Annotated in this window: 53 protein-coding genes (1 of these 53 cut by a window edge); 25 read left to right on the top strand and 28 right to left on the bottom strand. The window is 72.0% G+C overall.

Annotation, left to right across the window (positions count from 1 at the left end):
• On the top strand, positions 1–278 hold the 3' portion of the coding sequence (locus tag ACSBPG_RS06220) for a hypothetical protein (protein WP_435536261.1). The gene continues 826 nt to the left of window position 1, outside the view; only the last 278 of its 1,104 coding nucleotides appear in the window; the start codon falls outside the window, past its left edge; its stop codon occupies positions 276–278.
• Here the strand turns inward: ACSBPG_RS06220 and ACSBPG_RS06215 are convergent.
• Positions 271–942: a LuxR C-terminal-related transcriptional regulator gene (locus tag ACSBPG_RS06215; protein ID WP_435536260.1), complete on the bottom strand. Its 672-nt coding sequence runs from the start codon at positions 940–942 to the stop codon at positions 271–273. The genes ACSBPG_RS06220 and ACSBPG_RS06215 overlap by 8 nt on opposite strands.
• A gap of 420 nt (positions 943–1,362) precedes the next feature.
• Here ACSBPG_RS06215 and ACSBPG_RS06210 point away from each other — a divergent pair, with 420 nt between their 5' ends.
• The gene (locus ACSBPG_RS06210; RefSeq protein ID WP_435536259.1) at positions 1,363–1,647 is read left to right on the top strand and encodes a hypothetical protein; all 285 of its coding nucleotides are present in this window, start codon (positions 1,363–1,365) and stop codon (positions 1,645–1,647) included.
• Between the two features lie 15 nt (positions 1,648–1,662).
• Here the strand turns inward: ACSBPG_RS06210 and ACSBPG_RS06205 are convergent, their stop codons facing one another.
• From ACSBPG_RS06205 to ACSBPG_RS06175, 7 genes are all read right to left on the bottom strand, one after another.
• The gene (locus tag ACSBPG_RS06205) at positions 1,663–3,228 is read right to left on the bottom strand and encodes a sensor histidine kinase (RefSeq protein WP_435536258.1); all 1,566 of its coding nucleotides are present in this window, start codon (positions 3,226–3,228) and stop codon (positions 1,663–1,665) included.
• Positions 3,229–3,525: 297 nt separating this feature from the next.
• Complete coding sequence (gene rpoH / locus ACSBPG_RS06200; RefSeq protein WP_435536257.1) at positions 3,526–4,413, bottom strand: RNA polymerase sigma factor RpoH; 888 nt, start codon at positions 4,411–4,413, stop codon at positions 3,526–3,528.
• Between the two features lie 710 nt (positions 4,414–5,123).
• Positions 5,124–5,537: a MucR family transcriptional regulator gene (locus tag ACSBPG_RS06195; RefSeq protein ID WP_435536256.1), complete on the bottom strand. Its 414-nt coding sequence runs from the start codon at positions 5,535–5,537 to the stop codon at positions 5,124–5,126.
• Positions 5,538–5,565: 28 nt separating this feature from the next.
• The gene (locus tag ACSBPG_RS06190; protein ID WP_435536255.1) at positions 5,566–5,841 is read right to left on the bottom strand and encodes an HU family DNA-binding protein; all 276 of its coding nucleotides are present in this window, start codon (positions 5,839–5,841) and stop codon (positions 5,566–5,568) included.
• A 325-nt stretch (positions 5,842–6,166) separates the two neighbouring features.
• A complete protein-coding gene (locus ACSBPG_RS06185; RefSeq protein ID WP_435536254.1) occupies positions 6,167–6,358 on the bottom strand; it encodes a hypothetical protein in 192 nt (63 codons plus the stop codon).
• Positions 6,359–6,418: 60 nt separating this feature from the next.
• Entirely contained in the window at positions 6,419–6,880 is a 462-nt protein-coding gene (locus ACSBPG_RS06180; RefSeq protein WP_435536253.1) for a hypothetical protein, read from the bottom strand.
• Between the two features lie 4 nt (positions 6,881–6,884).
• Positions 6,885–8,840, bottom strand: a complete 1,956-nt coding sequence (locus ACSBPG_RS06175) for an acetoacetate--CoA ligase (RefSeq protein ID WP_435536252.1) — start codon at positions 8,838–8,840, stop codon at positions 6,885–6,887.
• A gap of 189 nt (positions 8,841–9,029) precedes the next feature.
• Here ACSBPG_RS06175 and ACSBPG_RS06170 point away from each other — a divergent pair, with 189 nt between their 5' ends.
• The 4 genes from ACSBPG_RS06170 (at position 9,030) to ACSBPG_RS06155 (ending at position 13,940) form a co-directional block, all read left to right on the top strand.
• A complete protein-coding gene (locus tag ACSBPG_RS06170; RefSeq protein ID WP_435536251.1) occupies positions 9,030–10,142 on the top strand; it encodes a polysaccharide pyruvyl transferase family protein in 1,113 nt (370 codons plus the stop codon).
• Between the two features lie 37 nt (positions 10,143–10,179).
• Entirely contained in the window at positions 10,180–11,616 is a 1,437-nt protein-coding gene (locus ACSBPG_RS06165) for an FAD-dependent oxidoreductase (protein WP_435536250.1), read from the top strand.
• Positions 11,617–11,753: 137 nt separating this feature from the next.
• Entirely contained in the window at positions 11,754–12,584 is an 831-nt protein-coding gene (locus ACSBPG_RS06160; RefSeq protein ID WP_435536249.1) for a hypothetical protein, read from the top strand.
• A 186-nt stretch (positions 12,585–12,770) separates the two neighbouring features.
• Positions 12,771–13,940, top strand: a complete 1,170-nt coding sequence (locus ACSBPG_RS06155; RefSeq protein WP_435536248.1) for a glutathionylspermidine synthase family protein — start codon at positions 12,771–12,773, stop codon at positions 13,938–13,940.
• 43 nt (positions 13,941–13,983) lie between these two features.
• On the opposite strand, the gene ACSBPG_RS06150 is transcribed toward ACSBPG_RS06155, so the two are convergent.
• The 7 genes from ACSBPG_RS06150 to ACSBPG_RS06120 all read right to left on the bottom strand — a co-directional run bounded on the left by ACSBPG_RS06150 (position 13,984) and on the right by ACSBPG_RS06120 (position 22,279).
• On the bottom strand, positions 13,984–15,660 hold the full coding sequence (locus tag ACSBPG_RS06150; protein ID WP_435536247.1) for a methyl-accepting chemotaxis protein: 1,677 nt from the start codon (positions 15,658–15,660) through the stop codon (positions 13,984–13,986).
• A 124-nt stretch (positions 15,661–15,784) separates the two neighbouring features.
• Positions 15,785–16,270: a HyaD/HybD family hydrogenase maturation endopeptidase gene (locus ACSBPG_RS06145; protein ID WP_435536246.1), complete on the bottom strand. Its 486-nt coding sequence runs from the start codon at positions 16,268–16,270 to the stop codon at positions 15,785–15,787.
• A 135-nt stretch (positions 16,271–16,405) separates the two neighbouring features.
• Complete coding sequence (locus ACSBPG_RS06140; protein ID WP_435536245.1) at positions 16,406–16,864, bottom strand: hypothetical protein; 459 nt, start codon at positions 16,862–16,864, stop codon at positions 16,406–16,408.
• A 281-nt stretch (positions 16,865–17,145) separates the two neighbouring features.
• Positions 17,146–18,852 carry a nickel-dependent hydrogenase large subunit gene (locus tag ACSBPG_RS06135; RefSeq protein WP_435536244.1) on the bottom strand — a complete coding sequence of 569 codons (1,707 nt, stop codon included), beginning with the start codon at positions 18,850–18,852 and terminating at the stop codon, positions 17,146–17,148.
• Between the two features lie 17 nt (positions 18,853–18,869).
• Positions 18,870–20,066, bottom strand: a complete 1,197-nt coding sequence (gene hybB / locus ACSBPG_RS06130) for a Ni/Fe-hydrogenase cytochrome b subunit (protein WP_435536243.1) — start codon at positions 20,064–20,066, stop codon at positions 18,870–18,872.
• A gap of 10 nt (positions 20,067–20,076) precedes the next feature.
• Positions 20,077–21,102 (bottom strand): hydrogenase 2 operon protein HybA, encoded by a 1,026-nt coding sequence (gene hybA, locus ACSBPG_RS06125; protein ID WP_435536242.1) that lies wholly within the window; start codon positions 21,100–21,102, stop codon positions 20,077–20,079.
• 10 nt (positions 21,103–21,112) lie between these two features.
• Positions 21,113–22,279, bottom strand: coding sequence for a hydrogenase small subunit (locus ACSBPG_RS06120; protein ID WP_435536241.1), 1,167 nt, complete (start codon positions 22,277–22,279; stop codon positions 21,113–21,115).
• 432 nt (positions 22,280–22,711) lie between these two features.
• Here ACSBPG_RS06120 and ACSBPG_RS06115 point away from each other — a divergent pair, with 432 nt between their 5' ends.
• Positions 22,712–23,029, top strand: coding sequence for a hypothetical protein (locus ACSBPG_RS06115; RefSeq protein WP_435536240.1), 318 nt, complete (start codon positions 22,712–22,714; stop codon positions 23,027–23,029).
• Positions 23,030–23,039: 10 nt separating this feature from the next.
• Here ACSBPG_RS06115 and ACSBPG_RS06110 read toward each other — a convergent pair whose 3' ends face one another.
• On the bottom strand, positions 23,040–24,437 hold the full coding sequence (locus ACSBPG_RS06110; protein ID WP_435536239.1) for a PLP-dependent aminotransferase family protein: 1,398 nt from the start codon (positions 24,435–24,437) through the stop codon (positions 23,040–23,042).
• A 247-nt stretch (positions 24,438–24,684) separates the two neighbouring features.
• On the opposite strand from ACSBPG_RS06110, the gene ACSBPG_RS06105 reads away from it, so the two are divergent.
• Genes ACSBPG_RS06105 through ACSBPG_RS06085 form a run of 5 tightly spaced genes read left to right on the top strand, consistent with a single transcriptional unit; the run spans position 24,685 to position 27,081 of the window.
• Positions 24,685–24,930 carry a DUF1127 domain-containing protein gene (locus ACSBPG_RS06105; protein ID WP_435536238.1) on the top strand — a complete coding sequence of 82 codons (246 nt, stop codon included), beginning with the start codon at positions 24,685–24,687 and terminating at the stop codon, positions 24,928–24,930.
• Positions 24,931–24,934: 4 nt separating this feature from the next.
• Positions 24,935–25,342, top strand: a complete 408-nt coding sequence (locus ACSBPG_RS06100; protein WP_435536237.1) for a GNAT family N-acetyltransferase — start codon at positions 24,935–24,937, stop codon at positions 25,340–25,342.
• 8 nt (positions 25,343–25,350) lie between these two features.
• A complete protein-coding gene (locus ACSBPG_RS06095) occupies positions 25,351–26,145 on the top strand; it encodes a PhzF family phenazine biosynthesis protein (protein ID WP_435536236.1) in 795 nt (264 codons plus the stop codon).
• Complete coding sequence (locus tag ACSBPG_RS06090; RefSeq protein WP_435536235.1) at positions 26,138–26,623, top strand: GNAT family N-acetyltransferase; 486 nt, start codon at positions 26,138–26,140, stop codon at positions 26,621–26,623. Before ACSBPG_RS06095 ends, ACSBPG_RS06090 begins: the two co-directional genes overlap by 8 nt.
• Positions 26,620–27,081, top strand: a complete 462-nt coding sequence (locus ACSBPG_RS06085) for a MaoC family dehydratase (RefSeq protein WP_435536234.1) — start codon at positions 26,620–26,622, stop codon at positions 27,079–27,081. The genes ACSBPG_RS06090 and ACSBPG_RS06085 overlap by 4 nt, the downstream gene beginning before the upstream one ends.
• Positions 27,082–27,096: 15 nt before the next feature.
• Here the strand turns inward: ACSBPG_RS06085 and ACSBPG_RS06080 are convergent, their stop codons facing one another.
• Positions 27,097–27,372, bottom strand: coding sequence for a hypothetical protein (locus tag ACSBPG_RS06080; protein ID WP_435536233.1), 276 nt, complete (start codon positions 27,370–27,372; stop codon positions 27,097–27,099).
• A gap of 335 nt (positions 27,373–27,707) precedes the next feature.
• Between ACSBPG_RS06080 and ACSBPG_RS06075 the strand changes: the two genes are divergently transcribed.
• Positions 27,708–29,462 (top strand): tetratricopeptide repeat protein, encoded by a 1,755-nt coding sequence (locus ACSBPG_RS06075; RefSeq protein WP_435536232.1) that lies wholly within the window; start codon positions 27,708–27,710, stop codon positions 29,460–29,462.
• A gap of 13 nt (positions 29,463–29,475) precedes the next feature.
• Here the strand turns inward: ACSBPG_RS06075 and ACSBPG_RS06070 are convergent, their stop codons facing one another.
• Together ACSBPG_RS06070 and ACSBPG_RS06065 are read right to left on the bottom strand one after the other, a co-directional pair.
• Positions 29,476–30,159, bottom strand: a complete 684-nt coding sequence (locus tag ACSBPG_RS06070; protein WP_435536231.1) for a carbonic anhydrase — start codon at positions 30,157–30,159, stop codon at positions 29,476–29,478.
• Positions 30,160–30,281: 122 nt separating this feature from the next.
• Positions 30,282–30,854, bottom strand: a complete 573-nt coding sequence (locus ACSBPG_RS06065) for a UbiX family flavin prenyltransferase (RefSeq protein WP_435536230.1) — start codon at positions 30,852–30,854, stop codon at positions 30,282–30,284.
• A 137-nt stretch (positions 30,855–30,991) separates the two neighbouring features.
• Here ACSBPG_RS06065 and ACSBPG_RS06060 point away from each other — a divergent pair, with 137 nt between their 5' ends.
• Complete coding sequence (locus ACSBPG_RS06060) at positions 30,992–31,159, top strand: YdcH family protein (protein ID WP_435536229.1); 168 nt, start codon at positions 30,992–30,994, stop codon at positions 31,157–31,159.
• Positions 31,160–31,279: 120 nt separating this feature from the next.
• Here the strand turns inward: ACSBPG_RS06060 and ACSBPG_RS06055 are convergent, their stop codons facing one another.
• The gene (locus tag ACSBPG_RS06055) at positions 31,280–31,894 is read right to left on the bottom strand and encodes a DUF1013 domain-containing protein (RefSeq protein ID WP_435536228.1); all 615 of its coding nucleotides are present in this window, start codon (positions 31,892–31,894) and stop codon (positions 31,280–31,282) included.
• Between the two features lie 250 nt (positions 31,895–32,144).
• Here ACSBPG_RS06055 and ACSBPG_RS06050 point away from each other — a divergent pair, with 250 nt between their 5' ends.
• From ACSBPG_RS06050 to ACSBPG_RS06035, 4 genes are all read left to right on the top strand, one after another.
• Entirely contained in the window at positions 32,145–33,137 is a 993-nt protein-coding gene (locus ACSBPG_RS06050; protein WP_435536227.1) for a Bug family tripartite tricarboxylate transporter substrate binding protein, read from the top strand.
• Positions 33,138–33,147: 10 nt separating this feature from the next.
• Positions 33,148–33,627, top strand: coding sequence for a tripartite tricarboxylate transporter TctB family protein (locus tag ACSBPG_RS06045; protein ID WP_435536226.1), 480 nt, complete (start codon positions 33,148–33,150; stop codon positions 33,625–33,627).
• A 22-nt stretch (positions 33,628–33,649) separates the two neighbouring features.
• Positions 33,650–35,134: a tripartite tricarboxylate transporter permease gene (locus ACSBPG_RS06040; RefSeq protein WP_435536225.1), complete on the top strand. Its 1,485-nt coding sequence runs from the start codon at positions 33,650–33,652 to the stop codon at positions 35,132–35,134.
• Positions 35,135–35,306: 172 nt separating this feature from the next.
• Positions 35,307–36,623, top strand: a complete 1,317-nt coding sequence (locus tag ACSBPG_RS06035) for a S41 family peptidase (protein ID WP_435536224.1) — start codon at positions 35,307–35,309, stop codon at positions 36,621–36,623.
• Between the two features lie 58 nt (positions 36,624–36,681).
• On the opposite strand, the gene ACSBPG_RS06030 is transcribed toward ACSBPG_RS06035, so the two are convergent.
• On the bottom strand, positions 36,682–37,689 hold the full coding sequence (locus tag ACSBPG_RS06030) for an NAD(P)H-quinone oxidoreductase (RefSeq protein ID WP_435536223.1): 1,008 nt from the start codon (positions 37,687–37,689) through the stop codon (positions 36,682–36,684).
• Positions 37,690–37,776: 87 nt separating this feature from the next.
• Between ACSBPG_RS06030 and ACSBPG_RS06025 the strand changes: the two genes are divergently transcribed.
• The gene (locus ACSBPG_RS06025) at positions 37,777–37,959 is read left to right on the top strand and encodes a DUF1192 domain-containing protein (RefSeq protein WP_435536222.1); all 183 of its coding nucleotides are present in this window, start codon (positions 37,777–37,779) and stop codon (positions 37,957–37,959) included.
• Positions 37,960–38,053: 94 nt separating this feature from the next.
• Positions 38,054–38,476 (top strand): glycine zipper 2TM domain-containing protein, encoded by a 423-nt coding sequence (locus tag ACSBPG_RS06020; protein WP_435536221.1) that lies wholly within the window; start codon positions 38,054–38,056, stop codon positions 38,474–38,476.
• Positions 38,477–38,567: 91 nt separating this feature from the next.
• On the opposite strand, the gene ACSBPG_RS06015 is transcribed toward ACSBPG_RS06020, so the two are convergent.
• Positions 38,568–39,371, bottom strand: coding sequence for a DUF2189 domain-containing protein (locus tag ACSBPG_RS06015; RefSeq protein ID WP_435536220.1), 804 nt, complete (start codon positions 39,369–39,371; stop codon positions 38,568–38,570).
• Between the two features lie 159 nt (positions 39,372–39,530).
• Positions 39,531–39,713 (bottom strand): DUF4169 family protein, encoded by a 183-nt coding sequence (locus ACSBPG_RS06010; protein ID WP_435536219.1) that lies wholly within the window; start codon positions 39,711–39,713, stop codon positions 39,531–39,533.
• A 228-nt stretch (positions 39,714–39,941) separates the two neighbouring features.
• Between ACSBPG_RS06010 and ACSBPG_RS06005 the strand changes: the two genes are divergently transcribed.
• Positions 39,942–43,274, top strand: coding sequence for an AsmA family protein (locus ACSBPG_RS06005; protein WP_435536218.1), 3,333 nt, complete (start codon positions 39,942–39,944; stop codon positions 43,272–43,274).
• 46 nt (positions 43,275–43,320) lie between these two features.
• Positions 43,321–44,103 (top strand): 3-hydroxybutyrate dehydrogenase, encoded by a 783-nt coding sequence (locus ACSBPG_RS06000; protein ID WP_435536217.1) that lies wholly within the window; start codon positions 43,321–43,323, stop codon positions 44,101–44,103.
• Between the two features lie 111 nt (positions 44,104–44,214).
• On the opposite strand, the gene ACSBPG_RS05995 is transcribed toward ACSBPG_RS06000, so the two are convergent.
• Both ACSBPG_RS05995 and ACSBPG_RS05990 read right to left on the bottom strand, forming a co-directional pair.
• Positions 44,215–47,715, bottom strand: coding sequence for an indolepyruvate ferredoxin oxidoreductase family protein (locus ACSBPG_RS05995; protein WP_435536216.1), 3,501 nt, complete (start codon positions 47,713–47,715; stop codon positions 44,215–44,217).
• A 202-nt stretch (positions 47,716–47,917) separates the two neighbouring features.
• Positions 47,918–48,889: a response regulator gene (locus tag ACSBPG_RS05990; protein ID WP_435536215.1), complete on the bottom strand. Its 972-nt coding sequence runs from the start codon at positions 48,887–48,889 to the stop codon at positions 47,918–47,920.
• Between the two features lie 199 nt (positions 48,890–49,088).
• Between ACSBPG_RS05990 and ACSBPG_RS05985 the strand changes: the two genes are divergently transcribed.
• Complete coding sequence (locus tag ACSBPG_RS05985; protein ID WP_435536214.1) at positions 49,089–49,382, top strand: hypothetical protein; 294 nt, start codon at positions 49,089–49,091, stop codon at positions 49,380–49,382.
• 90 nt (positions 49,383–49,472) lie between these two features.
• On the opposite strand, the gene ACSBPG_RS05980 is transcribed toward ACSBPG_RS05985, so the two are convergent.
• The gene (locus tag ACSBPG_RS05980; protein WP_435536213.1) at positions 49,473–49,913 is read right to left on the bottom strand and encodes a CBS domain-containing protein; all 441 of its coding nucleotides are present in this window, start codon (positions 49,911–49,913) and stop codon (positions 49,473–49,475) included.
• Between the two features lie 206 nt (positions 49,914–50,119).
• On the opposite strand from ACSBPG_RS05980, the gene ACSBPG_RS05975 reads away from it, so the two are divergent.
• Positions 50,120–50,755 (top strand): cation transporter, encoded by a 636-nt coding sequence (locus ACSBPG_RS05975; protein ID WP_435536212.1) that lies wholly within the window; start codon positions 50,120–50,122, stop codon positions 50,753–50,755.
• A 265-nt stretch (positions 50,756–51,020) separates the two neighbouring features.
• Entirely contained in the window at positions 51,021–53,219 is a 2,199-nt protein-coding gene (locus ACSBPG_RS05970; RefSeq protein ID WP_435536211.1) for an anthranilate synthase, read from the top strand.
• Positions 53,220–53,225: 6 nt separating this feature from the next.
• Here the strand turns inward: ACSBPG_RS05970 and ACSBPG_RS05965 are convergent, their stop codons facing one another.
• Positions 53,226–54,710, bottom strand: a complete 1,485-nt coding sequence (locus ACSBPG_RS05965) for a TrkH family potassium uptake protein (protein ID WP_435536210.1) — start codon at positions 54,708–54,710, stop codon at positions 53,226–53,228.
• Between the two features lie 8 nt (positions 54,711–54,718).
• Positions 54,719–54,967 carry a DUF2312 domain-containing protein gene (locus tag ACSBPG_RS05960; protein ID WP_435536209.1) on the bottom strand — a complete coding sequence of 83 codons (249 nt, stop codon included), beginning with the start codon at positions 54,965–54,967 and terminating at the stop codon, positions 54,719–54,721.
• Between the last annotated feature and the right edge of the window lie 453 nt (positions 54,968–55,420).

Here is a 55,420-nt window from a genome sequence, read left to right as displayed (position 1 = left end):
ACACCGCGGCGACGGCGCTCGCCTGCGACCTCGTCGTGTCGGTCGACACCGTGGTGGCGCACCTCGCCGGTGCGGTCGGCGCCCCGGTGTGGACGCTGCTGCGTCACGAGGCCGACTGGCGCTGGATGGTCGGGCGCGACGACAGCCCCTGGTATCCCGGGATGCGCCTGTTCCGCCAGCCCAACCCCGGCAACTGGGAGGCGGTCGTCGAGGCGGTGGCGGCGGCGCTGCGGCGGCTCCGTGCGGCGCCGCAGCGGACCGCCCGCCGCGTCAGTTGACGGCAGCCGCCGCCGGCTGTTCGCCGATGTTGTTGTTCATCGCCCAGATGGCGGCCTGCGTGCGGTTTGAGGCGTTGATCTTGCGCAGCAGGCTCTTCAGGTGGACCTTCACCGTCGCCTCGGTGATGTTGAGATGGTTGGCGATCATCTTGTTGGAGTTGCCGTTGAGCAGGCAGCGCAGGATCTGGACCTCGCGCGGCGACAGCCCCTTGCGGCCGACGGCGACGTGCGGCTCCGGCTCGCCGACGTGGCCGCCCACCAGCATGGCGGCGAGATGGGTCGGGAACACCTTCTCGCCGATCATCACCAGCTTCAGCGACTGCATCAGCGATTCCGAGGCGATGTCCTTGGTGAGATAGCCGTCGGCCCCGGCGTTCAGCGCCTCGGAGAGGCGGTGGGTGCTCAGGGCGTCGGCCAGCACGACGATGCGCGTGCGGGGAAGCCGCGCCCGCAGCGCGCGCAGCGTCTCGGACTCGTCGCCGCCGTGGCCCGGGTCGATCACCAGCAGATCGAGCCCGTCCGCCGCCGCGTCCAGGGCCGCCATGGCGTCCCGCGCGCTGCCGGCCTCGCCGACCACCCGATAGGGCGAATTGTCGAACAGCCGCTTCATCCCCTCGCGAAAGAGCCGGTTGGAGTCGATGAGGAAAACGTGTGCGGCGGTCATCGCTGGTCACCTGCTGTCAGTTTGAAGTGCGGTCGTTCGGGGGCATCCGCGCGGTCCGATCCGGTCAGTCCGTTGGCGCCGCTTGCTGCCGTCCCCAAGGAGATAAAGGCGATTTCGAATGCGGACGAGTCCGCTTTTGGTCACGTATCACGCCGGAAAAGGAAGTAGTGCCAAGGCCATCGCACGCAAAATGGGGGGTGAAGGGTGGTGCTCTAGGACCGAGGTGCTATGCCCCGCGATGCTATCCCTTTCTCAAAGCCGCCGCCGATGTCTCCGCCCTCGGGTCAGGAAGGTCTAGGCACAGGTCATAGGCACGGGATTTGGTATCGACTCGATCTCTTACCATTGCCCGCATTGACCGGGGCGCGGCGCCAGGGCTAGCGTTGAACCCGCAAGATGACAGGTGAGGAGATTGGAGCCATGACCGTGGTTGCCTTCGAGACCATGCCCGCATGCGTCAAGAACGTCCTCGACGCGGCGCAAATCGATCTGCTCGACGACGAGGAATGCCTGGACGCCATCTTCGAGGCGTCTTTCGCGGTCGAGCCCGGCCAGCGGGCGGAAGCGATGGAATGGGCCGCCGCCTACCTCGACATGCTGCGGTCGCGGGCCCTGGGTGCCGGCGCCAAGGCGGCGCGGCGGCGTTCGGCGAAGCCGGCGGCGACCGGCTTCCGGTTCCGTCCCTGCGAAACGGCGCCCTGCTGAGGAAAGCGGCCGGCGTCAGCGAGCGCCGGGAAACAGGAGGGTCACGGTGGTGCCCTGCCCCGGGGCGCTGTCGATCGACAAGGAGCCTCCGTGAAGTTCGACGAGGCCCTTGGCCAGGGGGAGGCCGAGACCGGTTCCGACCTGGGTGCGGGTGAACCGGTTCTCCACCTGGCCGAACCGCTGCAGGGCCTTGGTGATGCCGTCGGGCGTCATGCCGACCCCGGTGTCGGCGACGGTGATCACGCTGCCCCCGTCCGGATGGTCGGCGACGGCCAGTCGGACGGATCCGCCGCGCGGCGTGAACTTGCAGGCATTCGACACCAGATTGACGACGATCTGCCGCAGGGCGCGGGCGTCGCCGTGCAGCGGCGCCGTGCCGGGCGGCACCTCGGCCGTCAGGGCGACGCCGGAACTGCGCGCCTGGCCGGCGCACAGCCGCAGGCAGGCGGTGGCCAGGCCCTGTGGGTCGAGCGGCTCGGGATGCAGCGTCATCCGCCCCGCCTCGATCTTGGCGAGGTCGAGCACGTCGTTCAGCACGGACAGCAGATGGGTGCCGGCGGCGTGGATGTCGGCGGCGTACTCGATGTAGCGGTCCTCCGCCCGCGGACCCCAGGCGCGGTCGCGGATCATCTCAGCGAAGCCCAGCACCGTGTTGAGGGGGGTGCGCAGTTCGTGGCTCATCAGGGCCAGGAAGTCGGACTTGGCGTGGCTCGCCGCCTCGGCGGCCCGGCGGGCCTCCTCGGCGGCCTGGACCCGGCGCATCCATAGGAACAGGATCGCCAGAAGCGCCGGCACGACGACCGCGATGGCCGCGCCGGCGATCGCCGCGTTGAGGGCCGTCTCGCGCCATCCCGCCAGAACGGTCGACCACGGAGTGGCGAGGGCGACCACGGCCGGTGCGTTGGGCACCGCGGCGAACGCCACCATGACGGGGATGCCGCCGCTGACCCGGTCGACCACCACGCCGTCGTCCGTGACGGCCGCGGGCGGGAGGAACTCGTCGGCCTCCGCCGGCGGGGCCTCCACGGCCGCCATGGATCGCGACATCCGGAAGACCGGCGTTCCGTCGGCCAGCAACACGCCGATCCGGCTGCCGCGGTCGAGATCGAGCGGAGCGAAGAGTCGGCGCAGGGCGGCCGGCGGCACACCGCCGAGGATCGTGCCGCCCGGCTCCGGCAGAGCGCGACGGAACACCAGCAGCGTTCCGGACCCGGTGCGCGCCAGCCCGGTGATGGTCAGCCCGTCGCCGCCGGCCGGCCGGCGCGGCGACGTCGCCTCCGCCGCCGCCAAGTCCGACGACCCGTTGACGATACGGCCCCGCCCGTCGACGACGGCGACGGCGGCGACGAGCGCCTCCGGCGCCAGGCCGGGGGCGGCGCGGTTCGTCGCGACGCCCCACTCGGCCAGCTCGTGGTCGATGTCCTCGACGGCCGCCGCCAGGAGGTGTGCGAGGAGCCTCGTCGCGTTGAGCGCGTTGCGTTCCGCCTGGGCGCTGGTGCGCTGGTGCTCGCGCCAGAGGGCGCCGCCGACCAGGGTGGCGTAGCTGACGACGATCACCGTCGCCAGGGTCAGCAACACCATCCACGGTCCGGGCGTGCGTCCGGGCGCGCGACGTGAAGGGCGGCTTGGCGGCTGGGGGAGGCCCATGGAAAAGTCGAACGGAAAATCCCGCGCGCGTCGCGGCGGGCCAGATGGCGGACCGATGATGGCGTGCGGCACACCATATTTTCAACGATATTCGTTAAAAGCCTCGGCGCGTGCCATCTTCCGCCCGCCCGGCGGAAGGGGCGGACAAAGAATTGGCCGGCGCCGCCTGAACGGGCGGCTGCCGGCCGGAACGAGGCTATGCGGAAGGGAGGATGGCGTCGGAGCGGGGCGTCACGCGGCGACGTGGGCCGGGCGGCGCAGGGCCTGGGCGGCGCTCAGCACCGCCTTCTGGAGTTTTTCGAAGGCCCGCACCTCGATCTGCCGGACCCGCTCGCGCGACACCGAGAACTGCTGGCTGAGCGCCTCGAGGGTGGACGGGTTGTCCTTCAGGCGGCGCTCGAAGAGGATGCGGCGTTCGCGGTCGTCGAGGCGCTCCAGGGCCTGACCGACCAGCCGGCGGCGCAGCGCCATTTCGTCGGCGTCGGCGATCAGCGTCTCCTGGCTCGGCCGGTCGTCGGCCAGCAGCTCCAGCCAATTGGTCTCGCCGTCGGAGCTCAGCGTGGCGTCCAGCGAGCTGTCGGTGGAGGCGAGACGGCGGTTCATCTCGACCACCTCGTTTTCGGGCACGCCCAGTTCGGTCGCGATGGCGGTCACCGTCGCCGGGGACAGGTCGCCCTGCTCCAACTCCTCCAGGCGGCTCTTCAGGCGGCGCAGGTTGAAGAACAGCTTCTTCTGGGCGGCGGTCGTGCCCATCTTCACCAGCGACCACGAATGCAGGATGTATTCCTGGATCGCCGCACGGATCCACCACGTGGCGTAGGTCGCGAAGCGGAAGCCCCGCTCGGGATCGAACTTCTGCGCCGCCTGCATGAGGCCGACGTTGCCTTCCGCCACCAGGTCGACGAGCGGCAGGCCGTAGCCGGCGAAGCCGCGGGCGATCTTGATGACGAGGCGGAGGTGGCTGCCCACCAGCTTCTCCAGCGCGGCGACGTCGCCGCGGGTGCGCCAGCCGACCGCCAGCCCGTGTTCGACCTCCGGGGCAAGGATCGGATAGCGCTTCGACTCTTCGACGTACCGGGACAGGCTGGCGTTTTCGCCCACCAGAAGTTTCTTGAGCACTCCGATGCCTCCTCTTTCCAACCAGCGGGCCCAGGGAAGCCATCGGCGCACACGGATGGCCCGCCCACGGCGCACGGCCGCTTCGAACATTCGCCGCTCTTTTTGGCGGTTGTTGTATCGGGAATTGGCGAAATTCGCTGAAGCGTTCCCCCTAGACATTCACAATGTGACGGCCTCCCGGAGAGAACGCAACCCTGTAAACTGGCATGTACAGCCGTTTTTTGGCGTATATCCGTGACAAACTGTCGAAGATGAAGATCTCCGGGAGAGGTGACGCATTGTATCCCCTCAACAAAACAGCAGGCCTGACCTTCGGCCGAGCCGCTATCGCCTTTTTTACTTTCGGACGGTGGGAGGATCGGTCGGTCGGCCGTTCGCGCCGGAAGGTTGCGGCCGGAGGCACTCCGACCGGGCGCCGCGGTCTGCCCGGAATGACGCGGCGGTCTGCCCGGTCATATGGGCGGAGAGGCCGGGCCGGCGAAGTGGAAAAAGCGCGCCTGTGCCGATGGGCCGACTAGGCTTTCGGGACTAGGCCGTTCGGGCGGGTCGTGCCCGCCATCGCCCGCCCGCCGCGAACGGACGGCCCAGGCCGCGTTGCGACGAAATGCCGCACGCCGGGCGCCGGGCGGGCATCGGCCGGTCCGGGCCGAAACGAAGACAGGCGCCCCTGCGAGGGGGCGCCTGTCCGGTCGTCGGGATCGTGCGGGAGGTCAGTCCTGCACCACCTTCTTGCGGCCGAGGCCGAGGCGGGTGGCCATTTCCGAACGCGCCTTGGCGTAGTTGGGAGCCACCATCGGATACTCCGGCGGCAGGTTCCACTTGGCGCGGTAATCGTCGGGCGACATGTCGTACACGGTCTTGAGGTGGCGCTTCAGCATCTTCAGCTTCTTGCCGTCCTCGAGACAGACGATGTAGTCCGGGGTGACCGACTTCTTGATCGGCACGGCCGGCGTCTGCTCGTTCTTGGCCGGGGCGCTGCGGTCGTCGCCGAGGCCGCGGAAGGCCGACTGCACGCTGCCGATCAACGAAGGCAGGTCGGCGACCGCCACCGAGTTGTTGCCGACATAGGCGGCGACAACCTTGGCGGTGAGCGCCTGGAGTTCGTTGGGATCGATCGTCGACATGGGAGTTCTCCGCTGGTGCCGGCCTGGATCAGTCGTTCACCACGTCGCGCAGCTGCTTGGCCGGCTTGAACTTGGGCGCCTTGGAAGCGGCGATCTGGACGACCTCGCCGGTGCGCGGGTTGCGGCCTTCGCGAGCGGCGCGTTCGGCCACCTCGAAGATGCCGAAGCCGGCCAGGCGAACCTCCTCGCCGCGCCCGAGGGCCGACGAGATGCCTTCGAAGACCGACTGGACCACCTTCGCGGCCTCGGTCTTCTTGATGCCGGCATTGGTCGCCACCGTCTCGATCAGCTCGGCCTGGTTCATGAAAGCACTCCCTCAAATGCAATTGACGTGCGGATTTAGGCTGTTATTGGCAGAACGATACCAGCGGCACAAGAGCGAAGCGCGGCGCGGCAACTGCCAATTTACTGGCCGGATCGCCTTCTTCGGTCACGTGTGGCGGGAATGCATCAAGGATTGCGGCGTGACGTCGCGGTTTTGGTGTGCCGCGGCGCAAAAGGACCAGTGTCGGCGCGGGTTCGTGGTGCGTTCGTCACACCGTCGGGACGAATCGGTTCGCGAACGAAAACGGCCCCGCTCCCGCCGCGGCGGGAACGGGGCCGATCGGTCGTCCGGCCGGCGGGGCCGGTCAGCGGCCGCCGGGCTTGTCCTTGCCGGCCGCCTTGCCGGCCGCCGTGTCGGCGTCGGCGTCGTCGGGGCTGCGGGCCGTGCCCTTGGCCCAGTCCGCCTTGCGGGACGTGCTGGTCCGATCGCCCGCGTCGACGTCGTCGGGGCTTTCGGCGCCGGCCTGGGCCCATTCCTCCTTCTCGCGATCGCTCATGGCGGTCCTCCGTTCGGTTGTGCCCCGGTCAATGGAGACGCGCAACCGAAGGTTCCCCGTTCAGAAGCCCATGGCCTTCAGCGCGGCGATCGAGCGGCGGGCCCCGGTGTGCAGGACGAAAACGCCGCCCGCCGCCTCCCAGCCGGCCCGGGTCCTCTCGCGGTCGTCCACCAGCACGGCCCCGGGGCTGGCGTAGGTGGGCTTGTCCCGGGTCATGCAGGTGATGACGTGCACGTGCGGTCCCAGCATGTGGGCGACCCAGCGCCGCTTCTGCTCCGGCGCCCACGACCCGAGCGGCAGCCCGGTCAGGATCTTCGGGTCGTGGGGCGCGCAGAACGCCCACAATTCCTGCGCGTCGTGCATGAACTTCAGGGTGCCGAAGAAGTCGCGGTGGCGCGACAGCTCCCGCCACATCGCCTTCATCGGCAGCTCTTCCGGGGCCTTGCCCGTCACCTCCCGCACGCCGCGGTCGAAGTCGGCCAGGACGCCGTCGAGGTCGAGGAACAGCTCCCGGCGGGGCATCGCCTCACGCCGAGTTCAGTTCGGCACGGTCGCGGAACTGGTCGAGCGCCTGCGGGTTGGCCAGCGCCTCGGTGTTCTTGATGGCGCGGCCGTGCACCATGTCGCGCACCGCCAGCTCGGTGATCTTGCCCGACCGCGTGCGCGGGATGTCGGTGACCTGGACGATCTTCGCCGGGACGTGGCGCGGCGAGCAGTTCTCCTTGATCCGCTTGCGGATGCGGTCCTGCAGGTCCTGGTCCAGGGCCATGCCCTCGCGCAGCACCACGAACAGCACGACGCGCACGTCGCCGTCCCATTCCTGGCCGATGCACACCGCCTCCATCACCTCCTCGAACTGCTCGACCTGGCGGTAGATCTCCGCCGTGCCGATGCGCACGCCGCCGGGGTTCAGCACGGCGTCGGAGCGGCCGTAGATGACCCAGCCGCCGTGGCGCGTCTGCTCGATGAAGTCGCCGTGGGTCCACACGTTGGGAAAGCGCTCGAAATAGGCGGAACGGTAGCGCGCGCCGTCCGGGTCGTTCCAGAAGCCGACCGGCATGGAGGGGAACGGCCTGGTGCACACCAGCTCGCCCTTCTCGCCGCGCACGGGGTGGCCGTCGTCGGAGAACGCCTCGACCGCCATGCCGAGGCCGCGGGTCTGGATCTCGCCCTTCCACACCGCGGCCGTCGGGTTGCCGAGCACGAAGCACGACACGATGTCGGTGCCGCCCGAGATCGAGGCGAGGTGCAGGTCCCGCTTGATGGCGCGGTAGACGAACTCGAAGTTCTCCGGCATCAGCGGCGAGCCGGTGGAGGTCAGCGCCCGCAGGCTGTCGAGGCGGTGGGTGCGGGCCGGTTCCAGACCGAACTTCTCCAGCGACTGGATGTACTTGGCCGAGGTGCCGAAGAGCGTCATGCCCTCGGCGTCGGCGTAGTCGAACAGGATGTTGCCGTCCGGCGCGAAGGGCGAGCCGTCGTAGAGCAGCAGGGTGGCGCCGCTGGCCGGGGCCGTCATCAGCCAGTTCCACATCATCCAGCCGCAGGTGGTGAAGTAGAACACGCGGTCGCCCGCCTTGATGTCGCAGTGCAGGCGGTGCTCCTTGATGTGCTGGAGCAGCGTGCCGCCGGCACCGTGGACGATGCACTTGGGCTTGCCCGTGGTGCCCGAGGAATAGAGGATGAACAGCGGGTGGTCGAAGGGCAGCCGCTCGAAGGTCGGCGCCGCGGCGGCATGGGCTCCGGTGAAGGCGCCGTAGGCGACGGCGCCGCGGATGCCGGTGAGGTCGGGATTGTCCTCCACGTACGGGACGATCACCGCGTGGGTGACGGTCGGCAGGCTCTCCAGCACCTCGCGGACCTTGCCGCGCACGTCGTGGGCCTTGCCGTTGTACCAGTAGGCGTCGGGGGCGAAGAGCACCTTGGGCTCGATCTGGCCGAAGCGGTCGACCACGCCCTGCACGCCGAAATCGGGGGAACAGGACGACCAGGTGGCGCCCAGGCTCGCGGTGGCGAGCATGGCCGCCAGGGTTTCCGGCAGATTGGGCATGTAGGCGGCGACGCGGTCGCCGACGCCGACGCCGGCCGCCTTCAGCGCCTGCTGCAGGCGTGACACCTCGGCCGCCAGATCGGCCCCGGTCCAGCGGCGCTTCACCTTGTCCTCGCCCCAGAAGACGACGGCGTCACCGGTGGGAGCCCCGGCCAGCACCGTCTCGGCGTAGTTCAGGCGCGCCTCGGGGAACCAGTGCGCACCCGGCATGCGGTCGCCGTCGGCCAGCACCGTCGCGCCGGGCTCGCCGACCACGCCGGCCCAATCCCAGAGGAAGCGCCAGAAGTCCTCCTTCCGAGCCACCGACCAGTCCCACAGCTCTTCGTAGCTCGCCAGCCGCAGGCCGAACCGCGCGTTGGCGGCCTCGCGGAGCGCCACCAGATTCGACGCCGCCACCCGCTCGTCCGACGGTTGCCACAGAGGTGTCTCCACCATGTCCTCCCTTTCTTCCCCGCTGCCGGTCTCGTTGGGTCCGGACCCTTTTTAGACCAAACCGTTGCGTGGGGGAACCAAGGCGCTGCGGCGGCGTGCTGCAGCGCCGCATCCGGTGCGGAACTTTCCTTTTTGGGCCGGGTTTAGCCGGTCGGGGGGCGTGTCGTCCCCGACGGGCGAAGGGGGGTGGGCTTGACGGTCATCGGCATTTCCGGGTCGTACGGCGGCTTGAACCTCGGCGACGAGGCGATTCTCACCTCGGCGGTCGAGCAGTTGCGGGCCACCGTGCCCGACGTCGAGGTCGTCGTCTTCTCGCGCGACGCCGAGCACACCCGGCGCCATCACCCGGTGGACCGGGTGGTCAATCCGCGCGACGCCATGCGCGACGAGATCGCACCGGAGGTGGAGCGTCTCGACCTGCTGCTGCTGGGCGGCGGCGGCATCCTGTACGACGCCGAGGCGCACACCTACCTGCGCGAGGCGGTGATCGCCCAGCAGAAGGGCGTGCCGACCTACACCTTCGCCATCGGCGTCGGGCCGCTCAAGGGGCAGATGGAGCGCAACGCCGTGCGCGACGGCATGAACCGCATGGCCGGCATCACCGTGCGCGAGGCGTCGGCCAAGCGCCTCCTGGAGGAGATCGGCGTCGAGGTGCCGGTGGTGGTGACCGCCGATCCGGCGCTGCTGCTGACGGCGGAACCCTTCACCGACGCCATGCTGGCCGAGGCCGGCGTGCCGCGCGACCGGCCGCTGGTCGGCATGTCGGTGCGCGAGCAGGGCGTCGCCGCTCCCGACCTGTCGGAGGCCGCCTACCACCAGCTTCTCGCCGAGGCGGCCGACTACATCGTCGAACGCTTCGACGCCACGGTGGTGTTCGTGCCGATGGAGCGGGCCGACGTGCGCGAATCGCACCGCGTCATGGGACGTATGGTGCGCGCCGAGCAGGCCAGCCTGCTGCCCTACGCCTACACCCCGCGTCAGATCATGGGACTGATGCAGCATCTCGACCTGGTGGTCGGCATGCGCCTGCACTTCATGATCTTCGCCGCCGTGGCGGGGACGCCGTTCATCTCGCTGCCTTACGCCTCGAAGGTGTCGGACTTCCTCGCCTCGCTCGGCATCCAGCCGCGGCCGCTGTCGACGACGGCCGGCACCTTCCTGGCCGATCTCGATCGGCTGTGGGACCACCGCCGCGAGCAGAAGGCGCTGCTGCGCGAGCGGGTGCCGGCCCTGCAGGAGCGCGCCCGCTGCACCGCGATGCTGGCGAGCCGGGCGATCCGCGGGCGCGACGTCCGCGTCGCCTGACGGTTTACGGGGGCGTGCACAAGGAAGGAGACGCGACGTGCCTGTGCTGACGTGCCCGCCCGACGCCCCGAGCGTGACCCTGCCGCCGCGCCAGGCGGCCCGGGTCTGCCGTTGCGACGTGCTGGTGGTGGGCGGCGGGCCGGCCGGCCTGGGAGCGGCGCTCGGCGCCGCCCAGGCCGGGGCCGATACGGTGCTGGTGGAACGCTACGGATTCCTCGGCGGCAACGCGACGGTGGCGCTGGTGATGCCGTGGATGTCCTTCTACACCCAGAAGGGATCGGTCGCCGACACCATCAACACCAGCCTGATGCCCAACGACCACCCGCCGGGCGAGGCGGTGGTGGGCGGTGCGCTGTCCACCATCCTGGAGCGGCTGTACGCCAACCACGGCGGCATCCCGCCGTCCATCGACACCGGCTTCACCGTGCCCTTCGACCCGGAGATCCTCAAGTTCACCCTGCAGCAGGTGGCCGACGCCGCCGGCGTCAAGGTGCTGCTGCACGCCTTCGCCTCGGGCGTGCTGCGCGACGGCGACCGGCCCACCGGCGTGGTCTTCGAGACCAAGTCCGGGCCGGTGGTGGTCGAGGCCGGCACCATCGTCGACGCCACCGGCGACGGCGACGTCGCCGCCCTGTCCGGCTGCGACTACGCGGTCGGGCGGGAGGAGGACGGGTTGACCCAGCCGATGACCCTGATGTTCCGCCTCGCCCGCTTCCGGCGCCCCGAGTTCTTCGAGTACGTCCGCAGCAATCCCGGGCAGTGGCGCGGCGTGCACGGGCTGTGGAACCTGGTCGCCGAGGCCGCCGCGGCCGGCGACCTCGATCTCCCGCGCGAGGACATCCTGTTCTTCGCCACCACCATGGAAGGGGAGGTGGCGCTGAACTGCACCCGGGTGACCGGGGTGCTCGGCACCAGCGTCTGGGACCTCACCCGGGCGGAGTGGGAGAGCCACTACCAGATGGCGCAGATCGCCGCCTTCATGCGCAAGTACGTGCCGGGCTTCCAGGACTCCTACATCTGCCAGAGCGGCGTCGGCGTCGGCGTGCGGGAGAGCCGGCGCATCGCCGGCGAGTACACCATGACCGTCGACGACGTCCTCGACGCCCGCAAGTTCGAGGACGCCGTGGCCCGCGGCACCTATCCCGTCGACATCCACAACCCCAAGGGCAAGGGCACCGTCCTGCGGCGGGTGAAGCCGGGCGAGTGGTACGAGATCCCCATGCGCTCGCTGATCCCCAAGGGGGTGGAGGGGCTGCTGGTGGCCGGGCGCTGCATCTCCGGAACCCACGAGGCCCACTCGTCCTACCGGGTGACGCCGACCTGCATGGCGACGGGGCAGGCGGCCGGCGTCTGCGGTGCCCTGGCGGCGCGCCTGCGCCGCACCGCCCGGACCGTGCCCGTCCCGCTGATCCAGCGCGAGCTGCTGCGCCAGGGCGCCCTGCTGCGCCCGCCGCGCGAGGAGGCGGCGGAGTAGGCACGGCGCGCCCGGCGTTCCGGGACGGAGGCGCGGTTCGGAACGTGGGGCGCGGCCGCGCTGTTGACCCGGTCGTCGCGACGGACCGGGCGCAGCGGACCGGGCGCGATGGACGGAGCGAGATCGGGGAGGCGCCGTTGCCGACACCAGTCCCATCAGCGCACCGCGGCGGCCCGCGGCTCGGCATCCGCTGGACCATCGGCGACGTCAGCCCGCGCGGCTTCGAGGCGCTGCGCCTGTCGCTGTGGGGGGCATGGACCCTGTTCGGCGAGACCGCCCGCTACGCCGTGGTCGTCAACTCGGTCGGCGTCGCGGCGGCGCGCGCCCGCACCGGCGGGGTGCCGGCGGTGGTCGAGTGGCGCGCCGCGCATGGGCTGCCGGCGGGGCTGGCCGCCCGTCTCGACGAGGGCATGGCGGAAGGGGTGGCGTGGAAATTCGCCCCCTTGCGCCTGTTCCCCGACCTGCCCGAACTGTCGCTCGACAACGACCTCGTCCTGTGGGCCATGCCGGAGCCGTTGCGGCTGTGGCTGGACGAGCCGGACGAGGGACCGTTCCTCCTCGCCGAGGACGTCGCCATGGCGTTCGGGCGGTTCGCCCGGCTGTGCGACGGCGCGCCGCGAAACCTCGGCATCCGCGGCCTGCCGCCCGGGTTCGACCTGGAGGCGGCGCTGCTGACGACCCTGGAGCGGGTGCCGGGCCCGCTGACGTCGGAACTGGACGAGCAGGGCCTCCAGGTGGCGGCGATGCAGCGCGCCGGGCGCTGCCGGGCGGTCGCGCTGGACGACGTCACGGTGTGCTCGCCGTTCTGGCCGCACCGGCCCGAACTCGGGCGCTGCGGCGCCCATTTCGTCGGCCTCAACGCGCGCCACATCCCGTGGTCCTACTACGACCGTCCCGCCACCGAGGTGCGCATCGAGCACTGGGAGGGGCATAAGACCGCGCTCGCCCGCCTCGTCGGAATGGGATAACCCGCCAACCCCCTTGTGTCCGCTGCGCTGTCTGGGAATCATGCGCCCCGCTTCATGCCCCCTCGAGGAGGATCGTCCTTGGGCTCGTCGCCGTTTCCTTTCCCGTGCCACCCCGCGCCGGCCCCGGACCGGCGCGGCTCGCCCGCGATCGACGGCTAGGCCGGTTCCAGGGGGACGAACGGCGTCATGCGCAGATTCTCGGCGACCCCGCGCGCCAACTGGCGGCCGGGGCTGATCCGCTATCCCTTCGGCATGGCCGCGGTCGGCGCCGGTGCGCGCTGGCGCGAGGACGTGCGCTACGAGTTCTCGGCCCAGCAGATCGACCTCATCGAGAGCGTGGCCGACGAGCTGCACGGCATGCTGCGCGAGGCGGTGCGCCGGGTGCTGGTCGAGCGGTGCCTGCCGGCGCTGGGCATCCGCGCCGACGGGGCGCGGCTGGTCGAGGCGGGGTGGGCCGACTACTGGCGTCAGGGCGGCGTCAACGAGCGCGCCGGCGGCCTGGTGGGACGGCTGACCCTGGCCTATGACGGGCGCGATTCGCTGAAGCTTCTGGGCTGCAATTACGACGTGCCCGACGGGCTGTTCGCCGCCGCCATCGTCCAGCGCAACTGGCGCGAGGCCCTGGCGCCCGACGCCGATCAGTTCAACGGCCTCCACGAGGGGCTGGTGGAACGGTGGGAAGAGCTGGCGTCCGGCGCCTTCGGCAGGGAGCGCGTCCACCTCGCCTGCGCCGTCCCCGATCCCGAGCGGGAAGGCGAGACCGCCTATCTCGCGGCCACCGCCGCGGAGGCCGGCATCCCGGCGAAGATCGTCGCGTTGCAGGGCATCGGCTGGGACGGCGTGCGGTTCCGCGATCCCGACGGCGAGGCGATCGCCTGGCTGCACAAGCACCATCCGTGGGAGGATCTGGTGGAGAGCGGCTTCGCCGCCAGCCTGCGGGCCGGCGGCATGGCGATCCTGGAGCCGGCATGGCGCTGGCCGCTCTCCAACCACGCCCTGCCGGCGCTGCTGTGGAGCCTCTACCCCGGCCATCCCAACCTCTGCCGGGCGACGGCGGACGAGGCCGGCCTGCACGACGTCGAGGCGGTGACGGTGCGCTCCTTCTTCGGCCTCGACCATCCGACCGAACGGATCACGGTCCGCGGCGAGCCGGTGGCCGACACCGGCCCGATGGTCGCCAATCCCGGCGGCTGGCTGTGGCTGGAGACGCCGCCGCTCTTCCAGCAGGACGGCGCCTACGCCGTGCTGCACGCCTGGATCGTCGGCGACAAGTGCCTGGGCATGAGCGTGCGCGAGTCCGCCGACCCGCGCGTCGGGCCGGATTCGGCGGTGGTGCCCCACCTCTTCCGGCCGTAAAGGGGGGCGGCCGCGCCCCGCCCCCTCGCGCCGTGCCCCGCGGTCAAGCCCGACGCACCACCGACAGGAAGCTCGACACCTCGCGGCCGAGCTTCTGGGACTCGTCCATCAGCGTGCGCGCCGCGGCGAGCAGTTCGTCGGCGCTGGAGCCGGTTTCGCGCGCCTGGCGGTCGACGCCCTCGATGCTGCCGTTGACCGAGCGGGTGCCGGCCGACGCCTGCTGGACGTTGCGGGCGATCTCGGCGGTCGCGGCACCCTGCTGCTCCACCGCGGCGGCCACCGTCGTCGTGATCTCGCTGATGCGGCGGATGGTGTCGACGATGGTGGTGATGGCGCCGACCGCGCGCTGCGTCTCGCCCTGGATCGAGCCGACCTGGCTCTGGATGTCCTCGGTCGCCTTGGCGGTCTGGTTGGCGAGGTTCTTGACCTCCTGCGCCACCACGGCGAAGCCCTTGCCGGCCTCGCCGGCGCGCGCCGCCTCGATGGTGGCGTTGAGCGCCAGCAGGTTGGTCTGCGAGGCGATGTCGTTGATCAGGTTGACGACCTCGCCGATGCGGTTGGCCGCCTCGGCGAGGCCCTGGACGGTGGCGTTGGTGGTCTGCGCCTCGCCCACCGCGCGGTCGGCCACCTGGGTCGCCTCGCCGACGTGGCGGCTGATCTCGCCGATCGAGGCGGAGAGCTGCTCGGCCGCGGCCGCCACCGTCTCGACGTTCGTCGAGGCCTGCTGCGACGCGGCCGACACCGCGACGACCGCCGACTGGGTCTCCACGGCGCTGCGCGACAGCCGCTCGGCGTTGCCCTGCATGCGCGAGGCGGACGCCGAGACGGACTGGACGACGACGTCGATCTTGCCGGCGAACTCCTGGGTCGCCCGGTCGATCTCGCCGCGGCGGCGGGCCTGCTCGGCCTCGGCGTCGCGCTGGCGGCGCTCCGCCTCCTCCGCCTCGTGGAGCGACTGGCGGAAGCCGGCGACGGCGCGTGCCATCGCGCCGATCTCGTCGCCGCGCCCGGTGTCGTCGACGGACACCGTGAAGTCCTTGCGGGCGAGCGCCGTCATCACCTCGGCCAGCCGGTGCAGCGACCGCATCTGCCCCTTCACGTAGAGATAGGTGAGCGCGCACAGCAGGGCGCCGATGGCCAGCGACACCATGCCGATGCGCCACTCCAGCATCTCGATGAGGGCGTAGAAGGCGCCCGCCTCCATGCCGACGGCGATGGCGCCGACCGCCTTGCCGGAGGCGTCCTTGAGCGGTTCGTAGGACACGAGATAGTCGACGCCGAGCACCGGGTACTCGCCGAGGAAGCCTTCGCCGCGCGTGATCACCCGGGCGAAGATCTCCGCCGGCATCTTGGTGCCGACCGGGCGCGTGCCGTCGGCGTTGACCAGGGTGGTGGCGATGCGGGTGTCGCCGCGGAACATCGTTACCGTGACGCCGAGCGCCTGCTTGATCCGGTCGACGTGCGCGAAGGTGCCTTCCAGGGCCAGGTCGCCCACCGCCAGCTTGCCGTCGACCAGGCGGTAGGGGGCGCCGCCGGGGTTCAGCAGCTCCTTGGCGACGCGCATGTTCATGTCCTGGCGCGCGATCTCGTCGTTCTTCAACGCCACGGTCATGAAATAGATGGCGCTGACGACGATCGCGATGCAGCTGACGATTGTGCCGATAACGTTGAGCGCCACCAGTTTCTGCGTGAAACCCAGCCGGTTGAAGAGGCTTCCCATAGAGGTCTCCCGGTAGGATGGGCGCTGGCGGCAACGAGCGCCGCGCGCATCGGTAACAATGGTTCCGGGATTTTACGAAATGTTGCGCAGCATCGCAATCACATGTTGCGCCGCAATATAAATGTCAAACCGTCGATGCCGGGGACGGCGGTGCGCCGAGCTCCGTCAGCGCCGCCACCACCATGCCGACCAGCTCCGGCACCCTGGCGGCGACGGCGGCGGACAGATCGAGGCGCACCTCCATGCAGGCCGGCACGCAGCCGATCAGGACCAGCGTCTTGGGCGCCTGCCCCTGGAGGCGCAGCGTGGCGAGCAGGTCGGACAGGCCCAGCTGGTGGGGCGACAGCTTGCCCTTGAAGAAGGCGGGCACCTCGTCGCCGGTCAGGCGGACGAGGGTGGCCGGCGGTGCGCCGGTCCTGACGGCGTCGACGACGACCAGGGCGTCGTGGCTGGCGATGATGTCCAGCATGTCCATGCCGCAGGTGCCGCCGTCGACGACGCTGACCTGGCCGGGAACCGTCCAGTCCCTGGCGAACGCTTCGACGACGCGCACGCCGATCCCTTCGTCGGACATGAGGATGTTGCCGAGGCCGAGGACGAGGATGGACATGGGAACGGCTCCGCGGGAGGGCAGGGTAAGGACGCCACGTCCTTACCCCACCGCTCCCGCCGGAGCCGTGAACTGGATCAATCGCGCCGCAAAGACGTCACGTCCGGCGCAATCGTCGGGCGCGGGGGTGCGCCGTTACTGCCCGGTCGTCCGGCCGCCGGTGTTGCCGTTGCGCCAGGTGTTGTTGTTCTGGTCGCCCAGGCTGCCGCTCGAGCCGCCGCTGCCCATGCTGCCGCTGCCCATGCTGCCGCTCGAGCCGGCGCCGGCGCCGGAGTCCATGCCGGAGCCTGCGGCGCCGCCCGACCCGCGGGTGGAGGCGCTGTCGTCGTCGCGGTCGGTCGCGCCGCCCGTCGAGCCGGTGGCCGAACCGGAGTCCATGGTCGAGCCGGAGCCCATCGTCGAGCCGGAACCGCTGCCGCCGCTGCCCGAGCCCGTCGTCGAGCCGCCCGTGGAGTTGCCCATCGTCGATCCGGCGGCGCCCGATCCCGCGGTGCCGCCGCTCCCGGCCGAGCCGGTCTGGGCCATGGCGAGGGAGGCCGTGCCGAGGAGAACGGCCGCGGCGACGACGGAGGCCTTGAAGGTGCCGGTGGTCATTGGATTCGCTCCTGTTTTGTCCGCCGATGATGTCCGCCCGCCACGATGGTCCGCATCAAGGTCCGGCGGAGAGTCGGCATCACGTCAACTTCCAGGACGAAGCAATGGTTCCAGAACGATTTGCTGTTCTCGTAAGATGTATGCCCTCGGAACATGGAATAATTGTGACCATCGATTCATTTCAGCATTTTCACTCTCCACGCTGCCCGCGCCGGGATCGTCGTCGGGGAGCGCCGGGACCCTTGCGGCTCCCGGTGCTCCCCGATGACCGCGTGCAAGGATCAGGCGACCTTCACCTGATAGCTGTTGCGGTTCTCGGTGTCGGTCAGGTGCACGGCGCAGGCCAGGCATGGGTCGAAGGAGTGGACGTTGCGGATCACCTCGAGCGGCTTCTCCGGATCGGCGACGGGGGTGTCGAGCAGGGCGGCCTCGTAGGGACTGGGCTGTTCGTCCTCGTCGCGCGGGCCGGCGTTCCAGGTGGTCGGCACCACGGCCTGGTAGTTCCTGATCTTGCCGTCCTCGATCACCACCCAGTGGGAGAGGATGCCGCGCGGCGCCTCGTGGAAGCCGAAGCCGCGGATCTCGCCCTTGGGGAACACGGGCTTGTTGAAGGTGGCGAAGTCGCCCTTGCCGAGATTCTCCATCAGCAGCGTCCACTGGCGCCCCAGCTCCTCGTGGAGCACGGCGGCGCGCACCGCCCGGGCGGCGTGGCGGCCGATGGCGGAGTGCAGGATGTCCGGCCCCACCCTGGTGCCGAGATGGCCGCCGACCAGCTCCAGCGCGGCGTTGGTCCAGCGCACCGTCGGCTCGTGCCCGGCGGCGTACATGCACAGCACGTTGGCCAGCGGCCCGACCTGGGCGCGCTTGCCGTAGAAGGTGGGCGACTTGATCCACGAGTATTTGCCGTCGTCCTGCCAGTCCGTGTAGTGCGGGACCGTCTCGCCCTCGTAGGGGTGCAGGGCGCCCTTGCCGCCCTGGTACCAGGCGTGCTTCACGCTCTCCTTCACGCCCTTCTCGAAGTAGGGATCGCCGAAGCCCCGGATGGGATGGAAGCCGTTGGCCAGGTCGCCGCCCTCGATGAAGCCGCCGGGCAGTGCCATCCGGGTGCCGGTGGTGTCGAGCGGCATGTCGGGGCAGGTGAGATAGTTGACCACGCCGCGCCCGACCCGGGTCCAGTCGGCGTACATCGCGCCGATGGCGCAGACGTCGGGGATGTAGACCTTGGTGACGAAGTCGCCGACCTCGTCGATCTGCTGCTTGATGTAGTGCAGCTTCTCGAGCGTCAGGGTCGACTGGCTGTCGAAGTTGATGGGGTTGGCGACGCCGCCGACCGCCATGTTCTGGATGTGCGGCGTCTTGGAGCCGAGGATGGCGACCACCTTGTTGATGCGCCGCTGGAAGTCGATGGCCTGGAGGTAGTGGGTGGCGGCCATCAGGTTGACTTCCGGCGACAAGGTCATCGCCGGATGGCCCCAGTAGCCGGAGCCGAAGATGCCGAGCTGGCCGGAGCCGACGAACGCCGCCAGGCGCTTCTGCGCCTCGGCGAAGTCCGACACGCCGTTCATGTGCCAGTCCGACAGGGACTGCGCCAGCTTGGCGGTCGCCGCCGGGTCGGCCTTCAGCGACGAGACGATGTCGACGAAGTCGATGGCCGAGAGGTGGTAGAAGTGCACGATGTGGTCGTGCACGTTGTGGGCGCCCTGGATCAGGTTGCGGATGTACTGGGCGTTGACCGGCACCTCCAACTTGAGGGCGTTCTCCACGGCGCGCACCGAGGCGATGGCGTGCACCGTGGTGCAGACGCCGCAGATGCGCTGGGCGAACACCCAGGCGTCGCGCGGGTCCTTGCCCTGCAGGATGAGCTCGATGCCGCGCCACATCTGGCCGGACGCCCAGGCCTTGGTCACCTTGCCGCCGTCGACTTCGCAGTCCACCCGCAGATGGCCTTCGATGCGGGTGATCGGATCCACGACAATGCGCTGAGCCACGGTTCGGTCCTCCTGTTTCAGCCGTGCTGAGCGTCGACGGCGTGCATGACGGGAAGCGTCTTGACGAACACGAGGTAGAGCACGACCTCGAGCGCGAAGACGCCGACGGTGACGAGAATCTCGGAGAGCGAGGGGAAGTAGCTCCACGGCCCCACCGCCTGGCTGAAGCCGACGAGGTAGACGTTGAGCCGGTAGACGATGCCGCCGGCCAGCAGCATCGACGATGAGACGAACAGGGTGCGCGACCGGGTGCGGTTGCGCGGCGGCACCAGCAGGGCCAGGCCGCCGACGAGCAGCGCCGTCTCCACCCAGAACATCACCACGCCCCGGGCGCCGAGCAGGGCGGCGAACTGCCCGCGCACGGCGAAGTCGACGAGGCGCAGCGCGACGAAGGCGACGCCGACCGCCAGCATCAGCCGGGCCAGCTTCGCCAGCAGCGGGGTCTCCATCGGCCGCCGGAAGCCCAGCGACGACAGCACCGCCTCCCAGACGACGATGGCGAAGCCCATCAGGACCGCGGTCATCAGGAAGAAGACCGGCAGCATCTGCGTCTGCCACAGCGGCGACAGCTTGTGGCCGACGATGACCATCATGGTGCCGAGCGAGGACTGGTGCATGGTCGGCAGCAGCACGCCCAGCGCCACGAACAGGAACAGCACCCGGGAGAGCCGGCGGCGGGCGCCCTCGAGGCCGAAGCGCTCCAGCACCGCCGGCGCGAACTCCACCGCCAGCACGACGCAGTAGGTGGCGACGCACAGGCCCACCTCGAGCATCACCGAGTTGGGCTGCGCGTACCACGGCAGCATCATGTGGTAGAAGTTCCAGTAGCGGCCGAGGTCGATCAGCACCGCCGCGCCGGCCAGCCCGTAGCCGAACAGGCTGGCGAGGATGGCCGGCCGGACCATCGGGTGGTACTCGCCCCGGTTCAGGATGTAGGCCAGCAGCGCCATCACGTAGCCGGCGCAGCCGAAGGCCGAGCCGATGACGACGTCGACCGCCACCCAGATGCCCCAGGGATAGCCGTCGGACAGATTGGTGACGGCGCCCAGGCCATTGGCGTAGCGGTCCGCCAGGATGATGGCGGCGATGCCGACGAAGACCAGCGCCACCAGGAAGGGCAGGGTCAGGATGGGCCCGCCGACCGGCCGGTGGGCGTGGACCGACCCGCCACCACCGGCGGCGCGGGGTGCGGATGCGGAAACGTGTGCGGTCATGTCGCTCCCCTCACTCCTCGTGATGGTCCTTGGCGTGGCGATGGGCGAGGAAGGCGAGCCCGGCGAACACCGCCGCGGGGCCGACCATGCCGGCGTAGAGGGTGTGCTGGATGCCTTCCGACAGGGTGGGATAGCCGTAGTCCGGCACGCCGGCCGGCAGGTTGAAGCGGTCGAAGGGCACCGCCGACACCGCAAGGCACTGGGTGCCGCCCAGCTCCGTCTCGCCGTACACCGCGGGCTGGTAGGCGACGCGGACGGTCGCCTCGTGGCCGTCGCGCGCCCCGCCGACCGTGCCGCGGATGTCGCCGCGCGGGTAATGGGTGCGCCCGCCCGCCGGCAGGGCGGTGCGCCGCTTGGCCTCGGCCAGGAGGTCGGCGGTCGGGCCGAACAGGGTGGCGCCGGTCGGGCACACGTCGGCGCAGGCCGGGAGCAGGTTCTCGGCCAGCCGGTGCTTGCAGAGCTGGCACTTCCTGATCTCGCCGAAGGCCGCGTTGTAGTCGTACTTCGGCACGCCGAACGGGCAGGACAGCACGCAGTAGCGGCAGCCGATGCAGGCGTCGGGATCGTGGCTGACGATGCCCGAGACCGGGTCCTTGGTCATCGCCGACACCGGGCAGACCGACACGCAGGACGGGTCCGTGCAGTGCAGGCACTGCCGCTTGATGAAGGCGTAGCCGTCGGTCGCGCGGTCCTTCTCGGCCATCGTGCCGTCGGTGTAGGCCTTGATGACGTTGAGGGTCTTGGCCGACAGATCGACCGGGGTGTCCCACTGGCCGGCGTCGTTCCACGCCGCCTGCTCCGGGCCGACGTCCGGCGGCATGTGGTTGGCCTGCTTGCAGGCGGTCACGCAGGCCTTGCAGCCGATGCACAGGGTGCTGTCGTAGAGCAGGCCGACCGCCTCGGGCGCGCGCGGCTTGGGCGGGCGCTGCAGGGCGGCGGCCTCCGGCGCGCCGGAGGCGGCGGCGCAGGCGGCCGCCGCGGCGGCGGCTCCGCCCTTCGCCGCCCGGCGCAGGAATGAGCGTCGCGTCACGGACATGGGCCCCTCCTCACGCGCCGGGGGTGGCGGAATCGTCGCGCCGGTCCTGCCGGCCGAGCCGGCTGGCGATCACCGCGCCGGCGCCGATCGCCGCGCCGGTGATGCCGGCCACCGCGGCGACGGCGCCCGGGCTGGCGCCGGTCCCCTTGGCGGCGGCGACGTCGGGGTAGTGGTTGGGCGGGGCCACCGACTTCAGGGTCGCCAGCTCGTGGATCGACTTGGTGAAGCCCACACCCTCTTCGGTGCAGCCGAAGCAGGGGTGGCCGGTGCCCACCGGCCAGGTGCCCTGGCCGACGTCGTTGAAGCCGACCGCCGGACAGTTGGCGTAGGTCTCCGGCCCCTTGCAGCCCAGCTTGAACAGGCAGTAGCCCTGGCGGTGGCCGTAATCGCCGAACTCCATGGCGAAGCGGCCGGCGTCGAAATGGGGGCGGCGTTCGCAGTTCTCGTGGATCAGCCGGCCGTAGGCGAACTTCGGCCGGCCCTTGTCGTCGAGCGCCGGCAGGGTGCCGAAGGCGACGAAGTGCAGGACGGTGGAGAGGAAGTTGTAGGGGTTGGGCGGACAGCCGGGGATGGTGACGATGGGCTTGTCGGTGATGACCTCGCCCAACCCCACCGCGCCGGTCGGGTTGACCCCGGTGGACGGCCAGCCGCCCCACGACGCGCAGGAGCCCATGGTGAGGATGGCGGCGGCCCCGGCGGCGCACTCCTTCACCTGCTCCAGATAGGTCTTGCCGGCGACCTTGCAGTAGACGCCGTTGTCCTTCAGCGGCACGGCGCCGTCGGTGACCATGACGTACTTGCCCCAGTTCTCCCGCATCGCCGCCGTCTTCCAGGTCTCGGCCTGATGGCCGCACCCGGCGTTGAGCGTTTCGCAGTATTCCAGGGAGATCTGGCTGAGGATCAGCGTCTCCAGGCTGGGGTGGCTGGTGCGCAGCAGGGTCTCGACGCAGCCGGTGCAGGCCTGGCCCGACAGCCAGATCACCGCCGGCCGGTTGGCCGAGGCCGCGGCGGCGTTGGCGATCCGCACGCCGAGCGCCGGCGACAGGCCGAGGGCGGCGGCGACGCCGGTGCAGTACTGGAGAAAGTCGCGGCGCTTCAGCCCGCCGAGCGCCCCTTCGTAGCTGTCGAGATCGCCGATGGGCTGCTCGGCATTGAGTTCCACGTGACCGTCGGGCATTGCTCCCCCCTTACCCAGGCGATGGACGCAAAGTGCCCCCTCCGCCGCGGCCGGTGGCCGACGGCGGTCATATCCATATTATTCTTATGGACAAAAAGCCGCACTTCGCGTGCGGTCAATAGCAGCAGCCGGAGCCTTGCCGCGGCATTGATCTGCATCAATCCGCCGCAGGCGGCGGAAACGATGCTTCCGCAGGCCAAACGGCTGCGCGACGGCGGGCCGGGCGGCGCGGATCCTCGTGTCGGCGGGCGTGGACGGGGCAACCCGAACGGGCAGGGCGGAGCCTGCTCCGGCGGGCTGTGACGGCGTGTCGCAGGTGCGGCGTCGTGATCCGCCGCCCCGGCGGATTTTCGGCGCGCAGGGCGTGGAATAGATTCGCCGTCGCGGTGTTTGTCGGCGGTGCAGCATCCACTCCGGTTCCTGGCCACCGCCATGTCCACCGCAACGAACGTCCACGCTCCGCTTACCGGCCGTCTCCTTCGCGTCGCCGTGCCGGCGGCTCTTTCCCTGGTTGTGTCGGCCTGCAATCTCGATGGAAGCGAGGTTGCGACGGGGGATACCGGCTACACCGGGCCGACCATACGCTACGCCGAAGCCGACCATCCCGCCTGGGGCGATCCCCGCTGGAGCATGCAGTACGCCTACAACGGCCGCTGCGACGATCCGCGCTACCGCACCTCCAACGGCGGCCTGGCGGAACCCGGCACCGACGAGGCCGACTGCGGGAAGTTCGGCGACGGCCTGCGGTAGGACGTCCCCGTCAGACGATCGACAGCGCCGCGGCGGCCGGGTCGGCGAGGGCATCCGCCACCGCCGTCAGGCCGCGCGCCGCGTCCTCGCGGTGCCGCGGCATGCACAGGCCGATCCGCACGGCGTGCGGCGCGCCGTTGCGGCCGACCGCGAAGGTGTCGGCGCCGGTCAGCGCGACGCCGCGCCGCCGGGCCTCGGCGAGGAAGTCGTCCTGCCGCCAGGGCTCGGGCAGCAGCAGCCACAGGTGCTGTGCCGCCGGGTGCCCGCACAGCAGGCGCGCCGGCAGCATGGCGCGGGCCATCGCCTGGCGTGCGGTGCTCTCCGCCCGCTGCCGGTCGGCGAAGCGGTCGGCGTGGCCGTCGACGATCCAGCGCGTGGCGACCTCGGCCGCCAGCGGCGGCGCGCAGTACTGCAACGAGCGGACCGCCGACTCCAGGCGGGGCATCAGCGACGGCGGCGCCACCAGATAGCCGACGCGCAGGCCCGACGACACGCTCTTGGACAGACTCGTCATGTAGATCGTGATGTCCGGCGCGATGCTGTGGATCGGCTCGGCGTCGGGCACCAGGAAGCCGAACACGTCGTCCTCGACGATGATCAGCCCGTGGCGCCGGGCCACGGCGACGATCTCCTCGCGGCGCCCCTGCGACATCACCGAGGCCGTCGGATTCTGCAGCGTCGGCACGAGGTAGAGGAACTTGGGCGCCAGCCGCCGGCAGGCGGCGTCGAGCGCGTCCGGCAGCAGGCCGTCGTCGTCGAGCGCGACCGGCTCCAGGTGCAGGCCGTGGGTGGCCGCCAGCGCCTTGGTGCCGTAGTTGGTCAGGCGCTCGGCCAGCACCACGTCGCCGGTCCGGGTGAACGCGGCGAAGACGACGGCCAGCGCGTTCTGCGCGCCGGTGGTGATGAGGATCGATTCCGGGGGGGCCGCCGTCTGGTGCTGGCGCGCCAGCCATTGCGCCGCCGCCGCCCGGTGGGGCGGCAGCCCGGCGTGGGGCACGTAATGGAGGAGTGCGGTCAGCGCGTCGCCCGAGGCGCCCATGGCGGTCAGGGTCGCGGCGAACACCGCGGCGCCGTCCGGCTGGTGCGGCGTGATCGCCGTCATGTCGACGGTCGAAGGCTCGCTGTGCGGATGCCAGGCCAAGGGATCGGGCTTGGCCGGCGGCTTGGGATCGAGCACGAAGGTGCCGCGCCCGACCTCGCCGCCGAGCAGGCCGCGCCGCTCCGCCTCGGCGTAGGCGCGGGTGATCGTGCCGACGGTGACCCCCAGCCGATAGGCGAGGTCGCGGTGGGTGGGCAGGCGTGCGCCCGGAGGGAGGCGGCCCGCCGTCACGTCCTCGGCGAGCGCGTCGGCGATGGCGCGGTAGCGCGGCCCGGGCCGCGCGGCGATGTCGGGTTCCCAGCTTGTCATGGTGACAATATGCACAATCCGGCGGCCGATGCGCAAGTCGCACGATATTGTCCCTATTCCGCTCAACAGGGCCGCTACCCTCCTATGCGGCACGAACATGGCGGAAAGTATGGGTGTTGCTCCCAAGAAACATCCGCTATCGGAAATGTAACGGTGACAATGTAGCGATTGACGGCGGGAATTGTATCGCCATACTCCCGATTGTCTCGATCGCGTTGAGACGGTTGCGCTGACGATGGAGGTTCCCATGCGCACAAACGAAGCGGCCCGCACGACCGGTACGTCCCCGTCGCTCTTTCCGGCCACCGTTCGTGTCCTCGGCGCCGTCGTCACCCGTCCCCTGCTGTGGGCGCTCGACGCGTTCCTGGCGGCCAACGAGCGGTGGCGGCAGCGCCAAGCGCTGCTGCGGCTCGACGACCATCTGCTGAAGGACATCGGCATCACCCGGGCCGATGCCGAGGGCGAGGCCGACAAGTCCTTCTGGCGGGGCTGAGGCGATGACGGACGTCGTCTACGCCGTCGAGCCCGATCTCGCGGCCGACGCCTTCATCGACGTGCTGGAACGCTCCGGGCTGGCGGAACGCCGGCCCGTGGCGGACCGCCCGCGGATCGAGGCGATGCTGCGCGGCGCCGGGCTGATCGTCACCGCGCGGGCCGACGGCGTCCTGGTGGGGGTGGCGCGCTCGGTCACCGACTTCGCCTACTGCTGCTACCTGTCGGACCTGGCGGTCGACCGCGCCTTCCAGGGGCGCGGCATCGGCCGCGAACTGATGCGGCGCACCCGCGCCGCGGTCGGCCCGGGCGTGAGCTGCCTGCTGCTGTCCGCCCCGCGCGCGGTCACCTTCTACGAGGCGGCCGGCCTGCCCCGCCATCCCAACTGCTTCCACTTCACCGAAATGCCGTGAGGGCCTCCATGCGCCTGCCGATCTATCAGGTCGACGCCTTCGCCGACCGGGTGTTCGCCGGCAATCCGGCGGCGGTCGTGCCACTGGAGGGCTGGCTGCCCGACGAGCGCCTCGCCGCCATCGCCGGCGAGAACAACCTGTCGGAGACGGCCTTCTTCGTCCCCGCCGGCGACGCCTACGAGCTGCGCTGGTTCACCCCCGCCGTGGAGGTGGACCTGTGCGGCCACGCCACGCTGGCCAGCGCCTTCGTCATCGACCGGGTGCTGGGGCGGGGCGGCGCCGGGCCGCTGTCCTTCCGCACCCGCAAGGCGGGAACGCTGACGGTCGCCCGCGACGGCGACCGCTACGTGCTGGACTTCCCGAGCCGCCCGCCCGAGCCGGCGGCCGACCCGCACCCGGAGCTGCTGCCGGCGCTCGGCGGGCCGGCGCCGCGGGCGGTGCTGGCGGCGCGCGATTACCTCGTCGTCTACGACGACGCCGACGCCGTGCGGTCGCTGCGCCCCGACCTGGGCCGGCTGGCCGGCGTCGACCGCTTCGCCGTCTGCGTCACCGCGCCCGGCGACGGCGGCGTCGATTTCGTGTCGCGCTTCTTCGCGCCGGGCCGCGGCGTGCCGGAGGACCCGGTGACCGGCTCCGCCCATTGCATGCTCATTCCCTATTGGGCGGGACGGCTCGGCCGGGCGCGGCTGGAGGCGCGCCAGGTGTCGGCGCGCGGCGGCGCGCTCGCTTGCGAACTGGCGGGCGACCGGGTGAAGATCGGCGGCAGCGCCGTTCTCTACCTCGAAGGACACATTCTTGTCTGATCTCGCCATCGCACCGGCGGCCGGCCCCGGCGACCTCGACCACGTCCGGGCGCTGTTCCTGGAGTATGCCGGCTCCCTCGGCTTCTCCCTGTGCTTCCAGGGGTTCGAGGAGGAGCTCGCGGGGCTGCCGGGGAGGTACGCGCCGCCGGGCGGAGCGCTCCTGCTGGCCCGCGCCGGCGAGGCGGTGGCCGGCGGGGTCGGCCTGCGGCCGCTGGGCGACGGCGTGTGCGAGATGAAGCGGCTCTACGTGCGCCCGGACTTCCGCGGCACCGGGGCCGGGCGGCGGCTGGCCGAAGCGGTCGTCGCCGAGGGGCAGCGCCTCGGCTACCGGGCGATGCGGCTGGACACGCTCACCTCGATGGGGGCGGCGAACGCCCTTTACCGGCGCCTCGGCTTCGTGGAGATTGCGCCCTACTACGACAACCCGCTCCCGGGCGCGGTCTACTACGAACGGAAGCTTGGCGAGGAGACGCCATGAACGGGCGCCATTACGAGGATTTCGCGGTCGGTGACGTGATCGACACCGGCGGAGTCACGCTGACCGAATCGCAGATCATGGACTTCGCGCTGCTCTACGATCCGCAGCCGTTCCACATCGACACGATCGCCGCGGCGCAGGGGCCGTTCGGCGGCCTCGTCGCCAGCGGCTTCCAGACCCTGGCGCTGACCTTCCGCCTGTTCCTCGCCACCGGCACCCTGGCCGGCACCAGCCTGGGCGGCGGGGCCGCCGACGAGCTGCGCTGGCTGCGCCCGGTCCGTCCCGGCGACACCCTGCGGGTGCGCGTCGAGGTCGTCGCCATGCGCCCGTCCCGCCGCGGCGACCGCGGCATCGTCCGCTGCGCCTACACCACCTCCAACCAGCACGGCGAGCCGGTGCTGACGGTGAGCATCGACCAGATCGTGGCGCGCCGCGCGCCGGAGACGCTCGCCGTCTGAGCCGGCCGGACCCGCTCAGTGCTCGGCGACGCGGCGCTTTCCCAGCTCGATCGGCGCGACGTAGGCTTCCGCCACCAGCACCGCCTTGCCGACGTAGAAGACGGTGCAGCGCTTGCCGCCGAGGCGGGTCAGGGCCGCCTGCCAGGTGTCGCCCGACGGCGTCAGGATGCGCAGGGACAGACGGTCGATGTCGGGGAACAGCGTGTGCCCCTCAATTTCGGATTGCAGCGACTTGGGGGAGAAGACGCTCTGCGGCAGGGTCAGGGTCGCCGCGTCCACCACCAGGGTCACGTCCTGTTGCCAGGGGCAGCCGTTTCCGCCGCCGCCGCCGCCGCCCGCGGCAAACGACGGAGTCGGCGCGCAGATCGCCACAGCCACAGCGACGGCACCCGCCCGGGCCAGAGCCGGCAGTGCACCAAAGAAACCCTTCCTGCGCAGCATCGAAACCTTGAACATTGAATAAAATTACTTCCCTTTTCGGCCGTCCTGTTGAACAATAGTTGACATTGAGGCGCCGTGCAATGCGGCCGGAACGCCGGCGATGCATGGCGGACTCGCAATCGAGGTGGGCAGCGCGTCCGCGACGGTCCGGGCGGTGCCCGCGAGCCTTGCCGTCCGCGGTGTCCATGGCGACCCTTTCCGAGGCCCTGCTGGCCGCCTACGATCACCACCAGGCCGGACGGGCGGCCGAGGCGGCGACGCTCTGCGCGCGGATTCTCGACGCCGTTCCCGACCAGCCCGACGCCGCCCATCTGCTGGGGGTCCTGTACGCGCAGACCGGGCGGCCGGATCGCGCGGCCGCGGCGATCGCCCGGGCGATCGCCTGCCGGCCCGACGCCGCGAGCTTCCATTCCAACCTGGGGAACGTGCGGCGCAGCCTGGACGACACCGCCGGGGCGGCGGCCGCCTACGGGCGGGCGCTATGCCTCGAGCCGGACCTGGCCGACGCCCACGCCAACCGGGCCGGGGCGCTGCGGGCGCTCGGCCGGCCGGCCGAGGCCGCGGCGGCGGCGCGGCGCGCGTTGGTCCTGGTGCCGGACCATGGCGAGGCGATGATCCACCTCGCCGACGCCCATCTCGCGCTCGGCAGCCCCGCGGCGGCGGAGCCGCCGGCCCGCCGCGCCGCCGCCCTGCGGCCGGCGCTGGGGACGGCGGCCATGGCGCTCGCCAACGTGCTGGCGGCGCGCGGCCGCTGGGCGGAGGCCGAGGCGGCCTACCGCGCCGCGCTGCGCCGCGACCCCGGGCTCGCCGAAGCGCAGGAGAACCTCGGCGCCCTGCTCGCCAAGCTGGGCCGCGGCGCCGAGGCGCTGGCCGCGCTCGACGCGGTGCCGCGGCTGCGCCCCGGCCGGACGCCCTGGTCGACGCGCGGCAACGCGCTGCTGGCCCTGGGCGACCCGCGGCCGGCGGCGGCCTGCTTCGCCCGCGCCCTGGAGGAGCGGCCGGCCGACGCCGGCCTGCATTGGAACCGCGCCTTCGCCTGCCTGCTGGCCGGCGACTACGCCGAGGGCTGGGCCGAGTTCGAGTGGCGGCGCGCCGACGACCGCGCCCAGCCGCCGTGGCGCCGGTTCGCCCAGCCGACCTGGCGCGGCGGCGACGTGGCGGGACGGCGGCTGTTCCTGTACGCCGAGCAGGGTCTCGGCGACACGCTGCAGTTCGTCCGCTACGTGCCGCTGGCGGCGGCGCGCGGCGCGCGCGTGGTGCTGGAGGTGCCGCGGCCGCTGCTCGGCCTGCTCGGCGGCCTGCCGGGCGTGGAGCGGCTGATCGCCCGCGGCGATCCGCTTCCCGACTGCGACCTGGAATGCCCGCTGATGAGCCTGCCGCGGGCCTTCGGCACGACCCTGGAGACGGTGCCCGCCGCGGTCCCCTACCTGCGCGCCGACCCGGAGCGGGCGGCGCGCTGGCGCGAGCGTCTGCGCGGCACCGGACCGGCCGTCGGGCTGGTGTGGGCGGGGAACCCGAGCTTTCCCGGCGACCGCCTGCGCTCGCCGGGGCTGCGGGCGCTGCGGCCGCTGCTGGACGTTCCCGGCGTGCGCGTCTTCGGCCTGCAGGTCGGGGCGGGGAGGGCGGAGCTGGCCGGGACGGCGCTGCCGTCGTCCTTCGTCGATCTCGGCGGCGACCTGCACGACTTCGCCGACACCGCGGCGGTCATGGCCGGCCTCGACCTGGTGATCTCGTCCTGCACCGCGCCGGCCCATCTCGCCGGGGCCCTCGGCGTGCCGCTGTGGGTGGTGCTTCCCTACGCCCCGGACTGGCGCTGGCTGCTCGGCCGCGACGACAGCCCCTGGTACCCGACGGCGCGCCTGTTCCGCCAGGACGCGGTCGGCGACTGGAGCGGCGTCGCCGGCCGGCTCGCCGGTGCCTTGGCGTCGCTGGTGGGCTGACGCCGCCGCAGCCTCATTCGACGACGCGCTCGAACCTCTTGGTTGCCTGGTCGATGGCCCAGAGGTCGCCCGATTCCAGGTCGAACCACCAGCCGTGGACCTGCAGGGTGCCGGCCTCGACCCGCTCGCGGATCCACGGGAAGGTCATCAGGTTCTCGACCGATCCCCGCACCGCCGCCCGCTCCGCCAGGCCGGGCCGGGCGACCAGGGTCTGGATGGAGGCATCGGCGCCGTCGCCGTCGATCGCCACCTCGCCGACGAAGCGGTCGCAGGCCTCGCTGGCGAGGTTGACCCAGGGGGCCACGAAATCGCCGCCCACGGTCTCGCCCGAGCGGATGCGGATCAACCCGGCGATGCCGCCGCACTGGGCGTGGCCCAGCACCAGGATGGTGCCGACCTGCAGCACGGTGACGGCGTATTCGATGGCGGCCGAGGTGCCGTGGTAGGAGCCGTCGGGCTGGTACGGCGGCACCAGGTTGGCGACGTTGCGCACCACGAACAGCTCGCCGGGCTCCGCCATGGTCAGCAGGGCGGGATCGACGCGGCTGTCGGAACAGCCGATCAGCAGCACGTCGGGGTGCTGCCCGTGCTCCACCAGATCGCGCATGCTCTCGGGATTGCGCTCGTACCAGCGCGCCCGGAAGCCTTTCACGCCGGCCAGCAGCCGCCGGATCGCCGGATTCCTCTCGGTCGTCATCGTCTCGTCCCACTCCTCAATACACCGGCACGACGTCGCCGCCACGCGGATCGATCGGCCGAAGGCCGCCCGTCGCCGGGGCGGAGCGCCGGCCGTGCGGGCGGAACGATCGGTGCGCTGGTTTAGTGCGGTTCCCCCCATCGGCGCAACCGGCCGCTGTCGAGCCCGAACAGATCCAGCACGCGGCCGACCGCGTGGTCGACGAGGTCGTCGACGCTCCGCGGCTTGGCGTAGAAGGCGGGGACGGGAGGGGCGACGATCGCGCCCATCTCCGCGAGTTGGCTCATCGTCCGCAGATGGCCGAGGTGGAGCGGCGTCTCGCGCACCATCAGAACCAGCGGCCGGCGCTCCTTCAGCGCGACGTCGGCGGCACGGGTCAGCAGGCTCGAGGTGACGCCGCTGGCGATCTCGCCCATCGACCGCACCGAGCAGGGCGCCACCACCATGCCCATGGTGCGGAAGCTGCCGCTGGCGATCGCCGCGCCGATGTCGGCGGCGGGGTAGGAGACGTCGGCGAGGGCCCGCACGTCGGCGACCTTCAGGTCGGTCTCGTGGGCCAGCGTGACCTCCGCGGCGCGGCTCATCACCAGATGGGACTCGACGGCGAGCGAGCGCAACGTCTCCAGCAGCCGAACCCCGAGGATCACCCCCGAGGCCCCGCTGATACCGACGACGAGGCGGGGCGGTGCGGACATGGCGGAAGATGTAGCGCGCGCCCCTCCTTTCGTCCAGTGCGTCCCCTGTTCCCTTGCATCGCCACCATCATGGCAACAAACTGTCTATGCCGCCGTCATATCGGAAACCGTATGACCGCCACCGGAGGAGGGAGACCATGGCCTGCGAGGACCGGATCGAATCCCTGCGCATGAGGCACCGGGCGCTGGAGCTGGAGCTCAAGCGCGAGTCCCTGCGGCCGCATCCGGACGACGCCATCCTGGCCAAGATCAAGAAGCAGAAGCTCCGCCTGAAGGACGAGATCACCCGTCTCGCCCGCGCCTGAGGCCGACGCCCGGCGCGGCGCGAAAAACGGCGCGCCCCGGGGACACGCCGTTCCGTCTTGTGTCGGCCGGAGGGAGTCCGGAAGCGGCGGCCCGTCAGGACCGTGCGGGATGGCCGTCCGTCAGGACTGCGCCGGATAGCCGTAGGAGGATTCGCCCTCGTCCTCGCCCTCGTCGTACTGGCTCTCCACGGCGCTGTCCTGGCCCTCCACCGGCACGCGGCGGACGGTCTGGGCCAGCGCCTCCTCCAGCTCGCGCTGGGTGCACAGGCCGAGCAGGACCGGGTTGCGCGGCTTGATGTTGGGGGCGTTCCAATGGCTGCGGTCGCGCACCGCCGAGATGGTCGGCTTGGTGGTGCCGATGAGGCGGCTGAGCTGGGCGTCCGACAGCTCCGGGTGGTGCTTGAGCAGCCAGGCGATGGCGTCGGGCTTGTCGCCGCGCTTGGTGATCGGCGTGTAGCGCGGTCCCTTGGAGCGCGCCGCCGGCTGCGGCAGGTCCGGGACCAGCAGCTTGAGCTTGGCGTTCGGGTCGGCCTCGCAGCGCTCGATCTCGCTCTTGGTGAGCTGGCCGTTGGCGATCGGGTCCAGCCCGACCATGCCCACCGCGACCTCGCCGTCGGCGATCGCCTGGACCTCCAGCGAATGCAGGCCGCAGAACGCCGCGATCTGCTCGAACGACAGGGATGTGTTCTCCACCAGCCAGACGGCGGTCGCTTTCGGCATCAAGGGCAGTGCCATCGTCCCTCCTGACAAACTCGCGGAACCGGGGCCGGCCGCCCCTGCGGCAGCGGTCACCGGTCCATTCCTCCGACGTCCCGGACGTTCCCCACCATATAGGTGCGGCGCCGGCGGTTGTAAGCGCAACGGACGGCCTTCGCCGGATTGCCGGCGCCCGTTCCTCTGCTACACTCCCACACACGCCGTCCCCGGCTCGCGGCCCCCGCCGCAAACGAGAACATAAAATCCGAAGCATGATTGGGAGGTTGAGATGCGCATACCCTACCTGCGGACGCCGTTCAAGCCTTTCCTCGCGCTCTGCGCGGCCGTCTCGCTGGGCGCCGCGGCGGTGGCGGGCGGACCGGCGGCGGCCCAGCCGAGGGATCTGAAGATCATCGCCCCGGCCGCGCCGGGCGGCGGCTGGGACCAGACGGCGCGCTCCATGCAGGAGGCCCTGCAGGCGGCGGGCCAGGCCCGCGACGTGCAGGTCGTCAACATCCCCGGAGCCGGCGGCACCGTCGGCCTGGCCCAGCTGGTCAGCGGCTTCAAGGGCAACGCCAGCACCCTGATGGTGAGCGGGCTGGTGATGGTCGGTGCCATCCAGACCAACAAGTCGCCGGTGACCCTGGAGCAGGTCACGCCGATCGCCCGCCTGACCGGCGAGTACGAGGCGATCGTCGTGCCCGCGAACTCGCCCATCCGGTCGCTCGAGGACCTGGTGAAGGCGTTCAAGGAGAATCCCGGGTCCGTCTCCTGGGGCGGCGGCTCCGCCGGCGGCACCGACCACATCCTGGTCGGCCTGCTGGCCAAGCAGGTCGGCGTCGATCCCAAGGCCGTCAACTACATTCCCTTCTCCGGCGGCGGCGAGGCGCTGGCGGCGATCCTCGGCGGCCACGTCACCGCCGGCGTCTCCGGCTGGGGCGAGTTCGAGGGGCAGGTCAAGGCCGGCAAGCTGCGCGCCCTGGCGCTCTCGGCGCCCGATCCGGTGGAGGGCATCGACGTGCCGACCATGAAGCAGCAGGGCGTCGACCTCGACCTCGTCAACTGGCGCGGCGTCATCGCCCCGCCCGGCATCGACGACGGCCAGAAGCAGGCGCTCGCCGGCACCGTCGCCGCCATGGTCGAGAGCCCGGCGTGGAAGGACATCCTGGCCAAGCGCAACTGGATGAACCTCTACCAGACCCCCGACCAGTTCGCCGCCTTCCTCAAGGTCGACCGGGCGCGCGTGGAAAGCGTGCTGCACGACATCGGCCTCGTCCAGTAGGCCGCGGCCCATGGCGGTGCGGGCTGCCGCACGCTCGGGCCGGACCCTGTTCGGCCTGGGCGTGGCGGCCCTCGGCGTGGGCGTGGGGTGGGACACGGCGACCCTGCCGTCTCCGCCGTCCTACGCCCACGTGGGGCCGAAGCTCTTTCCCTACATCGTGGCGGCGCACCTCGTCGCCGTCGGCCTGGCGCTGGTGGTCCAGGCGCAGACCCGTGAACGCCACGCCCCGCCGCTGGTCCGCGGGCCGCTCGACGTGAAGGCGCTGGCGCTGGTCAGCGGCGGCCTGGTGGTGCAGATGCTGCTGCTGGAGCCGCTCGGCTTCTGGCTCGCCTCGGCCCTCCTGTTCGCCGTGGTCGCCCGCGCCTTCGGCAGCCGGCGCCCGCTGTGGGACGCCGCGCTGGGGCTGGCGCTCGGCCTCGCCGCCCAGGTCGCCTTCGTCCGCGGCCTCGGCCTGACCCTGCCGGCGGGCCCCCTCGCCGGCGTCCTGTGAGCCGCGAGAGGACCCCGCCGCCATGGACACGATGTCCGCGCTGCTCCACGGCTTCGCCGTGGCGCTGACCCCGCTCAACCTGTTCTGGGCGTTCGTCGGGGTGACCCTGGGGACGCTGGTGGGCGTGCTGCCCGGCATCGGGCCGGCGCTGACGGTGGCGCTGCTGCTGCCGGTCACCTTCCAGCTCGATCCCACCGCCGCCTTCATCATGTTCGCCGGGATCTATTACGGCGGCATGTACGGCGGCTCGACGACGGCCATCCTGCTGAACACGCCGGGGGAGTCGGCCAGCATCATCACCGCGCTGGACGGCCACGCCATGGCGCGGGCCGGGCGCGGCGCCTCGGCCCTGGCCACCGCGGCCATCGGCTCCTTCGTCGCCGGCACGCTCGCCACCGTCGGCCTGACCCTGACGGCGCCCTTCATGGTCGAGGTGGCGCTGGCCTTCGGCCCGGCCGAGTACTTCGCGCTGATGGTGCTGGCCTTCACCACGGTGACGGCGGTGCTCGGCGCCTCGGTGCTGCGCGGCCTGGCGGCGCTGTTCGTCGGCCTGGCGCTCGGCCTCGTCGGCATCGACCTGCAGAGCGGGCAGGCGCGCCTCACCCTGGGCCTGCCGGAACTGCTGGACGGCATCGACGTGGTGGTGGTGGCGGTCGGCCTGTTCGCGGTGGGCGAGACGCTGTTCGTCGCGTCGCGCCACCGCTGGGACCGCGAGGAGATCCTGCCGGTGCGCGGCAGCGTCTGGATGACCGCCGAGGAATGGCGGCGCTCCTGGAAGCCGTGGCTGCGCGGCGCCTTCCTCGGGTTCCCCTTCGGCACGCTGCCGGCGGGCGGGGCGGAGATCCCGACCATGCTGAGCTACGCCCTGGAGAAGCGCCTGTCGCGCCACCGCGAGCAGTTCGGCAAGGGCGCCATCGAGGGCGTCGCCGGCCCCGAGGCGGCCAACAACGCCGCCGCCGCCGGGGTGCTGGTGCCGCTGCTGTCGCTCGGCCTGCCGACCTCGTCGACGGCGGCGATCCTGCTGGCGGCCTTCCAGATGTACGGGCTGCAGCCGGGGCCGCTGCTGTTCACCGGCAGCGCCGACCTGGTGTGGGGGCTGATCGCCAGCCTCTACATCGGCAACGTCATGCTGCTCGTGCTCAACCTGCCGCTGGCCGGGCTGTGGGTGCGGGTGCTGGCGGTGCCGCGCCCCTGGCTCTACGCCGGCATCCTGGTGTTCGCGACGCTCGGCACCTACACCCTCAACAACTCCGTCGTCGATCTGGTGATCCTCTATCTCATCGGCGTGCTGGGCTTCGCCATGCGCCTCTACGACGTGCCGGTCGCCCCGGTGATCATCGGCCTGATCCTCGGGCCGCTGGCCGAGCAGCAGTTCCGCCGCACGCTGGCGATCAGCCAGGGCGACTGGACCGTCTTCTTCACCCACCCGCTGTCGCTGACGCTGCTGGCGCTCTCGGTGCTGGCGCTGTTCGGGCCCGGGTTGTGGCGCCTCGTCCGGGGGCGGTGAGGGCTTCATCGCGGCCGCCGGGACCGGCCTTTCGTCATCGGCCTTTCGCCATACGGCCAAGCTATAGTTAACGAGCAATTAACGAATAACGGCCATTCTGAATGGGTCGGGGGACAAACGATGCGCCCCCCGCGCGTCGAATGCCACGCTCCATCGCCGGGAGAGAGCCGCCGTGAAAGTGCCCTTCGCCACCTCCACCACCGCCGCCGTCGTCGCCCTGTGCGCCTTCCTCGCGCTGCCGCCGTCGTCCTTCGCCGAACCGGCGGGCCAGGACGGTACGGGCGATCCGTCGATGGCGGTCGCCTGGGCGGGGGACCAGGACCGGGCGGAGAAGGAGGCGGTCGATCTCTTCCTCAAGGCGTTGCGGCGCATCCGCTCCAGCTACGTCGAGCCCATTTCCGACCGCGAGCTGGCCGAGATCGCGGTCGGCGCCATGGCGGGTCGCGACCGCTATTCCAAGTACATGAACGCGGCCGACTATCAGGAGATGCAGCAGTCGACCCGCGGCGTCTTCGCCGGCATCGGCGTGCGCTACGTGCCGGCGGACGAGCACTACCGCATCATCGAGGTGATGGGCGACTCGCCGGCCGAGCACGCCGGCCTGCGCGAGGGCGACGTCATCCTCGCCGTCGACCGCCAGCCCGTGGCGGCCCAGGACCAGGCCTCGGTGAACCGGATGATCCGCGGCGACGACGGCACGCCGGTGACGCTGACGGTGCTGCGCGGCCAGGGCGGCAACCCGCTGGACGTTTCCATCGTGCGCGGCAAGGTGGTGGTGCCGTCGGTCAAGCACACCGCCCTGGGTGAGATCGGCTACATCCGCATCGGCCGCTTCGACCGCCAGACCTATCCCGGCGTCAGCACCGCCATCCGGGACCTGCGCGCGCAGATCGGGCCGGCCCTGCGCGGCTACGTGATCGACCTGCGCAACAATCCCGGCGGCCTGGTGCGCGCCAGCGTCGACGTCGCCGACGCCTTCCTGGAGGGTGGCGTCGTCCTCACCTCCCGCGGCCGCGACCGCGGCGCCAACCGCAGCTACTCCGCCACGCCGGGCGACGAGACCGGTGGCCGGCCCCTGGTGATCCTGGTCAACGAGCGTTCGGCCTCGGCTTCCGAGATCTTGACCGGCGCGCTGAAGGACCACCACCGCGCCACCGTGCTGGGCACCAAGACCTTCGGCAAGGGCATCATCCAGAGCGTCATTCCCCTGAAGGAAGGCAGCGCCATCAAGCTCACCACGGCGAAGTACTTCACGCCGGCGGGAACCTCGATCCACGGCGTCGGCATCCAGCCCGACGAGCAGGTCGGGGTCGGTGTCGAGATCGACCTGGACTGGCAGGACAAGCCCAACCCGGCCGCCGACCAGGTGCTGGCGCGCGCCCTCTCGGTTCTCAACAAGCGGAGCGGCCTGCCGGCCACCACCACGGCCGGCGCCCCCGACGTCCAGGCTCCGGTCGTCACCGCCCACGACATGGGCAGCGCCGGCTGATCCGGCCGCACGCACGCACGGCCCGCCCCCGCCCGCCGGCGGGGGCGGGCCGTCGCCGTTACGGACCGACGGTCAGCACGATCTTGCCGATGTGGGAGCTCGACTCCATCAGCCGGTGCGCTTCGCCCGCCTGCTCCAGCGGAAAGGTGGCGTGGACCATCGGCTTCATGCGGCCGGCCTCGATCAGCGGCCACACCTCGGCCCGCACGGCGCGGGCGATGCGGCCCTTCTCCTCCACCGGCCGGGCGCGCAGGGTCGAGCCGGTGAGCGTCAGGCGCTTGGTCATCACGGGGAACATGTTCAGCGTGACCTTGGCGCCCTGCAGGAAGGCGATCGAGACGTGGCGGCCGTCGACCGCCATCGCCTCGACGTCGCGGGCGATGTAGTCGCCGCCGACCATGTCGAGCACCACGTCCACCCCTTTGCCGCCGGTGGCCTCCTTGAGCACGGCGACGAAGTCCTCGGTCTTGTAGTCGATGGCGCGCTCGGCCCCCAGCTCCTCGCACGCCCGGCACTTGTCCGGCGAGCCGGCGGTGGCGAAGACCCGCGCCCCGAATGCCTTGGCGAGCTGGATCGCCGTCGTGCCGATGCCGCTGGAGCCGCCGTGCACCAGGAAGGTCTCGCCCGGCTTGAGGGCGCCGCGTTCGAACACGTTGGTCCACACGGTGAAGACCGTCTCGGGCAGGGCCGCCGCCTCGACGGCGGACAGGCCCTTGGGGCGGGGCAGCGCCTGGACGGCGGGGACGACGCAGTACTGGGCGTAACCGCCGCCGGCGACCAGGGCGCAGACCTCGTCGGTGGCGGCCCACCCGGTGACGCCCTCGCCGAGGGCGACGACGCGGCCGGCGATCTCCAGCCCCGGCAGGTCGGAGGTGCCGGGCGGCGGGTCGTAGCGACCCATGCGCTGCAGCACGTCCGGGCGGTTGACGCCGGCGGCGGCCACCTCGACGAGGATCTCGCCGGGGCCGGGCACCGGGGCGGGGCGCCGCGCCGGGCGCAGCACCTCCGGGCCACCGGGGCCGGCGATTTCGATGCAGTTCATGCTCTCGGGCAAGGCGATGCCCATGGGGTCCCCCCTTCTCTGTCGGTTCGGCACAGGGTAGAACTCGTGCCCACGGCCTGACAAGGCGAGCCGCCACCGGAGGACGACGCCATGAACCCGGACGACCTCGAGCCGCGCAAGCAGAAGCCGGCGCCCAAGGACCTCACGGTCCTGTCGGTGGCCGAGCTGAACGACTACATCGCGGAGCTGGAGGGCGAGATCGCCCGCGCCCGTGCCGCCATCGACGCCAAGCAGTCCCACAAGAACGCCGCCGAGGCGCTGTTCAAGCGGTAGGCCGCGCCGGGGCACCCCCTTTGCGTCCCGCCGGACCGGGAATAAGGCGCGGGCCGCACCGTTCCCTCCGGTGACAGCGATCGGGAGGGCGAGGATGAGGCGTGCGACGGCGCTGGCCGGAGCGATGATGGCGGCGTGCCTGCTGGCCGGTCCCGCCGCCGCCGATCCCGGCCGGCATGGCCGGGGGCATGGTTACGGCACCGAGGTCGTCGGCGACGGACCGGTGTACGCCGACGGCGGCGCCGACGTCTTCTTCGCCCCCATGCCGAGCGCGCCGGCCGCCGCACCGGCCGGGCCCGGCTTGGCCTGCAACCGCGACGTCGTGGGGGCGCTGCTGGGCGGCGCCGCCGGCGGCCTGATCGGCAACCGGTTCGGCGACGGCGCCGGCCGCACCATGGCGACCATCGGCGGCGCGGTGCTGGGCGCCCTCGCCGGCGGCTCGCTCGGGCGGTCCATCGACGGGGCCGACCAGGCCTGCGTCGGGCGGGCGATCCGGCGCGGCGCGCCGATGCGGTGAGCCGCGCCGGGCGCGTCGAGAGGGCGATCCGTCGGACGAATCCCGCTGCGCGGCGGCGCGCCTCCGCCTTCCGGGAGCCGTGGCCGGCGGCTCAGCGCCGCTCGACCACGTCGCGGTAGCAGTGCCAGGAGGCGTGGCCGATCAGCGGGAAGGCGAGCACCAGGCCGACGAAGCCGGTGGCGATGCCGGCCGCGGTGAAGAGGGCGATCAGCGCCGCCCACGTGGCCATGCCGCGCCAATGGTCGCGGACCACCCGCACGCTGGTCGCCATGGCGGTGAAGACGTCGGTGTCGCGGTCGAGCAGCATCGGCAGGGACACGACGCTGATGGCGAACACGCCGGCGGCGATGACCCCGCCCACCGCCGTGCCGGTCAGCAGGAAGGGCACCGTCTCGGCGGAGAAGAAGATGCGGTCGACCAGCATGTCGAGGGCCGGCGGATCGGCGGCGAAGAAGATCGCGAACACCAGGAAGGCGGTGCGGATCCAGGCCAGCAGCGCCAGCATCAGCACCAGCCCGATGGCGGCGAGCTGCGGGGCGTTGCGGGTGTAGGCGCCGAGCACCGCCGCCAGGTTCGGACGCTCGCCCCGCTCGATCAGCCGGCTCGATTCGTAGAGGCCGACCGCCAGCAGCGGGCCCACCAGCATGAAGCCGGCGGCGAGCGGCAGGACGAGATAGTGCATCTCGGTGGCCGACAGGCCGAACAGGAGGAGGAAGCTGGACACCACGGCGAGCAGGCCGTACGCGAGGCTGACCGTCGGCGCCGCGCAGATGTCGCGCCAGCCCGCCGCCAGCCAGCGCCACGGGCGGTCCGTGCCGATGGGGCGGGTCCGCGGGTGCCGTCCGGTGCCTGTGGGTTGGGCGGGATGGTGGTGGTGCGTCGTGACGTCGACCATGGTGACGGCTCTCCCTCGTCGGTGGCCCCCCTTCGCTGACGTCAATGTACCAAAAAGTCGCACCGTCCGCCAGATTGTGCGTGTGGCGGACCGTTCGTTGTCCGGACGTCGCCCCCGGCTTCGCCGGCCGGATCCCGCCGGGACCGTCCCGCCGCGCCGTCAGGCCGGATCGTCGCGCTTCTTGGCATCGAGGGCGCGGTCGGCGCGCTCGCGCTCCTTGCGCTGGGCGGCGGTCTCCGCCTTGGGACGGCCGAACCGGACGCGGTTCTCAGCCGCCTCCTTCTCCCGCTGCGCCCGCGCCTGACTCTTGCGGTAACGGTTCAGGTTGACGATCTCGCCCATAGCGATTCCTCCGGCCGGCCGCGGTCGATGCCACACGAAAAGAACGGCGGCGTGCCGCGGGAATGCCCGATTTGCGTGTTCTTTCCACGTCCGTTAGCTTAGCGGATACGCGTACGGGCGAGAAGCGCCCCCGTGGCCGCCCCGGCGGAGCCGGGGCTTGCCGTGGCGCGGACGCGGGCGCATGGTGCAGCGGCTCGATGCGGGGTCGGCAGAGGCGGTGGGCGAGCGGTGAAGAAGATACTCCTGAGCGGCCTTGTCGTTCTTGCGCTTCTCGTGGGCGCGGTGCTGGTGGTCCCCGGATTCGTCGATTGGAACGCGTACAAGGGCGAGATCGCGGCACGCCTGGGCGCCATGACCGGGCGCGCCGTCGAGCTGGAGGGCGACCTCCGCCTGTCGCTGCTGCCGCACCCCGCGCTCACCGTCACCGACGCCCGCGTCGCCAGCCTGCCCGGGGCCGAGGAGCCGGAGATGATGCGGCTCAAGCGACTCGACGTGCAGGTGGCGCTGATGCCGCTGCTGGGCGGTCGCGTGCAGGTGGAGAGCGTCACCCTGGTGGAGCCCACCATCGTCTTCGAGGTGCTGGCCGACGGCCGCTTCAACTGGGATCTCGGCGGTGCCGCCGCGCCGCGCCAGCCGATGGGCGGCGACGGGTTCGCGGCCGCCGTCAGCTTCGACCGCGTCGCCATCGAGAACGGGTCGATCCTCTACCGCGACGCGCAGTCCGGCCGCTACGAGCGCATCGAGAACGTCCACGCCCGCGTCGTCGCCGGCAGCCTCGCCGGGCCGTTCCAGGTCGAGGGGCGATTCGTGCTGCGCGGCGTGCCGATGACCGGCGAACTGACGGCCGGGCGCTTCGCCGACGGTGCGGCGGTGCCGCTGCGGGTGTCGGTGGCGCTGCCCGACACCGACGCCACCATGCGCTTCGCCGGGATCGTCGACACCGGCCGGGCGGGCGGCAAGGCCGGCGGCAAGGAGGGCCTGCGGGCCCAGGGTGATCTGCGTGCCGAGGGCAGCGATGCCGCCCGGGTGATCGGTGCCCTCGGCGGTGCCGAGGGGGCGCCGCCGCCGGGGGCGTTCAGCCAGCCGTTCTCGTTGCGCAGCACGGTGGAGGCGTCGGCCGGCGCCGTCGGCTTCGGCGCCCTGGAGCTGCAGATCGGCGACACGCGGGCCACCGGCAGCGCCAGCCTGCGCCCGCAGCAGCCCGCCCATGTGGATCTGGCCCTGGCGGTCAACCGCCTCGATCTCGACGGCTGGCTGCAGCGTGCGGCCGCCGCACCGCCGCCGCCCCCGCCGGGCAACCGCGGTTCGACGGCCGACGGCGCGGCGCCGGGCGCGTCGGAGGTGCCGGGCTTCGTCCTGCCGGAAGGGCTGTCGGCCCGCATCGATCTGGCGGCGGACGGCGTTACCTACAACGGCGGGGTCGTCCGCCAGGCCCGGCTGGAGGCGTCGCTGTCGGGCGGGCTGCTCGCCATCGACCGCCTCAGCGCCCTGCTGCCGGGCGGCTCGGACATGGTGGCCGCCGGTTCGCTGACCGCCGCCAACGGCCGCCCGGTGATCGACCTGCGGATGGAAGCCAACGCCGACAACCTGCGCGGCCTGCTGGAATGGCTGAAGTTCGACGTGGCGGCGGTCCCCGCCGACCGCTTGCGCAAGGCCTCGCTGGCGGTGCACGTCGCCGGGCGGCCCGAGCGGGTCGAGGTGACGGGCCTGGACCTGCGCGTCGACACCAGCCGGATGACCGGCGCCGTCACCTACATCGACCGCGGCAAGCCGGCCTTCGGCGTCCGGCTCGACGTCGACCGCCTGAATCTCGACGCCTACCGTCCGGCGCGTCCGGCCTCCGGCGAAGGTTCCGGCGACGGGGCCGGCGGGCCACCGGCGCTGCCGCCGCCGCCGGTGCTCGAACGGATGCTGCGCGGCGTCGACGCCAACCTGGAGCTGACGGTCGGCAACCTGGTCGCCGGCGGCGTGCCGGTCGACGGGCTGACCCTGGCGGCGTCCGCCAGCAATGGAAAGCTGACGGTGCGCGACGCCGGTTTCAGCGACCTCGCCGGGGTCGCCGCCGAGATCACGGGCCAGATCGACAGCATGCTGCCGCCGCGCGGCCTCCATCTCGCCGTCACGGCGCGCGCGCAGAGCCTGTCCGGCCTGCCGCGCCTCGTCGGCTGGCCGGCCGGCGCGCCGACGCCGGAGCAACTGGGGCCGGTGACCCTGCAGGGGATCCTGGCCGGCAATCTCGACTCCCTGTCCATCGAGATGTCGGCTGACGCCGCCGGCGGCACGGCGGAGGTGGGCGGCACGGTGACGGGCCCGCCCGGCCGCGCGGCGGCCGACCTCAAGGTGCGGGCGACCCACCCCGAACTGGCGCGCCTCGTCGGCCTGTTCGCCGAGGGCGGTCCGGCCAGCCTGGGGCCGCTCGATCTCTACGCCGAGCTGTCGGGGACGGCCGAGGCGTTCTCCGTCAGCGGCATCCAGGGGATCGTCGCCGGTACCGCGGTGAAGGGCGAGGCCACCGTCGACCGCAGCGGCCCGCGGCCGCGCGTCGAAACGGAGCTGCAGACCGGTGCGCTCGACCTGACCCGTCTCGCCGCCGGCCCGGTCGAGACCGCCGCGCAGCGTCCGCCCGCCACCGGCGGCCAGTCCGCCGGGCCCGACACGCCGACCGGGGAGGATGACGGCTTCGCCTGGATGCGGATGGTCGACGGCCGGCTCGGGCTGACCTCGGCGGCCGTGGCGACCGATGGCGTGCGGCTGGAGAACGTCGCGCTCGCCGCCACCCTCGAGGAGGGCGTGCTGACCCTGGAACAGCTCGACGGCGGCCTCTACGACGGGCAGCTCGGCGCAACGGGGCGCTTCGCCGCGCCGGCCGACGGCCTGCCCGGCGGCGAGCTCGACGTCACCGTGGTCAAGGCGAAGCTCGACCACGCGATCGGCGGCGGCGCCATCGGCCTCGGCGGCGGGACGCTCGACCTCGACGTGGCGTTGAAGACGACCGGGCGCGACGGCGAGGCGATGCTGCGGGCGTTGAGCGGCGAGGGGCGGCTGGCGGTGCGCGACGGCGTGCTGCGCGGCTTCGACCTGGGGGCCCTGCGCGAGCGCCTGACGGCGCGGCTGGACAAGCCGCAGGACGTGCTGGAGGCGGTGCTCCGCGGGCTGCAGGGGGGCGAGACGCGTTTCGCCCGCCTCGACGGCACCTTCCGCATCAGCGACGGCGTCGCCCGTACCGAGGACGTCCGGCTGGTGTCGGCGATCGGCGAGGCGACCGCCGCGGGGCAGGTGGACCTGCCGGAGCGGAGCATCGACATGCGGGTGCGGGTGGAGCCGGACGCCGGCGGGACCCTGCCGCCGGTGACGGTGCGCCTGACCGGGCCGCTGGCGCAGCCGACCCGCTCCTTCGAGATGGCCGAGCTGCAGGACTTCATCGCCCGGCGGGCCGCCGGCGCGGTGCTGGAGAAGGCGGTGCCGGGCGGCCTGCCGCTGCCGGTGCCGGGACTCGGCGGCGGCAGGGCGGAGCAGCCGCAGGACGTGATCCGCGGCCTCATCGAGGGGCTGCGCCGCTGAACCGCGCGGCGTCGACGATCAAAACAAGCGAGGAGGACGCAGGGACATGCTGAAGGGGAAGATCGCCGTCGTCACCGGGTCGACCAGCGGCATCGGCCTGGGGATCGCCCGGGCCCTGGCCGGAGCCGGGGCCGACGTGGTGCTGAACGGGTTCGGCGACGCGGCGGAGATCGAGGCGCTGCGCGCCGGCCTGGCGGCGGAGTTCGGCGTGCGCGCGACCTACAGCGGCGCCGACCTGTCGACCGCGGCCGGCGTGGAGGCGCTGATCGAGCACGCGGTCGGCGCGCTCGGGCCGGTCGACGTGCTGGTCAACAACGCCGGCATCCAGCACGTGGCGCCGGTCGAGGCGTTTCCGGTGGAGCGCTGGGACGCGGTGATCGCCATCAACCTGTCGGCGGTGTTCCACGGCACGCGGCTGGTGCTCGCCGGGATGAAGCAGCGGGGCTGGGGCCGCGTCATCAACATCGCCTCGGTCCACGGCCTGGTCGCCTCGCGCGACAAGGCGGCCTACGTGGCGGCCAAGCACGGCGTGGTCGGCCTGACCAAGACGGTGGCCCTGGAGACCGCGGGAACCGGCGTCACCTGCAACGCCATCTGCCCGGGCTGGGTGCTGACGCCGCTGGTGCAGAAGCAGGTGGACGCGCTGGCCGCCATGAAGAACATCCCCGAGCCGGAGGCGCGCAGCGAGCTGCTGTCGGCCAAGCAGCCCTCGGGCGCCTTCGTCACGCCGGAGAACCTCGGCGCCCTGGCGGCGTTCCTGTGCTCCGACGCCGCGGCGCAGATGACCGGCGCGGCGCTGCCCATGGACGGGGCGTGGACGGCGCAGTGATCGGGGGCGTGGCCGCCGCGGCCCTTCACCCGACCCTCCCCCGCTGACGCGGGGGAAGGGCCGGGAGGGGGAACACGGGGGGAGGCCGGGAAGGGGAGCGACGCGGCCCCGCTACTCCGCCGCCATGGGCTGCGGCGGGGCCGGCCGGCGGAAGGCGTCGAGCAGCTTCGCCTCGCGGGCCTTGGCGTCGGCCAGGTTGCGCTCCTTGATGGGACCGTAGCCGCGGACGTCCAGCGGCAGCCCGGCGATCTCCACCGCAAGGGCATGGTTGTCGCGGCTCAGCCGGCCCAGCACCTCGGCCAGGGTGGCCTCGTAGTCGGCGATCAGGCGGCGTTCGGTGCGGCGCTCCGGCAGCCAGCCGAAGGGGTCGAGCGCCGTGCCGCGCAGGCGCTTGCCGCGGGCCAGCAGCGCCAGCCCCTTGCGCAGCCACGGACCGTAGGTGCGCTTCTTCGGCTCGTGGCCGCCCGCGTCCTTCTCGCCGAAGATCGGCGGGTAGAGGTGGAAGTTGACCGTCCAGTCCCCCTCGAACATGCGGTCGAGTTGGTCGAAGAAGCCGCTCTCGGTGTAGAGCCGCGCCACCTCGTACTCGTCCTTGTAGGCCATCAGCTTGAAGAAGCCGCGGGCGACCGCCTCGGTCAGCGCGGTGGCGCCGGGCACGGCCTGGCCCTCGGCGCGGCGCGTCTGGTCGACCAGGGCGCGGTAGCGTCGGGCGTAGGCCTCGTCCTGGTAGCCGGTGAGGAAGGCGGCGCGGCGGTCGACGATCTCGTCGAGCGAGCCGGAGAGGCGGCGCTGGTCGAGGATCGGCCGGCCCGACGCGGCGGCGGCCGGCGGGCTGGCCGCCGCCTCCACCGACGCCAGGTCGTGGGCGGCGCGCCGGCCCCACGCGAAGGCGCGCCGGTTCATCGCCACCGCCGCGCCGTTCAGCTCGATCGCCTTGAGGAGCGCCTCGGCCGACAGCGGGATCAGCCCCTTCTGCCAGGCGAAGCCCAGCATGAAGGGGTTGGCGGCGATGCTGTCGCCGAGCAGGGCGGTGGCGATCCGGGTGGCGTCGGCGGCGCTGACCATGTCCGCCCCGCCGCAGGCGGCGCGGATGTCGTCGAGCATCGCGTTGACCGGCACCTGGAAGTCGCGCTGCTTGATGAAGTCCGCGGTGATCGTCTCGTGGGCGTTGACCACCGCGCGGGTGCGCCCGGCCACCATCTTCGACAGCCCGTCGCCGGCGGCCGCCACCACCACGTCGCAGGCGATCACGGCGTCGGCGCCGCCGGCGGCGATGCGCACGGAGTGGATGTCTTCGGGCGTCCGGCCGATGCGGATGTGGCTGGTCACGGCGCCGCCCTTCTGGGCCAGGCCGGTCATGTCGAGCACCCCCACGCCCTTGCCTTCGAGGTGGGCGGCCATGCCGAGCAGCGCCCCCACCGTCACCACGCCGGTGCCGCCGACGCCGGTGATGTAGATGGACCAGGGCTTGGCGTCGACGTCGGGCAGGACGGGAAGCGGCAGGTCGGAGACGTCGACCTCGCCGCTCGCCAGGGGCTGCGGCTTGCGGAGCGTGCCGCCGTGCACGGTGACGAAGCTCGGGCAGAAGCCGTTCAGGCAGGAATAGTCCTTGTTGCAGGAGGACTGATCGATCTGCCGCTTGCGGCCGAACTCGGTCTCCACCGGCACCACCGACACGCAGTTCGACTTGGCCGAGCAGTCGCCGCAGGCCTCGCACACCAGCTCGTTGACGACCACGCGCTTGGCCGGGTCCGGCATCTTGCCGCGCTTGCGCCGGCGCCGCTTCTCCGCGGCGCAGGTCTGGTCGTAGAGCAGCACCGTGACCCCCGCCTCCTCGCGCAGCTCGCGCTGGACGCGGTCCAGCTCGTCGCGGTGCTCGACCCCGGTGAAGGGGGGCAGGCCGCTGCCGACGTCGTACTTCTCTGGCTCGTCGGAGACGACGACGATGCGCCGCACACCCTCGGCCGCCAGCTGCTTGGCCAGGGTCGGCACGGTGAGCGTGCCGTCGACGGGCTGCCCGCCGGTCATGGCGACGGCGTCGTTGTAGAGGATCTTGTAGGTGATGTTCACCCCGGCGGCGATCGCCTGGCGGATCGCCAGGATGCCGGAATGGTAGTAGGTGCCGTCGCCGAGGTTGGCGAAGATGTGCTTCTCCTCGGTGAAGGGCGCCTGGCCGACCCAGGGCACGCCCTCGCCGCCCATCTGGGTGAAGGTGTCCGTCTTGCGGTCCAGCCAGGTCGCCATGTAATGGCAGCCGATGCCGGCGAGCGCCCGGCTGCCGTCCGGCACCACGGTCGAGGTGTTGTGCGGACAGCCCGAGCAGAAGGTCGGCTTGCGCTCGACCCGGGCCTTGTGCGCCTTCTGCTTCTCCTGGCGGTCGAGGAACTCGACGCGCCGGCGGATCTGCTCGTTGTCGACGAAGGCCAGCAGGCGGCGGCCGATGACGATGCCGATCTGCGCCGGCGACAGCTCGCCGGCGGAGGGGAGGATCCACTCGCCGTGTTCGTCGAACTTGCCGACGACCCGGGGGCGGACGTCGGGATGCCAGTTGTAGAGCTGCTCCTTGAGCTGGTTCTCGATGACCGCACGCTTCTCCTCGACGACGACGATCTCCTCCAGCCCCTCGGCGAAGTGGCGCGCTCCCTCGCGCTCCAGCGGCCAGGGCATCGCCACCTTGTAGACGGTGAGGCCGAGGTCGGCGGCCATCGCCTCGGAGATGCCCAGCTCGTCCAGGGCCTGGCGGACGTCGAGGTACGACTTGCCGGTGGTGACGATGCCGAGCCGCGGACGGGGCGCGGCGATCACCACGCGGTCCAGGCTGTTGGCCCGCGCGAAGGCCAGCGCGGCGTACAGCTTGTGCCGCATCAGCCGGTGCTCCTGCTCCAGCGGCGGATCGGGCCAGCGGATGTTCAGGCCGCCCGGCGGCATGGCGAAGTCGTCCGGCGTGCGGATGGCGACGCGCTGCGGGTCGACGTGGACGGAGGCCGAGCTGTCCACCGTCTCGGCGATCGTCTTCATGGCGATCCAGCAGCCGGAATAGCGGCTCATCGCCCAGCCGATCAGGCCGTAGTCGAGGATCTCCTGCACGCCGGCCGGATTGAGGACTGGGATCATGGCGTGCACGAAGGCGTGCTCGGACTGGTGCGGGAAGGTGGAGGACTTGCAGGCGTGATCGTCGCCGGCCAGCACCAGCACGCCGCCGTGGCGCGACGTGCCGGCGCCGTTGCCGTGCTTGAAGACGTCGCCGGAGCGGTCGACGCCGGGGCCCTTGCCGTACCACATGGCGAACACGCCGTCGTACTTGGCGCCGGGGAACATGCCCACCTGCTGGGTGCCCCAGACGGCGGTCGCCCCCAGCTCCTCGTTCACGCCGGGGCGGAAGACGATGTGGTTCTTCTCCAGGAAGCGGCGGGCGTTCCACAGGTTCTGGTCGAGCCCGCCGAGCGGCGAGCCGCGGTAGCCCGACACGAAGCCGCCGGTGTTGAGGCCGGCCGCGAGGTCGCGCTGGCGCTGCATCATGGGCAGGCGCACCAGCGCCTGGGTGCCGGTCAGATAGACCCGCCCCGATTCCAGGGCGTACTTGTCCTCGAGCGTCACGGTCGCAAGAGCCATGGTCCCTTCCCCGTTGCAAGAGCGCGTTTCGTACGCGGGTCGTTCTTATTGTTCGGATGCAAGAAAGGTAATCAATGCTGCCGTATCCGTAAACGGCGGCGGCAGGGCGCCCCGAAAAAAGCAAGGAAGCATCGGTCGGTGGCGGCCGCCTGAAACACAACATGGGGATCCGGCGGCGCGGCGGAAATTCCCGAACCGTGCCTTACGTCGGATAGGGGTAATCGGCGCCGTCCGGGTCCCGGCGTCCCGGCTGGCGCTCCTCGGCCGCGGTCCGGCGCTGCGCCAGGGCGCGCACGGTGGCGCGCAGGCATTCCAGCAGATTGCGCCGGACGTCGGCGCCGCCCTGCTGGCCGGTGAGCGCCCAGCGCAGCGCGCCGACGTGGGCCACCACCGTCTCGGCGAATCCCTCGGCGTCGGGGCGCACCTCGAGGACGCAGGCGGCCAGCGACGACGCCAGCTCGGCGGTGGCGGGACCGTCGGCGGCGCGACGGACCTCGGCGGCGGCGTCGCGCAGCCGGTTCCGGTCGGTGGCGGGGGCGAGGGCGAGCGCCTCCAGCCGGTCGAGCGCCACGAGCAGGCGCAGGCGTCGCTGCCACGTCGGCGACGACCGGCCGGGCGGCGGCAGGCGGCGCGCGCCGGCGCCGGTGCCGGGCGGCGGCAGCGGTGCCGCGCCGGTGGAGCCCAGCGCCGGGAAGGGGGACGGGAAGGGGGACGGGTCGGCGGCCGCCGGGCGGTCCGCGCCGGCCATGGCCGGCGGACGCGGCGTCCGGTGGCGGGGGCGCTCGACGACGGTCTCGAGGCGCTTGGCGATGTCGCCGGCCGCCGCCGGCTTGGCGAGGACGGCGTCGGCCCCGGCGTCCCAGGCGGCCCGCACCGTCGCCACGTCGGCGTGGCCGGTCAGCACGACCACCGGCAGGTCGGGGCGCGGGCTGTCGGCGGACTCGCGGATCCACCGCAGCAGCGCCGCGCCGCCCAGCGGCGCCATGGCCCAGTCCGTGAGCACGGCGTCGAACGGCTCGACCCGCAGGAGGGCCTTGGCTTCGGCGCCGTCGGTGGCGGTCCGCACCGTCGCCCGGTCCCACAGGCCCAGCATGTCGCACAGGCCCCGCAGGAGCAGCGGGTTGTCCTCGACGATCAGGATGTGCAGGCGGCTGGCGGGGGAGGGGCGATGCATGGGAACCGGAACGTGCCTCGGTGCGGTGTCGGTGATGGCGGCACTCCCGATATCGGGTGCGGACACGGCAACCGCAGGACGTGGAGAGGGGGTAGCGCCATTCGCTGCGGGATTCCCCGGCGGACGGTCCGCCGTACCCCTCGGAACTCTCCCCGGATGGGGATGTTGGCCGTCGGGAGACAGACGGAGGAAGGCGGACATGGCTGAAGACGATAAGCCGAATCCCGGCGCCGGCGGCGTTCGCAACGAACGAACGCCCGATTTCGGTGCGATGGGGGCGGGCGGTGGTACGCCGGGCCGCACCGGACGGGGGATGGGGGTGGGAACCGGCGACTATACGGACGCGCCGCCCCCCTCGGCCGGCGGACCCCGGACGACCGACACGGTCGGGCGCGACACCGGCCAGAACCGCCCGGACGCGCCGGGCCGCGAGAGCGACGTCCCGCCGACGCCGCACGACGACAAGGGCAAGCGGCCGCTGCGCGGGAAATAGGGTGCGGACGATGGCGCGGACCCCGTTCCCGCCGCGGCCGCTTGCCTTTGTCGTCGGGCGGCGTGACGGGAGCGGGTCCGGCGGTCCGGATCAGCCCTTCACCAGGGTGAGGTCGCGGAGCACCGCCACCTCGTGCGCCTGCTCGTCGAGCCGCGCCTTCACCACGTCGCCGATCGAGACGATCCCCACCAGCTCGTCCAGCTCGTTGCAGACCGGCACGTGGCGATGCCGGCGCAGGGTCATCATCTGCATCAGGTCCTTGATGGAATCCGTAGGCCGGCAGGTCTTGACCTGCTTGGTCATCAGCTCCTCGACCTTGAGGTCGAGGGCCTCCTCGCCCTTCTCGGCGACGGAGCGGACGATGTCGCGCTCCGACAGGATGCCGACCAGCTTGCCGCGGCGGTCGCGCACGACGATCGCGCCGATGCGCTTGTCGGTCAGCGTGCGGGCGGCGCCGGACACCGTTTCCGACGGCAGGATGGAGACCACGGTGTGGCCCTTGGCGTTCAACAGCTCGGCGATGGTCGTCATGCGTTCATCCCCTCCTCGAGCGGCGGCGGCCCTCCCGGTTTTCCGGCTTTCGTCAGGCCGTCCAACGATTCAGCCTATCACTGATGTGACGCAATGACGCAAGGACGCCGTTCATATAAGCGTTCTCGCGAAAGCCGCGGAAATCAACGGGCTCACGCCCCATACTCCCGTGGTAAGACGATTGCGCCGGTGGCGGGAGGCGGGGAATGGCGGGGTGCCGGGACGGGGGCTGTGGACTCGGCGGTGGGCGCGGTGGCGGCGATCATCGCCGCACCCTCCGGGCCGCGCTGGTGGTCAACGGGGCGATGGTCGCGGTGATGCTGGCCGCCGGCTCGGCGACCGGATCGGTGGCCCTGCGGGCCGACGCGCTGACCTTCCTGACCGCCGCGACGGGGCACGGATTCGGGCTGTGGGCGCTCGGCGCGGCGCCGGGGTGGCGCTCCGGCGCCGCCGTGGCGCGGGGGGCGGTGCTGGTGGCGGCGGCGCTCTGGGTTCTCGCGACGGCAGCGGCGAACGCCGCCGCCGGCACCGTTCCCGATGCGCCGGTGATGGGGCTGGCCGGCCTGCTGGCGCTGGGCGCCAACCTGACGGCGGCGGCGATGCTGTTCGCCGGGAGGCGTGGCGGCGCCACCCTCCGGGCGGTCTGGCTGTGCGCGCGCCGCGCCGCCGCCGCCGACCTCGCCGTGATGCTGGCCGCCGCCGGCGTCGCCAGCACCGCCACCGGCTGGCCCGACGTCGTCGTGGCCGTCGGCGTCGCCGCGCTGGCGCTGGGGTCGGCCGGATCGCTCCTGCGCCACGGCGTCGCCGAACTGCGCGCGCTGCACGGGGGGCGCACGGCGTAGGGCGGCCTCCGGTGCCGCGCCGCTCTTGACACCGCCGCCGCGCCGTGTCCAAGCTCCACCGATGAACAGCCATTCGCTCACCCTGACCCGCCGCTGGTGGTGGCCCGACTGACCGGGCGGCCAGCGTTGCGCGTGAGCGTGTGAAACGATCGAGGCCGCCCGGGGATGCCCCGGGCGGCCTCTTCTCGTCGGAGGCCTCGTGCCGAAGGGGGATCTCCGGGCGTGCCGCGGTCGATACGGACCGAGACAGCCTGGAGACGCACCCATGATCCCCGCCGACCTCTTCCTCGCCGACCCCCGCCACCTGGAGCCGCGGTGCACCCGCACGGACGGCGGCGTGACCGTGACGCGCACCGCCGTGCCGCTGGCGTGGGAGGGCGCGCTCGATCCCCTGCTCGACGCCCTCGACACGCGGCGCGGCCTGGCGCTGGCCTGCGGCGTTGAGGCGCCGGGGCGCTACCGCCGCGCCCGCCTCGGCTTCGTCGACCCGCCGCTGGTCCTCACCGCCCGCGGCCGCACCGTCCGGGTGGAGGCGTTGAACCGGCGCGGGCGGGTGCTGCTGCCGGCACTGGCCGAGGCGCTGGCCGGCGCGCCGGCGGTCGCCGCCGTCGAGACGGCGCCGCGGCGCCTGTCGGTCCTGGTGCGCCGCGCCGACGGGCCGTTCGCCGAGGAGGAGCGCAGCCGCCAGCCCTCGGTGTTCTCGGTGCTGCGGGCGGTGCGCGACCGGCTCGCCGTGCCGGACGATCCGCTGTTCGGCCTCTACGGCGCCTTCGGCTACGACCTCGCCTTCCAGTTCGAGGCGGTGCGGCGGCGGCTGGACCGTCCGGACGACCAGCGCGACGCCGTCCTCTACCTGCCCGACCGGCTGGTGGTCGCCGACCCGGCGGCCGGCGTGGCGCGCCGGTTCGACTACGAGTTCGCGGTGGCGGGCCGGTCGACGGAAGGGCTGCCGCGGGACGGGGCGGCGCATCCCTACCGCGCAACCACCAACCTGGAGGGCGGCTGCGACCATGCGCCCGGCGCCTACCCGGCGACGGTCGAGCGCGCGCGCGCCGCCTTCCGCCGCGGCGACCTGTTCGAGGCGGTGCCCGGCCAGACCTTCAGCGAGCCCTGCGCCGACGCGCCGTCGGCGGTGTTCCGCCGCCTGACCCGCGCCAACCCGGCGCCCTACGAGGCGCTGATCAACCTCGGGCAGGGCGAGTTCCTGGTGGCGGCGAGCCCGGAGATGTACGTGCGGGTGTCGGGGCGGCGGGTGGAGACCTGCCCGATCTCCGGGACCATCGCCCGCGGTGCCGACGCCCTGGGCGACGCCCGCCAGGCGCTGGCGCTGCTCAATTCGGCCAAGGACGCGGCCGAGCTGACCATGTGCACCGACGTCGACCGCAACGACAAGGCGCGGGTGTGCGAGCCCGGCTCGGTGCGGGTGGTGGGCCGCCGCCTGATCGAGCTCTATTCGCGGCTCATCCACACCGTCGATCATGTCGAGGGACGCCTGCGCCCCGGCCTCGACGCGCTCGACGCCTTCCTCACGCACACCTGGGCGGTGACCGTGACCGGGGCGCCGAAGCGGGCGGCCATGCAGTTCCTGGAGGACACGGAGCCGTCGCCGCGGCGCTGGTACGGCGGGGCGTTCGGGCGTCTCGGCTGCGACGGCGGCCTCGACACCGGGCTGACCCTGCGCACCATCCGCCTGCAGGACGGGCTGGCCCACGTGCGGGTCGGCGCGACCCTGCTGGCCGACAGCGACCCGCAGGCCGAGGACGACGAGTGCCGGCTGAAGGCGGCCGCCCTGTTCGACGCCATCCGCGGCGCCGCGCGCGTGCCGGCCGCCGCCGCGGCGTTCACGGCGGGGCGCGGCCGGCGGGTGCTGCTGGTCGACCACGACGACAGTTTCGTCCACACGCTCGGTGACTATTTCCGGCAGACGGGAGCGCAGGTGTCCACCCTGCGCCACGGCCACGCCCGCGCCGCCCTGGCGGCGGCCCCGCCCGATCTCGCGGTGCTGTCCCCCGGGCCCGGCCGGCCCGCCGACTTCGACGTCGCCGGCACGGTGGACGCCGCGCTGGCGCTCGGCGTGCCGGTGTTCGGCGTCTGCCTCGGCCTGCAGGGCATCGCCGAGCGCTTCGGCGGCGCCCTCGGCGTGCTGCCGGAGCCGGTGCACGGCAAGGCCTCGGAGGTGCGGGTGCTGGGCGGCCGCCTGCTGTCCGGCCTGCCGCGGCGCTTCCGCGTCGGCCGCTACCATTCCCTGTTCGCCCGGCGCGAATCGCTGCCGGCCGACCTCCAGGTCACCGCCGAGGCCGGCGACGGGCTGGTGATGGCGGTCGAGCACCGCACCCTGCCGGTGGCGGCGGTGCAGTTCCACCCGGAATCGATCCTCACCCTGGAGGACGGCGCCGGCCTGCGGCTGATCGACGCGGTGATGGCGGCGCTGGCGGGGCAGCGGCGGCCGGCGGTGGCGGCGTGAGGCCCGTCACTGCTTCCAGAAGGCGGTGCTGAACAGCACCAGCACGGTGAAGAACTCGAGCCGGCCCAGCAGCATGGTGACGGCCAGCACCCACTTCGCCTCGCCGGGCAGCGGGGCGAAGGTGCCGCTTGGGCCGATCACCGGGCCGAGGGCCGGGCCGACGTTGCCGACGGCCGACACCGCGCCGGAGAAGGCCGTCTCCAACTCCAGCCCCAGGGCGCCGAGGATGAGGGCGACGACGAACATCAGGGCGATGTAGACGAAGCCGAAGCTCATCACCGACACCATGGCGTCGGCGTCCACCGGCTTGTTGTTGTAGCGCAGCGGGATCACCCGGTGCGGGCTGTAGAGTCGCAGCACCTGCACCCGCAGCACCATGAACAGGACCTCGAAGCGGAAGACCTTCAGCCCGCCGGAGGTCGAGCCGGTGCAGCCACCGACCGTCATCAGGATGAGGAACAGCACCACCGGCATCGGTCCCCACAGGCTGTAGTCGGCCGAGGCGAAGCCGGTGGTGGTGACCACCGACACCACGTTGAAGGTGGCGAGGCGGACGGCGTCGTGGAGCGCGATCCCGCCGATGCCGTGCAGCCACAGCGACAACCCCAGCGAGACGGCCGTGATGAAGACGATGTACCAGCGCACCTGGGTGTCGCGGAACAGCGGTGCGGGGTCGCCGCGGACGACGCTGATGAAGCGGACGAAGGGCAGGCCGCCCAGCAGCATGAAGACGACGATCACCCATTCCACCGCGGCGTTGTCCCAGCCGGCGACCGAGGCGTCGCGGGTGGAGAAGCCGCCCGTCGCGACCGACGTCATGGCGTGGTTGATGGCGTCGAACAGCGACATGCCGGCGAGCGTCAGGGCGGCGATGCAGGCCAGGGTCAGGGTCACGTAGACCCAGGCGACGGCGATGGCGAGATCGCCGGCGCGCGGCATCACCTTGTCGGAACGGTCCGACGACTCGGAGCGGAAGAGCTGCATGCCGCCGACGCGCAGGAACGGCAGGATGGCGATGCCCATGGCGATGATGCCGATGCCGCCCAGCCACTGCAGCAGCGAGCGCCACAGCAGCAGCCCCGGCGGCAGGCGGTCGAGGCCGACGATGACGGTGGCCCCGGTGGTGGTGAGGCCGGACATCGCCTCGAAATAGGCGTCGGCCGCCGGCAGGGCGATCTGCGACACCATGAAGGGGGCGGCGGCGAAGGCGGGGATGACCAGCCAGCTCAGCGCCGTCAGCAGGAAGGCCTGGCGCAGGGTGAGGATGATGACCGGCGTCCGGTTGGTCAGCATCAGCAGCACGCCGAAGAACAGGGTCAGCGCCGCGGCGGCGGCGAACACCATCCAGTCCGGGCTGCCCACCGCCAGGTCGGCGAGCATCGGCACGAGCATGGCGCAGGCGGTGACGGTGACCAGCGCACCGATGATGAACAGGACGGGGCGCAGGTCGAAGCCGCGCCGCCCGCCGCCGCCGTCGCCCGCCGGCTCCATGGCCGCCTCTAGTCGACCATGCCGAGCGCCTGTTTGTAGAGTTCCAGCATGGTCTCCTGCTCCTGCCGGTCGGCGGTGTCCATTTTGCGCAGGCGCAGGATCTGGCGCATGATCTTCGCGTCGAAACCGGTTCCCTTGGCTTCGGCGAAGATTTCCTTGATGTCGTCGGCGATGCCCTTCTTCTCCTCCTCGAGTCGTTCGATGCGCTCGATGAAGGACTTCAGGCGCTCCGCTGCGATGCCGCCGACGTCGGTCATGGTTGGACTTCCCTGTACATAGACTGAAGGATTAGCCGAAAGTGATTGGCAGCGGGCGACGATATCGGGCGGCCCCGCCCCGCGCAAGGGGGGCGGAACGCCACCGCGGCGACCCGGTGCGGGGTGTGCGCCGACGGGCACGCTCCGCCGCCGCGCCTCGCCGGCGGAGCGAATCCGGATCGGGCCTGCCCAATGGGGTAGGTCACATCCTATCTCCTTCGCGTTAGGGTGCGGCGCGGCTGCGGTGACCGGCGTGCGACGTCGGGCGGCTTCACAAACTGCGCCGATTGCGGCAAACATGCCTACCCATTGCGCCGATCCGCACGCGGATTAGCCATTTATGGCAGGGGGATTAGAAGTGAGAATCGCCATACCGAAGGAGCGGCGTGCCAACGAGAAGCGCGTCGCCGCCTCGCCGGAGACGGTGAAGAAGCTGAAGGGGCTGGGCCTCGA

The sequence above is a fragment of the Azospirillum sp. ST 5-10 genome, assembly GCF_051225715.1.
Lineage (GTDB): Bacteria > Pseudomonadota > Alphaproteobacteria > Azospirillales > Azospirillaceae > Azospirillum.
This window is presented reverse-complemented; position numbering and strand designations above follow the sequence as displayed.

Coding starts and splice junctions, on each gene's coding strand:
- ACSBPG_RS06215 (WP_435536260.1), bottom strand. CDS start 942: ATGACCGCCGCACACGTTTTCCTCATCGACTCCAACCGGCTCTTTCGC.
- ACSBPG_RS06210 (WP_435536259.1), top strand. CDS start 1,363: ATGACCGTGGTTGCCTTCGAGACCATGCCCGCATGCGTCAAGAACGTC.
- ACSBPG_RS06205 (WP_435536258.1), bottom strand. CDS start 3,228: ATGGTGTTGCTGACCCTGGCGACGGTGATCGTCGTCAGCTACGCCACC.
- ACSBPG_RS06195 (WP_435536256.1), bottom strand. CDS start 5,537: ATGTCGACGATCGATCCCAACGAACTCCAGGCGCTCACCGCCAAGGTT.
- ACSBPG_RS06190 (WP_435536255.1), bottom strand. CDS start 5,841: ATGAACCAGGCCGAGCTGATCGAGACGGTGGCGACCAATGCCGGCATC.
- ACSBPG_RS06185 (WP_435536254.1), bottom strand. CDS start 6,358: ATGAGCGATCGCGAGAAGGAGGAATGGGCCCAGGCCGGCGCCGAAAGC.
- ACSBPG_RS06180 (WP_435536253.1), bottom strand. CDS start 6,880: ATGCCCCGCCGGGAGCTGTTCCTCGACCTCGACGGCGTCCTGGCCGAC.
- ACSBPG_RS06175 (WP_435536252.1), bottom strand. CDS start 8,840: ATGGTGGAGACACCTCTGTGGCAACCGTCGGACGAGCGGGTGGCGGCG.
- ACSBPG_RS06155 (WP_435536248.1), top strand. CDS start 12,771: ATGCGCAGATTCTCGGCGACCCCGCGCGCCAACTGGCGGCCGGGGCTG.
- ACSBPG_RS06150 (WP_435536247.1), bottom strand. CDS start 15,660: ATGGGAAGCCTCTTCAACCGGCTGGGTTTCACGCAGAAACTGGTGGCG.
- ACSBPG_RS06145 (WP_435536246.1), bottom strand. CDS start 16,270: ATGTCCATCCTCGTCCTCGGCCTCGGCAACATCCTCATGTCCGACGAA.
- ACSBPG_RS06140 (WP_435536245.1), bottom strand. CDS start 16,864: ATGACCACCGGCACCTTCAAGGCCTCCGTCGTCGCCGCGGCCGTTCTC.
- hybB (WP_435536243.1), bottom strand. CDS start 20,066: ATGACCGCACACGTTTCCGCATCCGCACCCCGCGCCGCCGGTGGTGGC.
- hybA (WP_435536242.1), bottom strand. CDS start 21,102: ATGTCCGTGACGCGACGCTCATTCCTGCGCCGGGCGGCGAAGGGCGGA.
- ACSBPG_RS06120 (WP_435536241.1), bottom strand. CDS start 22,279: ATGCCCGACGGTCACGTGGAACTCAATGCCGAGCAGCCCATCGGCGAT.
- ACSBPG_RS06115 (WP_435536240.1), top strand. CDS start 22,712: ATGTCCACCGCAACGAACGTCCACGCTCCGCTTACCGGCCGTCTCCTT.
- ACSBPG_RS06110 (WP_435536239.1), bottom strand. CDS start 24,437: ATGACAAGCTGGGAACCCGACATCGCCGCGCGGCCCGGGCCGCGCTAC.
- ACSBPG_RS06105 (WP_435536238.1), top strand. CDS start 24,685: ATGCGCACAAACGAAGCGGCCCGCACGACCGGTACGTCCCCGTCGCTC.
- ACSBPG_RS06100 (WP_435536237.1), top strand. CDS start 24,935: ATGACGGACGTCGTCTACGCCGTCGAGCCCGATCTCGCGGCCGACGCC.
- ACSBPG_RS06095 (WP_435536236.1), top strand. CDS start 25,351: ATGCGCCTGCCGATCTATCAGGTCGACGCCTTCGCCGACCGGGTGTTC.
- ACSBPG_RS06085 (WP_435536234.1), top strand. CDS start 26,620: ATGAACGGGCGCCATTACGAGGATTTCGCGGTCGGTGACGTGATCGAC.
- ACSBPG_RS06075 (WP_435536232.1), top strand. CDS start 27,708: ATGGCGACCCTTTCCGAGGCCCTGCTGGCCGCCTACGATCACCACCAG.
- ACSBPG_RS06070 (WP_435536231.1), bottom strand. CDS start 30,159: ATGACGACCGAGAGGAATCCGGCGATCCGGCGGCTGCTGGCCGGCGTG.
- ACSBPG_RS06065 (WP_435536230.1), bottom strand. CDS start 30,854: ATGTCCGCACCGCCCCGCCTCGTCGTCGGTATCAGCGGGGCCTCGGGG.
- ACSBPG_RS06060 (WP_435536229.1), top strand. CDS start 30,992: ATGGCCTGCGAGGACCGGATCGAATCCCTGCGCATGAGGCACCGGGCG.
- ACSBPG_RS06055 (WP_435536228.1), bottom strand. CDS start 31,894: ATGGCACTGCCCTTGATGCCGAAAGCGACCGCCGTCTGGCTGGTGGAG.
- ACSBPG_RS06050 (WP_435536227.1), top strand. CDS start 32,145: ATGCGCATACCCTACCTGCGGACGCCGTTCAAGCCTTTCCTCGCGCTC.
- ACSBPG_RS06045 (WP_435536226.1), top strand. CDS start 33,148: ATGGCGGTGCGGGCTGCCGCACGCTCGGGCCGGACCCTGTTCGGCCTG.
- ACSBPG_RS06040 (WP_435536225.1), top strand. CDS start 33,650: ATGGACACGATGTCCGCGCTGCTCCACGGCTTCGCCGTGGCGCTGACC.
- ACSBPG_RS06030 (WP_435536223.1), bottom strand. CDS start 37,689: ATGGGCATCGCCTTGCCCGAGAGCATGAACTGCATCGAAATCGCCGGC.
- ACSBPG_RS06025 (WP_435536222.1), top strand. CDS start 37,777: ATGAACCCGGACGACCTCGAGCCGCGCAAGCAGAAGCCGGCGCCCAAG.
- ACSBPG_RS06020 (WP_435536221.1), top strand. CDS start 38,054: ATGAGGCGTGCGACGGCGCTGGCCGGAGCGATGATGGCGGCGTGCCTG.
- ACSBPG_RS06015 (WP_435536220.1), bottom strand. CDS start 39,371: ATGGTCGACGTCACGACGCACCACCACCATCCCGCCCAACCCACAGGC.
- ACSBPG_RS06010 (WP_435536219.1), bottom strand. CDS start 39,713: ATGGGCGAGATCGTCAACCTGAACCGTTACCGCAAGAGTCAGGCGCGG.
- ACSBPG_RS06000 (WP_435536217.1), top strand. CDS start 43,321: ATGCTGAAGGGGAAGATCGCCGTCGTCACCGGGTCGACCAGCGGCATC.
- ACSBPG_RS05995 (WP_435536216.1), bottom strand. CDS start 47,715: ATGGCTCTTGCGACCGTGACGCTCGAGGACAAGTACGCCCTGGAATCG.
- ACSBPG_RS05990 (WP_435536215.1), bottom strand. CDS start 48,889: ATGCATCGCCCCTCCCCCGCCAGCCGCCTGCACATCCTGATCGTCGAG.
- ACSBPG_RS05985 (WP_435536214.1), top strand. CDS start 49,089: ATGGCTGAAGACGATAAGCCGAATCCCGGCGCCGGCGGCGTTCGCAAC.
- ACSBPG_RS05980 (WP_435536213.1), bottom strand. CDS start 49,913: ATGACGACCATCGCCGAGCTGTTGAACGCCAAGGGCCACACCGTGGTC.
- ACSBPG_RS05975 (WP_435536212.1), top strand. CDS start 50,120: ATGGCGGGGTGCCGGGACGGGGGCTGTGGACTCGGCGGTGGGCGCGGT.
- ACSBPG_RS05970 (WP_435536211.1), top strand. CDS start 51,021: ATGATCCCCGCCGACCTCTTCCTCGCCGACCCCCGCCACCTGGAGCCG.
- ACSBPG_RS05965 (WP_435536210.1), bottom strand. CDS start 54,710: ATGGAGCCGGCGGGCGACGGCGGCGGCGGGCGGCGCGGCTTCGACCTG.
- ACSBPG_RS05960 (WP_435536209.1), bottom strand. CDS start 54,967: ATGACCGACGTCGGCGGCATCGCAGCGGAGCGCCTGAAGTCCTTCATC.